This is a genomic window from Streptomyces sp. NPDC004327, assembly GCF_042873935.1.
In the GTDB taxonomy this organism is placed as follows: domain Bacteria; phylum Actinomycetota; class Actinomycetes; order Streptomycetales; family Streptomycetaceae; genus Streptomyces.
Window position 1 is genome coordinate 333763 of sequence record NZ_JBIAME010000003.1, and the last position, 57671, is coordinate 391433.

Sequence of the window (57671 nt, forward strand, 5' to 3'; positions counted from 1 at the left end):
AGGCCCTCGACGACCTCGTGCACGGACTCCCGGATCCGTTCGAAGGCATCAAGCAGCAGCTCGGCGCTCTTCATGGCCCTCCTCGCCCTCTTCGTGGGGTCGCGGCGGCGTGTGTCCCCGCGCACCACGATCACCGTACGCCGAACCCGGCGGAGGCCGGCCCTGGCGGCGGCCGTTCGGGGGAGGGCCAGGAGGCGAGGGCCACGAGGAGGGCACCGGGACGCCCCCCTCGTGGCCCGCGCTTCAGCGGACGGCGAGCGCCACGATCTGGGTGACCGCGTCGGAGACGAAGTTGTCGTCGCTGACCAGGACCACGGACCGTTCGCCCGACGGCAGCACCGGGCCCCAGGTCATGCCCTCGGTGTTGTCGACGGTGGACAGGCCCAGGGTGTGGAAGTCCGCGACGAGGGTCTTGCGCATCGGGGTGACGGGCCGGTCGGCCAGCGAGTCCACCGCCTGCACGTCGGTAGCCCCGCGGGTGGTCGCGTCGAAGAGGCGGATCTTGTAGCCGGCGCCGGCGACCCAGGTGCGTTCGAGGACGAGGTAGCGGTCGGGGTCGTCGGGGAAGGCGAGGATCGACGGGACGCCGGTGTCCGGGCCCCACGGGCTGTCCGGGTCGTTGATGGCGAAGATCTTCTCCAGCGGGTACGCGAACTGGGCGAGCACCCGGCCGTCGCGCGTCTGCCGGGTGACCCGGACGAGCGCGCCGTGCTCCGTGGTGGGCTCGGGGCCGTCCTGGAGCAGCGGTCCCTCGATCGCGCTGGTCAGCGTGGCTCCGTGGGAGCCGAAGGCGATCGCCTCGATGGACTGGTTCCGGCGCGGTCCGCGGTCGGCGGTGATCGCGTAGTTCGCCGGCAGCCGCAGCCGGCCGAGGTAGTCGCCGTCGGGGGTGGCGAACTGGATGGACGGCTGGATCACCGGCCCGCTGCCGGCCGTCTTGGGCCGGTCGCCCTCCTGCGCCCACCACAGGTTGCAGGTGTGCGGGTCGACCCGGATCTCCTCCGGGTCGACGGCCTTGCCGTCGCCCAGCGAGGGCGCCGGGTAGACCTGGCCGCCGGGCTGGCGGAACGGGTGGGTGCCGGTGAAGTCGACCGCGTGCACGCCGGTCTCGTCCACGTCGACCCTGGCGGTGTAGAAGCGGGCGGGCTGGAGGGAGCCTCGGTCGTCGCTGATGAAAACGTAGTCGCCGGTGCAACGGTCGCGGTCGACGCCGGAGAGGCCGCCGACCGTGGTGCCCTGGAAGTCGAGCTTGTACGGGACGATCTTCTCGCCGAGCAGTCGGGCGTGTGCCGCACGGGCCAACGGCCGGGCCGGGTCGGCGGGTTGGGTGACCGCCGAGGCCACGGCGGGGGTGAGCGCGGAGGTCAGGAGCAGGGCTGCGGCGCATGCGCGGCGCGTGAGGGAGGCTCGCATGCCGATGATCTTGGCCTGATTCGCATGCGCGACGCAGCGCCCAATCGGGTGGTCCGGGTGCGCGGGTCAGGCGCGCTCGTAGTGGAAGCCGTCGCCGTAGGCCGGGCCGACGTCGTGGCGGATGCCGGTGGGGACGGCGAGCTCGAAGAAGGACGGGTCGCCGTTGCTGCAGAGGCTGCCGGAGTGGGCTTGGTCGACGATGGTGGCGCCGAGGTTGATGCGCTTGCCGCCGTTGGTGATCGAGACCAGTTTGGCGACGTGCACGCAGTGCACGCCGTTCGCGTTGTCGGTGATCATCTTGGCGGCGATCTGGCCGGGCGCGACGCGGTAGAGGGAGATGGTGCCCGGCTGGCCGATGTTGTACTGCGCGGTGTACTTCCAGGTGCCGACGAATGCCGACGGCACGTTGTTGGACGTGCTGGTGCCGCCGCCCGTGCTCGGCGCGGTGGTCTTCGCGGGCGGGCGGGGCGCGGTGGTCTGGGCGGGGGGCCTCGGGGCCGTACCGCCGCTGGTGCCGGAACCGCCGCCGGAGGACGAGGAGCCGCCGGAGGACGAGGAGCCTCCGGACGCCGAGCCTCCGCCCGCCGCGCCACCCGCCGCACCGCCCGGACCGGCCGGCGGGTTCGGCTCGGCCGGCGGCGCGGACGTGGCGCCGGTGGCCGGGGCCCGGCCCGGGGGCGTGGTGCCGGGGCTCGGGGAGCCGGCCGGGGGCGCGGCGGAGCCCGACGGCGTCGGTGACGTGGGCGCGCCCTGGAGGTCGCGCTGCTTGGCGCCGTCGTCGATGAGCTTGACGACCGTGCCGCTGATGCCGAGGACGACGAAGACGGCGGCGACGACGGCCCAGATCCGGGAGGCCCGGCGCGGTTCGCGGGGCCGGGCCGGGGTCGTGCCGGCCGCCCCGCCCGGCGCCTCGCCGGCCGCCTTGTCCGCCGCCTCGCCCGCCTCCTTCGGGCGCAGCCCGACCGTTCCCGTGTCCGGGGCCCCGGCCTCGGCGGCCTTCGCCGCCTCCCGTTCCAGCTCCACCGACAGCGCCTCGACGTCGAGCAGCCGCGCCGCCTGCCGTGCCAGCCGGGCCACGAGTTCCGGCGGCAGCCAGGCGCCGCCCACCGCCCCCCGGCCGGACTCCTCGCCCGGCAGGGCCGGGTCGGCGAGCAGGGCCTCGATGCCGGGGCGCTCGGCGGGGTCCTTGATCAGGCAGCGGCCGATGAGGGCGCGCAGCTCCTCGCCCTCCACCCGGTGCAGCTCCGGCTCGGCCTCCACGATCTGGAACATGATCGCGTGCTGGTTGCTGGCCCCGTGCCCGAACGGCAGCCGCCCGGTCGCCGCGTACATCAGCACGCAGCCGAGCGCGAAGACGTCGGCCGCCGGGCCCAGGCTCTCGCCGCGCACCTGCTCGGGAGCCATGAAGCCGGGCGAGCCGACGACCATGCCGGTGCTGGTGAGCAGCGACTCGACGGAGGGCTCCAGGGCCCGCGCGATGCCGAAGTCGATCACCCGGGGGCCCTCGACGGTCAGCATGACGTTCGACGGCTTGAGGTCCCGGTGCAGGATGCCGGCCCCGTGGATGCCCTGCAGCGCCCGCAGCAGGCCGAGCGCCAGCGCGCGGACCGAGTCGGCGGGCAGCGGCCCGTGCTCCCGCACGACCTGTTCGAGCGAGGGGCCGGGTACGAACCCGGTCACCACCCAGGGCCGCTCGGCGTCCGGGTCGGCGTCAAGGACGGGCGCCGTGTAGTGCTCGCCCACCCGCCGCACGGCCTCGATCTCACGCCGGAACCGGGCCCGGAACTGCGGGTCCTGCGCGTGCTCCTCGTGGACGACCTTGACGGCGACCGTCCGCCCGCCCTCCGACCGCCCGAGGAACACCCGCCCCATGCCCCCGGAGCCGAGCCGCCCGAGCAGCCGGTACGGCCCGACGGCCCGCGGATCGCCGACGGCCAGCGGCTCCATGCCGCTGCCCTTCCCGCTCTTCCCACTCGTCCCGTTCTCGCCGCTCATGCCGGTCTGGTCCCCCTGGTCGTACCTGATGCATGGTCAATTCGAGCGCGCTTCAGGGTAGATGAGGACACGTGAGGAAGGGATGGCGGTTCCGGGCCGGTCCCGGGCCGGGTTCCGGGCCGGAACCGGGCGGGTTCCGGCTAGCGCCGCGGAGAGCCGGGCTCCGGTGGCTTCGGGGGGTGCGCCCGGCGCCACTCCGTGGCCTCCGCCTCCACGTCGAAGAGCCGGAGGTTCAGCGGCGGGCCGGCCGGCGGTCGGGCCAGGGCCTCGGCGATCCTGGTGTTGATCTCGCCGAGGATGCGGCGGAGCTGGGACTCGGTGACGGCGGCGCGGGCCGCCTCGGCCGCGTCCTCGGCCTCCTTGCGCAGCCGCAGCGACGCGGGGAGGGCGGAGAAGCCCTCGCGGTGCATCTTCTGCTTGATCCACCACAGCTCGTCGTAGGGCGCGTCGGCCTCCGCGAGCGGCTTGCCGAAGCCGGAAAGCCTGGCGAACTCGCCGCGCTCGGCCGCCTCGCGGATCTGCCGGTCGACGAATGACTCGAAGTCGATCCCTGGCGGTTTGCGTTCGGTCATGTGTCCAGCGTACGGAGCCGGGCCGGCCGGTGGTCCGTTTCCGGCCGCGATCTTCCGGCGCCCGGTCCCGGGCCGCCGACGGCCCGGGCAACGGCAGGAGCCCCGCTCCGTGCGCGTCACGCGCACGGAGCGGGGCTCCTTGGGTACAGCTCTAGAGGATCGCGATCGTCGACCCCGGGGTCACTTAGACCGGGGTGACGTTCTCCGCCTGCGGGCCCTTCGGGCCCTGCGTGACGTCGAAGTTCACCTGCTGGTTCTCCTCGAGGGAGCGGAAGCCAGAGGCGTTGATCGCGGAGTAGTGGACGAAGACATCCGGGCCGCCGCCTTCCTGGGCGATGAAGCCAAAGCCCTTTTCAGCGTTGAACCACTTCACGGTTCCGGTAGCCATGAGCCCTCCTATGGGCCAAAGGGTCGCCCTGCTCCAGAACCTGCAACCAAGTCTGAAAACTACAAAAGCCTGCGGGTCACATGCTCCGCAGGCTCTGTACTGCAAGGGAAACCAAACTGCAACTTGCGTCGAGCGTAGCACGCAGCGTGCTCGAAGGGGTAGAGGGAAAGATCACGTCACCCGGATGTTTGACACGGCTCGTACGCGCTGACGGCCCACCCGGCGATGTCCACCGATCGAGACGGGTCTAGCCTCGCGATGTGGACAATGCAACCGAGGCAGCCGGCGCGACCGACGATCACCGGCCCAGCCGGCCGCGGGTCGGACACATCCAGTTCCTGAACTGTCTGCCCCTCTATTGGGGCCTGGCCCGGACCGGGACGCTCCTGGACCTGGAGCTGACGAAGGACACGCCGGAGAAGCTCAGTGAGCGCCTGGTGCGCGGCGACCTCGACATCGGCCCCATCACCCTCGTCGAGTACCTCCGGCACGCCGGAGAACTGGTCGCCCTGCCGGACATCGCCGTCGGCTGCGACGGTCCCGTCATGTCCTGCGTGATCGTCTCCCAGCGCCCGCTCGACCAGCTGGACGGCGCGCGGGTCGCGCTCGGCTCGACCTCGCGCACCTCCGTGCGCCTGGCGCAGCTGCTGCTCGCCGAGCAGTACGGCGTGAAGCCCGACTACTACACGTGCCCGCCCGACCTCGGCCTGATGATGCAGGAGGCGGACGCGGCGGTGCTGATCGGCGACGCGGCGCTGCGCGCCTCGCTGCACGACGCCCCGCGCCTCGGCCTGCAGGTCCACGACCTGGGGCTGATGTGGAAGGAGTGGACGGGTCTGCCGTTCGTCTTCGCGGTGTGGGCGGTGCGCAAGGACTTCCTGGCGCGCGAGCCGGAGACCGTCCGTGACGTGCACCGGGCCTTCCTGGCCTCGCGCGATCTGTCCCTGGAGGAGGTCGCGAAGGTCGCCGAGCAGGCGGCGCGCTGGGAGGCGTTCGACGCGGAGCTTTTGGAGCGGTACTTCCGGACGCTCGACTTCCGCTTCGGCGCGGAGCAGCTCGCCGGCGTGCGGGAGTTCGCCCGCCGGACCGGTCCCACGACCGGCTTCCCGGCGGACGTGCGCGTCGAGCTGCTCCCGCCCCGCTAGGCGTACCCGCCGGGCCGAGGGGCCCGTCAGGACGAGGGGATCGGCGCCTGGAGGTACTGGCTGATCCAGGCGATCGATCCCATGTCCATGCCCTTGATGTAGGTGCGCGCGTTGTGCGCGCCGTTCGGGATGACCTGGAGCCGGGACCTGATCGGCCCCTTGTTCGTGTAGTCGCGGATGAACGCCTTCACGTGCGGCGCGAGCTTGGTCTCCTTCGTGCCCAGCTGGAACGCCAGGTAGACCCGGTTCGCGGGAGTGTCGGGCTTGCGGATGAGCGCCGCGGCGAGCCGCTGCGGGTCGTTGGCGAGGCGCGCCGGCTCGTAGCCCTTCCAGAGCGGCGAGTCCGGGATGATGTCCGGGCCCGAGGCGATCACGGCCTTGAACTTGTCCGGCTTCTGCAGCACGGACTTCAGGCCGACGAAGCCGCCCGAGGACGAACCCATGAACGCCCAGCCGTCCCGGGACTTGAAGGTGCGGAAATTCGCCCGGACGAAATCCGGCACGTCCTCGGTCAGCCAGGTGCCGATTCTCGGCTGGCCCGGAATATCACTGCCGTCGTAGTAGTGGTGGGCGTCCGGGTTGAGCACGGGCATCACGACAATGAACGGCAGGCTCTTTCCCTCCTGGGACCACTGCGCGATGCTCGACTGCAGTTTGAGGTCCGTGCCCATCCAGTAATTCGTCGGATAGCCGACGCCGCCGGGCAGCGAGATCAGCACCGGGAACCCGCTGTTCGCGTACTTGGGGTCGAAATACTGCTTCGGGGCCCACACCCACACCTTGCCGGTGAACCCGGACTTGTCGCCGTGGAGTTCGGTCACCCCGATCTTGGTGCCGTCCTCCACGGTGTTGGCGTCCTCGAAGGTCGCCTTGGGGCCGGTCGGGAAGAGGGTCTCGGGCACCCGGGTGCCGGCCCCCGTCTTCCCGTGGTGCTGCACCGCCTGCTGCTGCAGGGGCTTGGTGCCGCGCGGCGTGTCGAACGAGACCGGGTCGGCCCCCTGGTCCGAGCAGCCGGCCACCACGGCGAGCGTGGTGCCGACCGCGAGCGCGGCGGCCAGGGCCCGGGAGGTCCGGGTGGAGGGACGGTTCATGGCTGACTCCGGTGCTTACGTCAGGCCCTGAGCGGATTCGGGGCAAACGACGGATTCCGCTGTAGGAGATGGGCGCCGCGCCGGATCGGTTGGCTCGGGGCCGCCCCGAATCCGCGGAGGGGTGCTGGCGTAGGCTGGCCGGGTCCGTTGAGTACTTGTACACACCCCTCCGAAAGGGACATCCGGTGACCGAGAAGGCCGAACTCCAGTCTGTTCTCGACCGCGCCGCCGCGGGTGGCCGGATCACCCCCGAGGAGGCGCTCGACCTGTACCGCTCGGCGCCGCTGCACGCGCTGGGCGCCGCCGCCGACGCCGTGCGCCGCCGCCGGTACGCCGGGACCGAGCACATCGCGACGTACATCATCGAGCGCAACATCAACTACACGAACGTCTGTGTGACGGCGTGCAAGTTCTGCGCCTTCTACGCGCCGCCCAAGGACACCAAGAAGGGCTGGACCCGCGACCTCGACGACATCCTGCGCCGCTGCGCGGAGACCGTGGAGCTCGGCGGCACCCAGATCATGTTCCAGGGCGGCCACCACCCCGACTACGGCGTGGAGTACTACGAGAAGCACTTCGCGGCCATCAAGAAGGACTTCCCGCAGCTGGTCATCCACTCCCTCGGCGCCTCCGAGGTCGAGCACATGGCCCGCATCTCCGGCGTCTCCGTCGAGGAGGCCATCACCCGCATCCACGAGGCCGGCCTCGACTCCTTCGCCGGCGCCGGCGCCGAGCTGCTCCCGGAGCGCCCGCGCAAGGCGATCGCCCCGCTGAAGGAGAGCGGCGAGCGCTGGCTGGAGATCATGGAGATCGCCCACAAGCTGGGCGTCGAGTCGACCTCCACGATGCTGATGGGCACCGGCGAGACCAACGCCGAGCGCATCGAGCACCTGCGGATGATCCGCGACACGCAGGACCGGACCGGAGGCTTCCGGGCCTTCATCCCCTACACGTACCAGCCGGAGAACAACCACCTGAAGGGCCGCACCCAGGCGACCCTCTTCGAGTACCTGCGGATGATCGCCATCGCCCGCCTCTTCCTCGACAACGTGGCCCACATCCAGGGCTCCTGGCTCACCACCGGCAAGGAGGTCGGCCAGCTGTCGCTGCACTACGGCGCGGACGACCTCGGCTCGATCATGCTGGAGGAGAACGTGGTCTCCTCGGCGGGCGCCAAGCACCGCTCGAACCGCCTGGAGATCATCGACCTGATCCGCAAGGCGGGCCGCGTCCCGGCCCAGCGCGCCACCACCTACGAGCACCTCGTCGTCCACGACGACCCGGCGAACGACCCGGTCGACGAGCGCGTCGCCTCGCACATCTCCTCGATCGCGATCGAGGGCGGCACGGCGCACCCCGAGCTGAAGCTCCTCGACGCCAACTGACCCGGCGATGCTCACCCTCCACGCCGCCGAGGCGTCGCCCGGGACCGCGGTCCTGGTCGACGGCGCGCGCCTCGCCGCCGTCGGCCCGTACGAGGAGCTGGCCGCCGCCCACCAGGACGCCCGGCTGCGCCGCTGGCCCGGCATCCTGACGCCCGGGCTGCTCAACCCGTACGGCCCCGAGCTGCTCGAACAGACCTACCACCCGGATCCGCGCGAGGCCGACGAGTACGGTACCGAGCCGATCACCGGCGAGCGGGCGCGGGCGATCTTCCGCGCCGACCCGGCGCGGCTCGGCGCCAGCGCGCGGCGCGGGGTGCAGCGGCTCCTCGCGCACGGCACCGTCGCCGTCGCCGGCGAGCTGCGCGACCGGTCCGTCCTGGACGTGGTGCGCCGGGCCGGACTGGCATTGGCCGGGCGCCCGCCGAGCCTGCCGGGCCCGCCGGCCCTGTCGCCGGTGCCGCTCGTCCTGCTGCCCGCCCTGGCCGCGGGCGGCGCGGCCCGCTTCGCCGTGTTCGACGTGCCGGACCGGGCGGCGCTCGTCCGCGAGGGCGCGGGCACGTGCGTGGCCACCGTCATCGGCGGCCGGCTGGTCTACCGGGCCCGCTGACCGCTCCCGCGAACCCGCCCTGCGACAATGCGGGCGTAACGTCATCCGGACGGCATCCCGCCGTACGACACAAGGTGAGGCGATCGCCAGTGACCCGCGCAACCCTGGACAAGCAGCCGCACGAGGTCGCCACGATGTTCGACGACGTGGCGGCGAACTACGACCTCACCAACGACGTCCTCTCCCTCGGCCAGGACCGGCGCTGGCGCAAGGAGGTCGCGAAGGCGGTCGACGCGCGCCCGGGCCAGAAGATCCTGGACCTGGCGGCCGGGACGGCGACGTCCTCGCAGCCGTTCGTGCGCGCGGGCGCCTACGTCGTGCCGTGCGACTTCTCGCTCGGGATGCTGCGGGTCGGCAAGCAGAAGCACCCGTGGATGCCGTTCACGGCGGGCGACGGCACCAGGCTGCCGTTCAGGGACGACTCCTTCGACGCCGTCACCATCTCCTTCGGCCTGCGCAACATCCAGGACACCGACCAGGCGCTGCGCGAGCTGTACCGGGTGACGAAGCCCGGCGGCCGCGTCGTCATCTGCGAGTTCTCGCACGCCACCTGGGCGCCGTTCCGCACGGTGTACGAGGAGTACCTGATGCGCGCGCTGCCGCCGGTCGCGCGGGCCGTGTCCTCCAACCCCGACGCGTACGTCTACCTCGCCGAGTCCATCCAGGACTGGCCCGACCAGCCGGCCCTCGCCGCGCTGCTGCAGAAGGCCGGCTGGTCGAAGGTCGCCTGGCGGAACCTGACGGGCGGGATCGTCGCCCTGCACCGGGGGTTCAAGGCCGAGTAGCGCGGACGCGGGCTACTTCTTGTACATGCCGTAGCCGCTGACCCCGGCGTACACGGCGTCGGAGACGGCCCGGTGCACGTACACGCCGTTGACGCGGTCCGTCGGCGGGGTGCGCACGGTGGTGCCGGTCATCAGGCCGGCCGGGTCGGCGGTGGCGGTGATCAGGGTCGCCGAGCCGCCGCCGTCGAGGTTGAGCGCGTCGATCAGGCCGAGCTCCGGGGAGTCCAGGAGCTCGGCGAAGGCGTGCAGCCAGTCGCCGTCCTCGTGGGTGGTGGTGTTGTCGGGCTGGAGCTGTCCCGTCAGGGTGACGAACACCGTGTGGCCGCGCACGTTCGTGCCGAGGGCGACCCGCGAGTCGGTGCAGACCTCGGTGCCGGGGGTGGCGCCGGGGCCGGTCTGGCCGCAGGTGTCGGGCAGTTCGGCCGGGATGTCGCCGTCGCGCAGCAGCTGGTGGAAGGAGCTCACGACGTCGACGGACGGGTCGAGCGGGATCTCCCGGCCGAGCCGTGTGTCGGTGAGCTTCTGGGAGACCTCCAGGTGGGTGCCCGCGAGCGCGTGGTCGCGCAGCCACGCGGCGCCGGTTCCGACGCCCTGCAGGATGCGGCCGCCCGACGGCACCCTGACCTGGACGGTGCTGCCCTTGCCGCCGCCGCGGCCTTCGCGGGCGGCCGTCACCTTGCCCGTGGAGTCGAGGACGACCTCGAAGCCGGGGTCGTCGTCGGTGGTGATCGTCGGGTCGAGGTCGGGCTTGGGCACCGGGTACTTGTAGTCGGCGGTGAACAGGACGATCTCGTCGGGGTCGGCGTAGACGCCCTTCTGCTTCGCGACGGCCTCGGGGACGGGCTTGTCCTGGGCGTCCCGGGCGCAGCCGCGGGCGCGGCCCGGGTCGCGGTTGATGTCGTCGAGCGGCTGGGCGGGGGATCCGTCGGCCGCGGTCAGGCCGAGGTCCGTGCGCAGCTTGGTGATGTACGGGACGCCGTACTGGACGACGGCGCCCGAGGTGCCCTGGCCCGCGCCCCAGCAACTGGCGCTGTGCAGGACGCCGTCGGTGACCGAGACACCCATGTGCTGGAGGGTGAGGGGCAGCGCCTGCCTCAGGTCGGGATGCGAGGGCTCCGACTTGAACAGGCTGCCGTTGACGCCGGCCGCGGGGTGCCGGGTGGGCGTCGCACTGACCCCGGCGAGCTGGTCGGCGACCGTCTCGGCGAGGCCGTCGCCGGCTCCGACGGTGGCCGACAGGTCGAGCGGCGCGGCGGCGGGGTCGATCTCGACGACTTGGAGCAGGCGGGGTCTGGTGCGGTTGTCCGGGCTCTTCTCGGTCCAGCCGGTGACCGTGACACCGGCGGGGAGGGTGTCGGCGCCGGGCACCGTGGTCGGGGTCCAGTTCGCGGCGAGCGGGCTCGGCACGGTCTCCGCGGCCGTGGAGGCCGGGGCGGTCGAGGTGGTCAGGGCGAGGGTCGCGGTGAGGGCGGCGGCGACGGCGAGGGCCGGGCGCGGGGTCGTGGTCACTGACACTCCGTGGTTCCGTTGACGAGCTCGTGGGAGCGGAACGTGCCCGCGAACGGGGCGGGGACGGTGACGCTCTGGCCGCGCAGCACGACGTACGCGCCGTAGGTCGTGGTGCCCTGCGTCCAGGTGCCGGTGTACGTGCCGGACGGATAGAAGCAGAGGTGCTTGCCGGTGCGGTTGAACACGGACGCGGAGGGGACCTCGGGTCCGTAGCTGTTGCCGTAGTTCTGGGTGGCGGCGTCCGTGCCCGGGGTGTGGACGGCCATGGTGCCGCGGCCGTTGCGCTCGGCGAAGGTGCACGCCTTGCCGTCGGGGCAGCGCTCGTAGCCGGTGAAGCACAGGGCGCGGGTGGGCACCAGTTTGTACGAGCCGACCACCCAGCGGGTCCCGTCGGTGACGTACTCGTCGGGGTTGCCCGGCTTGACGGTCTGGAGCCCGCCGCCGTACTCGGGCTTGCCGTACACGCAGGCCCACATGCGGGAGTTGTTCTGTACGGACAGGACGGTGCCGGCGTCCCGCTCGGCCTTCGCGCCCTCGGCGAGGTCGAGGCGGCTGCCGGTGCCGCCGCTGCCGTCGTAGACGCAGAACAGTCCGGCGGGGCAGTCGGGGAAGGGGTCGGCCTCGGCGTCCGCCGGCAGGACGAGGAACGCGGCGGAGAGCAGGGCGAGGACGCCGGAGACCAGCCACGCTCTTCGCCGGCGTACGGATGTGCGATCGATGATCATGGTGGAGGATCCTGCACTGCCGGGTGGCCCCCCGGACAGTCGATTACGCGCCCCATAGACTCGGAACCGCACCTTTCCACCTCCGACCCTTCGGGAGACCCCGCCGTGACCGAGCAGCAGCCCCTGTCCGAGCACAGCGCAGATGTGATCGTCGTCGGGGCCGGCCCGGCGGGTTCGACCACCGCGTACTACCTGGCCAAGGCGGGACTCGACGTCCTGCTCCTGGAGAAGACCGCGTTCCCGCGCGAGAAGGTGTGCGGCGACGGCCTCACCCCGCGCGCCACCAAGCAGCTCGTGGCGATGGGCATCGACATCTCCGAGGAGGCCGGCTGGCTCCGCAACAAGGGCCTGCGGATCATCGGCGGCGGGGTGCGGCTCCAGCTCGACTGGCCGGACCTCGCCTCGTACCCGGACTACGGACTCGTCCGCAAGCGGGACGACTTCGACGAGATGCTGGCCCGGCAGGCCCAGAAGGCCGGGGCGCGGCTCTACGAGCGCTGCAACGTGGGCGCTCCGATCATCGACGACCGCACGGGCCGGATCACCGGCGTCCACGCCAAGCTGGGCGAGGAGAAGCGCGAGGTCACCTTCCACGCGCCGCTCGTCGTCGCCGCCGACGGCAACTCCACCCGGCTGTCGCTCGCCATGGGCCTGCACCGGCGCGAGGACCGGCCGATGGGCGTGGCCGTCCGCACGTACTTCACGACCCCGCGCCACGAGGACGACTACCTGGAGTCCTGGCTGGAGCTGTGGGACCGGCGCGGCCCGCAGGACCGGCTGCTGCCCGGCTACGGCTGGGTCTTCGGCATGGGCGACGGCACCTCCAACGTCGGCCTCGGCATCCTCAACTCCTCGAAGGCCTTCCGCGAGCTGGACTGGCGCGAGGTCCTCAAGGCGTGGTGCGCGTCCATGCCGGAGGACTGGGGCTTCACCCCGGAGAACATGACGACGCCGATCCGCGGCGCCGCCCTGCCGATGGCCTTCAACCGCCAGCCGCACTACACCCGCGGCCTGCTGCTCGTCGGCGACGCCGGCGGCCTCGTCAACCCGTTCAACGGCGAGGGCATCGCCTACGCGATGGAGTCCGGCCAGATCGCCGCCGACGTCATCGTCCAGGCGCACGCCCGCGCCACCCCGGCCCAGCGCGAACTGGCCCTCCAGGGCTACCCGAAGGTCCTCAAGGACACCTACGGCGGCTACTACACGCTGGGCCGCGCCTTCGTGAAGCTCATCGGCAACCCGAAGGTCATGAAGGTCGCGACGCAGCACGGTCTGACCCACCCGCTGCTGATGAAGTTCACGCTGAAGATGCTGGCCAACCTCACCGACCCGACGGGCGGCGACGCGATGGACCGCATCATCAACGGCCTGTCGAAGGTCGCCCCGAAGGCGTAGTGCCGGAGGCGCCGCTTCCGAGGCGCCGCTTCCGAGGCGCGGCTCCCAAGGGGCGGCTTCCAGCCCCGGGGCGGCTTCCAAGAGGCGGCTCCTACGGCGTGAAGCGGGCCCGGTAGGCGGTCGGGGACTCCCCGACCGTCCGGGTGAAGTGGCGGCGGAGGTTCGCCGCCGAGCCCAGGCCGCTCTCCTCGCCGATCCGCTCCACCGGCAGGTCGGTCGCCTCCAGGAGCGTCTGGGCCCGCGCCACCCGCTGCTGCAGCAGCCACTGCAGCGGCGTGGTGCCGTGCGCCTCCCGCACCCTGCGGTGGAAGGTGCGCGGGCTCATCCGCGCCCGGCGCGCCAGCTCGTCCACCGACAGCGGCTCGTGCAGCCGCTCCAGCGCCCAGTGGAGTACGGGCCCGAGCGTGTCCTCCTCGCCACCCGCGGGCAGCGGCGCCGCCACGAACTGCGGGCGGTCGCCGGAGCGCTGGGCCGGGACGACGAGCCGGCCCGCGAGCGCGCCCGCGACCGCCGCGCCGAGGTCCTTGCGTACGAGGTGCAGGCACAGGTCCAGGCCGGCGGCGGCGCCCGCGCTGGTCAGCACGGTCTCGTCGTCGGTGTAGAGCACGGCCGGGTCGACCGTCACCGCCGGGTGGCGGGCGGCCAGTTCGGCCGCGTACGCGTGGTGGAGGGTGGCCCGGCGCCCGTCGAGCAGCCCGGCCGCGGCGAGCGCGAAGGCGCCGCTGCACATCGACACCATCCGGGCGCCGGACGCGGCGGCCGCCCGCAGCGCCGCCACCAGCTCCGCCGGCAGCTCCTGCCGGCGCTCCACCACGGCGTCCGGCACGGACGGCACGATGACGGTGTCCGCGCCCGCCAGCCCCTCCAGGCCGTGCGTGCCGTGCGGGGCGGGTCCGCAGACCCGCAGCGCGTACCAGGGGTCGGCGAGGTCGGTGTGCGGGATGCCGAAGACCATGGAGGCGACGGAGAGTTCGTACAGGTCCCAGGGAGAGATCGCGCCCCGCTCGTCGGGCACGAGGACGACGGCCACCGATCCCGCGCGCGAGCCCGTGACGTTCGAGTCCATGACACCTGAGTCCGTGACGCTCATGATCGCGAGCCTATGGCAGGAATGGTGCGGCGGGCGGCAGTCCGTCTCCTGTCGGCCGGATCCGGCCACTGCGAGCGTGGAGCCATGAGTACGAAGCGCACTCCCGTCACCGTCATCGGCCTCGGACAGATGGGCACGGCCCTCGCCGCCGCCTTCCTCGACGCCGGCCACCCCACCACCGTCTTCAACCGCACCCCCGCCCGCGCCGACGCCCTCGTCGCCCGCGGCGCCCGCCGTGCCGCCACCGTCGCCGAGGCGGTCGAGGCGAGCGAGCTCGTCGTGGTCTGCGTCCTCGACTACCCGGCCGTCCGCGCCCTGCTCGACCCCGTCGCCGCCCGGCTGCGCGGCCGGGTCCTGGTCAACCTCACCTCCGGCTCGCCCGAGCAGGCCCGCGCGGAGGCCGAGTGGGCCGCCGGGCACGGCATCGGCTACCTCGACGGCGGCATCATGACGACCCCGCCCGGCATCGGCGGCGACAGCATGATCCTCTACGCGGGCGGGCCCGAGCTGCTGGCCGCGCACCGCCCGGCGCTCGCCGTCCTCGGCGACCCGGTGGACCTGGGCGCGGACGCGGGGCTCGCCTCGCTGTACGACGCGGGGCTGCTCGGCATGATGTGGTCGGTGTTCGGCGGCTGGCTGCACGCCACCGCGCTGACCGGCGCCGACGGCGTGCCGGCGAAGGAGTTCGCGGGGGTGGCGGTGCGCTGGCTGCGCACGCTGGCCTGGTTCGTGACCACGTACGCGGAGCAGATCGACGCGGGGGAGTACCCGGGCGACGACGCGACGCTCGACGTGCACGTGGCCTCGATCGCCCATCTGCTGCACGCGGGTGAGGAGCGGGGCCTGGACAACGGGCTGCCGCGACTGCACCTGGAGATGATGCGGCGGGCGGTGGCGGCCGGGCACGGCGGCGACAGCTACGCGCGGATCATCGAGGAATTCCGGAGGTAGTTCACTATCCCGGAGGTAGTTCATGATCCTGGAGGTAGCTCACCCTTCCGGACGCAATCTGCCCTTCCGGAGGTAGACCACCATTCCTGAAGTGATTCACCATTGCGGATGAAACGGCGAAGGGCCGTCGCTCCCCCGAGGAGTGACGGCCCTTCGTCTCGTACGTGTGTGCGCGATCAGAGGATGCGCACGGCGCCCGACGGCGGGTCCCAGCTCAGGTCGCGCTCGACCACGCCGGTGGACGGGTTCTGCGCGCCGACGTACTTGCCGCCGCCGACGTAGATCGCGACGTGGTACGAGCCGCTGCGCGAGCCCCAGTAGAGGACGTCGCCCGGCTGGAGGTTGCTCAGGGAGACGGAGCTGCCCATGCTCGACTGGTCGTAGGAGACCCGCGGCAGGTCGATGCCGGCCTGGCGGTAGGCGGCCTGCACGAGGCCGGAGCAGTCCCAGGAGTTGGGGCCGGTGCCGCCGGAGACATAGGCGTCGCCGATCTGCGCCTTGGCGAAGGCGACGATGGCGGCGGCGGAGCCGGTGGCGACCTGCGAGTTGTCCGAGCTCGACATGGAGCTGTACGACGACGAGGAGCCCGCGGAGAGCGAGGTGCGCGTCGACGTGCGGGAGGCGCGCTCGCGGGCCTCGGCGCGGGCCTTCTCGGCGCGCTCGGCCTCGGCCTTGCGCTCCGCCTCGGCCTTGGCCTTCTTGGCGTCCTTCGCGGCCTTCTGCAGCGCCGCGTTCTCCTGCGCCGCCAGGTCCTGGTCCAGGGCCTCCTGCTGGGTCGCCTCGGCGGAGGCGGAGACGGCGCCGGCGAGATCGGCGTCGAGGGAGCCCAGGGTGGGCATCTCGAGGGTCTTCTCGGTCAGCGGCTCGGCGTTCGCCGGGGCGGCGGCACCGGCCACCGCGATGGTGCTGAGGACGCCACCGGCAACTCCGGCCCGGAGCGCAAGCTTCGAGGCGCTCTGGCGGGGCTTCCGGTGGCTACGTATGGGAGCGGTCTGGGACATGGGAACAACCGCTATCAGGGCTTCGGGGTTCCCTTCAAGAAACGTGGGTTGCGCCACAGTTACGTCCGGAATCGGTTAATCCGCTTCTCTCACACCCTTATTGACGCCGTAACGGGCAAATCGGGCACGCATCAACAGGGCCTTGATCACGTGTTTTCAATGAAACGTCCGAATTGCCCGCCGCTTACCACCTCTTCACGTCGATGGCCAAGCCCCGTTCTTCCGGTGACCGCGACCGAGTGACGCAGGTCACATCAGGGCTCGTGAATGCGCGCACACGTCCACTGCGGTACGCCGGACCCCTCGACCGGGCGATGGCCGGATCCCTTATCACCCGCACGCGTCCCAGTGCCAATTTGCCTGTACGGCCCAACTCTTGATAGTGCGACACCCCTCTCGACCAGCGATTTCCGGTACGGATGTCACATCTGGTGATCACCTGGGCGCTTCGAGTGGCAAGATCACCGCTCATCCGACTTCATGATCCTTCGTCAGGTGGTGGAGATCACAAAGTCGTTGGCGCACCCCGTGTCGCAGATCACAGAGGGGCGGGCTTAAGATACGCGGACGTCGGGCTTGTGAACTGCCTCACATGTGGGCGATCTTCCGCGAGGCCTCATGTCCCGACAGTGCGGTCCAACGGTCAAGGACGACTGGAAGGAGCGAGGAGCGTGAATGCGTACGCGCCCATCCTCGTGCTCGGTGCCCTGGGAGCCGGGTTTGCGATCTTCTCCGTGGTCATGGCCACGCTAATCGGGCCAAAGCGGTACAACAGGGCAAAACTTGAGGCGTACGAGTGCGGCATCGAACCCACGCCGACACCGGCCGGGGGCGGCCGCTTCCCGATCAAGTACTACCTGACGGCGATGCTCTTCATCGTCTTCGACATCGAGATCGTCTTCCTCTATCCCTGGGCCGTCACCTTCGACGCCCTGGGGCTTTTCGGGCTCGTGGAGATGCTGCTCTTCGTGCTCACCGTCTTCGTCGCCTACGCCTACGTGTGGCGGCGCGGCGGCCTGGAATGGGACTGAGGGGCTGAGGAGCACCCATGGGACTCGAAGAGAAGCTGCCGAGCGGTTTCCTGCTGACGACCGTCGAGCAGGCCGCGGGCTGGGTCCGGAAGGCGTCCGTCTTCCCCGCGACCTTCGGCCTCGCCTGCTGCGCCATCGAGATGATGACGACCGGCGCCGGACGCTACGACCTGGCCCGCTTCGGCATGGAGGTCTTCCGCGGCTCCCCGCGCCAGGCCGACCTGATGATCGTCGCCGGCCGCGTCAGCCAGAAGATGGCGCCCGTCCTGCGGCAGGTCTACGACCAGATGCCGAACCCCAAGTGGGTCATCTCCATGGGGGTTTGCGCGTCTTCGGGCGGAATGTTCAACAATTACGCGATCGTGCAGGGCGTCGACCACATCGTCCCGGTCGACATCTACCTGCCCGGCTGCCCGCCCCGGCCCGAGATGCTGATGGACGCGATCCTCAAGCTCCACCAGAAGATCCAGACCTCCAAGCTCGGCGTGAACGCCAAGGAGGCGGCCCGCGAGGCGGAGGAGGCGGCGCTCAAGGCGCTGCCCACCATTGAGATGAAGGGTCTGCTCCGGTGAGCGACGAGACACCCAACCCCGACAAGGAGCTCAGCGTCCAGAACCTGCCGGGCCAGCGCGGCGAGCACGGCGAGGAGGTCCGCGTCCAGCGCGGCATGTTCGGCGCGAACAACGGCGGCGACACCTCCGGCTACGGCGGCCTGGTCCGCTCGGTCCGGCTCCCCGGCGAGGCCACCCGCCCGTACGGCGGCCCGAGCGGCGCAGGCGCGTACGGAAGCTTCGACGAGGTCGCCGACGAGCTGGAGGGCGCCCTGGAGGAACAGGGCCTGGTCCCCGGGAACGCGATCGAGAAGACGGTCGTCGACCGCGGCGAGCTGACCTTCCACATCGCGCGCGAACACCTCGTCCGGGTCGCCCGCACCCTGCGCGACGACCCCGCCCTGCGCTTCGAGCTGTGTACGGGCGTCTCCGGCGTCCACTACCCCGGCGACAAGGGCCGCGAGCTGCACGCCGTCTACCACCTGCGCTCGCTCACCCACGGCCGGCTGATCCGCCTGGAGGTCTCGGCACCCGACGCCGATCCGCGCATCCCGTCGCTGGTCCCGGTCTATCCGACCAACGACTGGCACGAGCGCGAGACGTACGACTTCTTCGGCATCGTCTTCGACGGCCACCCCGCGCTCACCCGGATCATGATGCCGGACGACTGGCCGGGCCACCCGCAGCGCAAGGACTACCCGCTCGGCGGCATCCCCGTCGAGTACAAGGGCGCCCAGATCCCGGCTCCGGACCAGCGGAGGTCGTACTCGTGAACACCCCATCGGCAGAGCCCAGGGACACGACCGAGGGGACCGTCTACACGGTCACCGGCGGCGACTGGGACGAGGTCGTGCAGTCCGCCGCCAAGGCCGACGACGAGCGCATCGTCGTCAACATGGGCCCCCAGCACCCGTCCACCCACGGCGTGCTCCGGCTCATCCTGGAGATCGACGGCGAGACCGTCACCGAGGCCCGCTGCGGCATCGGCTACCTGCACACCGGCATCGAGAAGAACCTCGAGTACCGGACCTGGACGCAGGGCACCACCTTCGTCACCCGCATGGACTACCTCACCTCGTTCTACAACGAGACGGCGTACTGCCTCGCGGTGGAGAAGCTGCTCGGCATCACCGACGACATCCCGGACCGGGCCAGCGTCATCCGGGTGCTCCTCATGGAGCTCAACCGGCTCTCCTCGCACCTGGTCGCCATCGCCACCGGCGGCATGGAGCTCGGCGCCACCACGATCATGATCTACGGCTTCCGGGACCGCGAGCTGATCCTGGACCTGTACGAGCTGATCACCGGCCTGCGCATGAACCACGCCTTCATCCGGCCCGGCGGCCTCGCCCAGGACCTCCCGCCCGGCGCCGTCGACGCCGTGCGCGAGACGGTGAAGAAGCTCAAGAAGAACATGCCGGAGTACGACAAGCTCGCCACCGGCAACCCCATCTTCAAGGGCCGCATGCAGGACGTCGGCTACCTCGACCTGACCGGCTGCATGGCGCTCGGCGCCACCGGGCCGATCCTGCGCTCCGCGGGCCTCCCGCACGACCTGCGCAAGACCGACCCGTACTGCGGCTACGAGAACTACGAGTTCGACGTGCCGACCGCCGACAGCTGCGACTCCTACGGCCGCTTCCTCGTCCGCCTGGAGGAGATGCGCCAGTCGCTGCGGATCGTCGAGCAGTGCCTCGACCGGCTGGAGCCCGGACCGGTCATGGTCGGCGACAAGAAGATCGCCTGGCCCGCCCAGCTGGCCCTCGGCCCCGACGGCCTCGGCAACTCCCTCGACCACATCAAGAAGATCATGGGCACCTCCATGGAGGCCCTGATCCACCACTTCAAGCTGGTCACCGAGGGCTTCCGGGTCCCCGCCGGACAGGCGTACGCGGCCGTCGAGTCGCCCAAGGGCGAACTCGGCGTGCACGTCGTCTCCGACGGCGGCACCCGTCCCTACCGGGTCCACTTCCGCGATCCGTCCTTCACCAACCTGCAGGCCATGGCCGCGATGTGCGAGGGCGGCCAGGTCGCCGACGTCATCGTCGCCGTCGCCTCCATCGACCCCGTGATGGGAGGCGTCGACCGATGACGGAGAACGTGAGTCTCGGGATGCCCCAGCTGCCCGCGCCCGACTACCCGGCCGAGGTCCGCGCCCGGCTGGAGGAGGACGCGCGGGCGATCATCGCCCGCTACCCGGGGTCCCGCTCCGCGCTCCTGCCGATGCTGCACCTGGTGCAGTCGGAGGAGGGCCATGTGACCCGCACCGGCATGCGCTTCTGCGCCGAGATGCTCGGCCTCACCACCGCCGAGGTCACCGCGGTCGCCACCTTCTACACCATGTACCGCCGCAAGGAGTCCGGCGACTACCAGGTCGGCGTGTGCACCAACACGCTGTGCGCGGTCATGGGCGGCGACGCCATCTTCGAGGAGCTCAAGGAGCACCTCGGCGTCGGCAACGACGAGACGACCGCCGACGGCAAGGTCACCCTCGAACACATCGAGTGCAACGCGGCCTGCGACTTCGCGCCCGTCGTGATGGTCAACTGGGAGTTCTTCGACAACCAGACGCCCGAGTCGGCCAAGCGGCTCGTCGACGACCTGCGCGCCGGCCGCCCCGTCTCGCCCACCCGCGGCGCGCCGCTGTGCACCTTCAAGGAGACCGCCCGGATCCTCGCCGGCTTCCCCGACGAGCGCGAGGGCGCCGTCGAGGCCTCCGGCGGCGCCGGACCGGCCTCGCTCGTCGGTCTGCGCCTGGCCAAGGGCGAGACCCAGCCCACCCGAATCGTCCACCCGCGCGGCGAGACAGCCAGTGGGGAGGGAGCGTGATGACCTTGGCGGCCGAGATCAACAACAGCAGCCCGGAGAAACTGCTCTCACCCGTCCTGTCGGCCTTCTGGGACCAGCCCGACTCCTGGACCCTGGAGACCTACCGGCGGCACGAGGGCTACGAGGGCCTGCGCAAGGCCCTCGCGATGTCGCCCGACGACCTCATCGCGTACGTGAAGGACTCGGGCCTGCGCGGACGCGGCGGAGCCGGCTTCCCCACCGGGATGAAGTGGCAGTTCATCCCGCAGGGTGACGGCAAGCCGCACTACCTCGTCGTCAACGCCGACGAGTCCGAGCCCGGCACCTGCAAGGACATCCCCCTCCTCTTCGCCAACCCGCACTCCCTCATCGAGGGCATCGTGATCGCCTGCTACGCGATCCGGTCCAGCCACGCCTTCATCTATCTGCGCGGCGAGGTCGTGCCCGTCCTGCGCCGGCTGCACGAGGCCGTGCGGGAGGCGTACGAGGCGGGCTACCTCGGCCGGAACGTGCTGGGCAGCGGGCTCGACGTCGAACTCACCGTGCACGCCGGCGCCGGGGCGTACATCTGCGGCGAGGAGACCGCGCTGCTCGACTCGCTGGAAGGACGCCGCGGCCAGCCCCGGCTGCGTCCCCCCTTCCCCGCGGTCGCCGGTCTGTACGCGTGCCCCACTGTCGTGAACAACGTCGAGTCCATCGCCTCGGTTCCCGCGATCCTGAACCGCGGCAAGGAATGGTTCACGTCGATGGGCACCGAGAAGTCGCCGGGCTTCACGCTCTACTCGCTCAGCGGCCACGTCGCCTCGCCCGGCCAGTACGAGGCCCCGCTCGGCATCACCCTGCGCCAGCTGCTCGACATGAGCGGCGGGATGCGGCCCGGCCACCGGCTGAAGTTCTGGACGCCGGGCGGCTCCTCCACGCCGATGTTCACCGAGGAGCACCTCGACGTCCCGCTCGACTACGAGGGCGTCGGCGCCGCCGGCTCCATGCTCGGCACCAAGGCGCTGCAGTGCTTCGACGAGACGACCTGCGTCGTCCGGGCGGTGACCCGCTGGACCGAGTTCTACGCCCACGAGTCCTGCGGCAAGTGCACGCCCTGCCGCGAGGGCACGTACTGGCTGGTCCAGTTGCTCCGTGACATCGAGGCCGGCAAGGGCGTGATGTCCGACCTCGACAAGCTGGGTGACATCGCCGACAACATCAACGGCAAGTCGTTCTGCGCCCTCGGCGACGGTGCCGCCTCGCCGATCTTCTCCTCGCTGAAGTACTTCCGCGAGGAGTACGAGCAGCACATCACGGGCAAGGGCTGCCCCTTCGACCCCGCCAAGTCGACCGCCTGGGCGGACAAGCACCGGGAGGTGAACGCATGACCGTCACCACGTCCGCTCCCGGAGGGGGCGGTGCGGCGGTGCCGCCGGAGGATCTCGTCACGCTGACCATCGACGGCATCGGGATCTCCGTCCCCAAGGGGACCCTGGTGATCCGCGCCGCCGAACAGCTCGGCATCGAGATCCCCCGCTTCTGCGACCACCCGCTGCTCGACCCGGCCGGCGCCTGCCGACAGTGCATCGTGGAGGTGGAGGGCCAGCGCAAGCCGATGGCGTCCTGCACCATCACCTGCACCGACGGCATGGTCGTGAAGACCCAGCTGACCTCGCCGGTCGCCGAGAAGGCCCAGCACGGCGTGATGGAGCTGCTGCTCATCAACCACCCGCTGGACTGCCCGGTCTGCGACAAGGGCGGCGAGTGCCCGCTGCAGAACCAGGCCATGTCGCACGGCCAGGCCGAGTCCCGCTTCGAGGGGAAGAAGCGGACGTACGAGAAGCCGGTCGCGATCTCCACGCAGGTGCTGCTCGACCGCGAGCGCTGCGTGCTCTGCGCGCGCTGCACCCGCTTCTCCAACCAGGTCGCCGGCGACCCGATGATCGAGCTGATCGAGCGCGGCGCGCTCCAGCAGGTCGGCACCGGCGAAGGCGACCCGTTCGAGTCGTACTTCTCCGGCAACACCATCCAGATCTGCCCGGTCGGCGCGCTGACCTCGGCCGCGTACCGCTTCCGCTCCCGGCCCTTCGACCTGGTGTCGTCGCCGGGCGTGTGCGAGCACTGCGCGGGCGGCTGCGCGACCCGCACCGACCACCGGCGCGGCAAGGTCATGCGCCGGCTCGCCGCCGACGACCCCGAGGTCAACGAGGAGTGGATCTGCGACAAGGGGCGGTTCGGCTTCCGGTACGCGCAGCAGCGCGACCGGCTGACCACGCCGCTCGTGCGCAACGCCGACACCGGTGTGCTGGAGGAGACGTCCTGGCCGGAGGCCCTGGAGGCGGCGGCGCGCGGGCTCGTGCGCGGGCGCACCGGCGTGCTGGCCGGCGGCCGGCTGACGGTCGAGGACTCCTACGCGTACGCCAAGTTCGCCCGGGTCGCCCTCGACACCAACGACGTCGACTTCCGGGCCCGCGTGCACTCCGGCGAGGAGGCCGACTTCCTGGCCTCGGTCGTCGCGGGGCGCGGCCGGGACCTGGACGGCACCGGTGTCACGTACACCTCGCTCGAAGCCGCGCCGTCGGTGCTGCTCGTCGGCCTGGAGGCCGAGGAGGAGGCGCCCGGCGTCTTCCTGCGGCTGCGCAAGGCGTGGCGGAAGAAGGGACAGAAGACCTACGCGGTCGCGTCCCACGCCACCCGCGGCCTGGAGAAGGCGGGCGGCACGCTGCTCGCCGCCGCGCCCGGCACCGAGACCGAGTGGCTGGACGCGCTGACCTCCCGGGTCGGGCTCTCCCAGGACGGGGCCGCCGCCGCGGAGGCGCTGCGCCAGGACGGTGCGGTCATCGCCGTCGGCGAGCGGCTCGCCGGGGTGCCGGGCGCGCTGACCGCCGCCGTGCGGGCGTCGACCGCGACCGGCGCGAAGCTGGTGTGGATCCCGCGCCGGGCCGGCGAGCGCGGCGCCGTCGAGGCCGGCGCCATCCCGGCGCTGCTGCCCGGCGGCCGGCCCGCGACCGATCCTCGCGCGCGTGAGGAGGTCGCCGGCGTGTGGGGCGTGCGCGAACTGCCGCACGGCTACGGGCGCGACACCGGTCAGATCGTCGAGGCCGCCGCCACCGGCGAACTCGCCGCCCTGGTCGTCGGCGGCGTCGAGGTCGACGACCTGCCGGACCCGGCCCGCGCGCGTGAAGCGCTCGACGCGGCCTTCGTCGTCTCCCTGGAGCTGCGCCCCGGCGCGGTCACCGAGCGGGCCGACGTGGTCCTGCCGGTCGCGGCGGTCGCCGAGAAGCCCGGCACCTTCCTCAACTGGGAAGGCCGCGCCCGGCTCTTCGAGGCCGCGCTGAAGCCGGAGCAGATGACGAGGGCACTGGCCCCGGCCGACGCCCGGGTGCTGCACATGCTGGCCGACGCGATGGACGCCCACCTGGGGCTGCCCGACCTGCGCTCGGTCCGGCGCGAGCTGGACCGGCTCGGCGGCTGGACCGGCGAGCGCGCCGGCGAGCCCGCCGAGCCCGGCCGGCCCGCCGCCCGCCCCGGCGACGGCGAGGCCGTCCTCGCCGGCCACCGGCTGCTGCTCGACCTGGGCCGGCTGCAGGAGGGCGACGAGGCCCTGGCCGGCACCCGGCACGCCGCCGTCGCCCGCCTCTCCGCCGAGACCGCGCGGGCCACCGGCGTCAAGGACGGCGACCTCCTCGAAGTCACCGGCCCGGCCGGTTCGGTGACCTTCCCGCTGGCCGTCACCGAGATGCCCGACCGGGTGGTCTGGCTCCCGCTGAACTCCACGGGCCGCGGCGTCCTCACCGACACCGGCGCCCGCCCCGGTGACCCGGTCCGCATCGGCCCGGCCACCACGTCGAGGGAGGTGCAGGCGTGAACACGCCGCTCGCCGCTGAAGACCTGTCCATGTTCGGCACGGACCCCTGGTGGCTCGTCCTGATCAAGGCCGTCTTCTGCTTCGCGTTCCTCATGGTGACCGTGCTCTTCTCCATCGTGTGGGAGCGCAAGGTCGTCGCCTGGATGCAGCTGCGCGTCGGCCCCAACCGGCACGGCCCCTGGGGCCTCCTCCAGTCCCTCGCGGACGGCATCAAGCTGATGCTGAAGGAGGACGTGATCGTCAAGCGGGCCGACAAGGTGGTCTACGTCCTCGCGCCGGTCGTCGCCGCCATCCCGGCGTTCATGGCCATCGCCGTGATCCCGTTCGGCCCGGCCGACAACGAGGTGTCGATCTTCGGCCAGCGCACCGCGATGCAGCTCACCGACCTGCCGATCGCGATGCTGTACGTCCTCGCGGTCGCCTCCGTCGGCATCTACGGCATCGTCCTCGCCGGCTGGTCGTCCGGCTCCACCTACCCGCTGCTCGGCGGGCTGCGCTCGGCCGCGCAGATGATCTCGTACGAGATCGCCATGGGCGCAGCCTTCGCCTCCGTCTTCCTCTACTCCGGGTCGATGTCGACCTCGGCGATCGTGGAGGCGCAGGCCGACCGCTGGTACATCGTGCTGCTGCCGGTGTCCTTCCTCATCTACATCGTGACGATGGTCGGCGAGACCAACCGCGCCCCCTTCGACATGCCGGAGTCCGAGGGCGACCTGGTCGGCGGCTTCAACACCGAGTACTCGTCCATCAAGTTCGCGATGTTCATGCTCGCCGAGTACGTGAACATGGTGACCGTCTCGGCCGTCGCCACCACCCTCTTCCTGGGCGGCTGGCGCGCCCCGTGGCCGGTCTCCGGCTTCTGGGAGGGCGCCAACCACGGCTGGTGGCCGATGCTCTGGTTCGTCCTCAAGGTGCAGCTGCTGCTGTTCTTCTTCATCTGGCTGCGCGGCACCCTGCCCCGCGTCCGCTACGACCAGCTGATGAAGCTGGGCTGGAAGGTGCTCATCCCGGTCTCCGTGGTGTGGCTGATGCTGGTCGCCACCGTCCGGGCGCTGCGCAACGAGAACTACGACTTCCAGACGATCGTGCTGTACGTGGCCGGGGGCGTCCTCACGGTGCTGCTGCTCTCCTTCGTCGTGGACGTCTTCCGCGACAAGAAGGCCAAGGGCGCCGCCGGCGAGGCCCCCGCCGAGGCCCCGTTCGACCCGATGGCCGGCGGCTTCCCCGTACCGCCCCTGCCCGGACAGTCCCTGCCGCCCGTACCGCGGCGCAGGCCCCGCGGCGAGGGGGAGCTGATTGTCAGTGGTGGCTCCGATACTGCTACTGCGAGTGAGGGAAAGGAGACGGACGGTGTCTGATTTCCAGAATCCGGTGGCCGGCTTCGGCGTGACCTTCAAGGCCATGTTCAAGAAGCGGCTGACCGAGCAGTACCCGGAGCAGCAGAAGACGACGGCGCCCCGCTTCCACGGCCGGCACCAGCTCAACCGTCACCCCGACGGCCTGGAGAAGTGCGTCGGCTGCGAGCTGTGCGCCTGGGCGTGCCCCGCCGACGCCATCTACGTGGAGGGCGCGGACAACACCGACGAGGAGCGCTACTCGCCGGGCGAGCGGTACGGGCGGGTCTACCAGATCAACTACGCCCGCTGCATCCTGTGCGGCCTGTGCATCGAGGCGTGCCCCACGCGCGCGCTCACGATGACCAACGAGTTCGAGCTGGCCGACTCCTCCCGCGAGAACCTGATCTACACCAAGGAGCAGCTGCTCGCGGGCCTCACCGAGGAGATGGTCGACACCCCGCACGCGATCTTCCCCGGCATGGACGAGCAGGACTACTACCGGGGCGCCGTCACCGGCGCCGCGCCCGGCACGGTCCGTCAGGTCGCGGTCTCCAAGGGCGAGAAGGGCGAGCCGGAAGAGGTGGACGCATGAGCCAGCTCGCCGCCTACACGACCTCCACCGGCGAGGCGTTCCAGTTCTGGGTCCTCGGCACGGTCGCCGTCATCGGCGCGCTGTGCACGATCCTGATGCGCAAGGCCGTCCACTCGGCGCTCTGCCTCGCCGGCACCATGATCGTCCTGGCGGTCTTCTACCTCGCCAACGGTGCCTACTTCCTGGGCATCGTCCAGGTCGTCGTCTACACCGGCGCGATCATGATGCTGTTCCTCTTCGTCGTCATGCTCGTCGGCGTCACCGCCGCCGACTCGGTGAAGGAGACCATCAAGGGCCAGCGCTGGTGGGCCGCCGCCTGCGGCCTCGGCTTCGGCGTCCTGCTGGTCGCCGGCCTCGCCCACGCCTCCCTGACGGAGTTCGACGGGCTCGGCGCGGCCAACACGGCCCACGGCGGAAACGTGGAGGGCCTCGCCGCCCTCCTCTTCACCAAGTACGTCTTCGCCTTCGAGATCACCGGCGCCCTGCTCATCACCGCCGCCGTCGGCGCCATGGTGCTCACCCACCGCGAGCGCACCGAACGCGCCCGCACCCAGCGCGAGCTGTCCGAGCAGCGCGTGCGCGAGGGCACGCACCTGCCGCCGCTGCCCGCACCCGGCGTCTACGCCCGGCACAACGCGGTGGACATCGCCGGCCTGCTGCCCGACGGCACCGCCGCCGACCTCACCGTGATCTCCACGCTGCGCAAGCGCGGCCAGATCCGGGACGTGTCGCAGCAGGCGCTGTCGGACCTCAGGGCCCTGGAGCAGCGCTCCGAGGAGCGTCTGGGGCGCAAGGACCGTGACGGAGAGGAGGCCACGCGGTGAACCCCGTCAACTACCTGTATCTCGCCGCCCTGCTGTTCACCATCGGCGCGATCGGGGTGCTCATCCGGCGGAACGCGATCGTGCTCTTCATGTGCGTCGAGCTGATGCTCAACGCCTGCAACCTCGCGTTCGTCACCTTCTCCCGTATGCACGGCAACCTCGACGGCCAGATCATCGCCTTCTTCACGATGGTCGTCGCCGCCGCGGAGGTCGTCGTCGGACTCGCGATCATCGTGTCCGTCTTCCGTGCCCGTCACTCGGCCTCGGTCGACGACGCCAGCCTGATGAAGCTGTGAGGGGCTGACCGTGGACAACCTCATTGCGCTGCTCGTCGCGGCGCCCCTGCTCGGAGCGGCCGTCCTGCTGTGCGGCGGGCGGCGGCTCGACAAGACCGGGCACTGGCTCGGCACCCTGCTCGCCGGCGCGTCCTTCGCGATCGGGCTCGTCCTGTTCGCCGACATGCTCTCCAAGAGCGCCGACGACCGGGCCCTGCACCAGCGCCTGTTCACCTGGATCCAGGTCGGCGGCTTCAAGGCGGACATCGCCTTCCAGCTCGACCAGCTGTCGATGACCTTCGTGCTGCTCATCACGGGCGTCGGCACGCTCATCCACGTCTACTCGATCGGGTACATGGAGCACGACGAGCGGCGCCGCCGCTTCTTCGGCTACCTCAACCTGTTCGTGGCGGCGATGCTGCTGCTGGTCCTCGCCGACAACTACCTGCTGCTGTACTTCGGCTGGGAGGGCGTCGGCCTCGCCTCGTACCTCCTGATCGGCTTCTGGCAGCACAAGCCGAGCGCGGCCACGGCCGCGAAGAAGGCGTTCATCGTCAACCGGGTCGGCGACATGGGCCTGTCGATCGCGATCATGCTGATGTTCACCACCTTCGGGACCTTCGCCTTCGGGCCGGTCCTGGAGGCCGCCGGTGACGCCGGCGAGGGCAAGCTGACCGCGATCGGTCTGATGCTGCTCCTGGCGGCCTGCGGCAAGTCGGCCCAGGTGCCGCTGCAGTCCTGGCTCGGTGACGCGATGGAGGGCCCGACCCCGGTCTCGGCCCTCATCCACGCCGCCACCATGGTGACCGCCGGCGTCTATCTGATCGTCCGCTCCGCCGACATCTTCAACGCGGCCCCGGACGCCCGGCTCGTCGTCACGATCGTCGGCGCCGTCACGCTCCTGTTCGGTGCGATCGTCGGTTGCGCGAAGGACGACATCAAGAAGGCGCTGGCCGGCTCGACGATGTCGCAGATCGGCTACATGATCCTCGCGGCCGGCCTCGGCCCGATCGGCTACGCCTTCGCGATCATGCACCTGGTGACCCACGGCTTCTTCAAGGCCGGGCTGTTCCTCGGCGCCGGCTCGGTCATGCACGGCATGAACGACGAGGTCGACATGCGCCACTACGGCGGCCTGCGGAAGTACATGCCGGTCACCTTCGCCACCTTCGGCCTCGGCTATCTCGCCATCATCGGCTTCCCGGGCCTGTCCGGCTTCTTCTCCAAGGACAAGATCATCGAGGCGGCCTTCGCCCAGGGCGGCACCCAGGGCTGGATCCTCGGCTCGGCCACCCTGCTCGGCGCGGCCATCACCGCGTACTACATGACCCGCGTGATGCTCATGACCTTCTTCGGCGAGAAGCGCTGGCAGCCGGACGCCAAGGGCGAGCTGCCGCACCCGCACGAGTCGCCCAAGGTCATGACGGTCCCGATGATCCTGCTCGCCTTCGGCTCGGTCTTCGCCGGCGGCATCTTCGGCATCGGCGACCGCTTCGTGACGTGGCTGGAGCCGGTCACCGGCTTCGAGCACGGCCACCCGCCGATCGGCGCCGCCGCGATCACCACGGCCACGATCGTGGTCATGGTCCTCGGCGTCGGCCTCGCCTACCTCCAGTACGGGCGCCGCCCCGTGCCGGTGGTCGCCCCGCGCGGCTCGCTGCTCACCCGGGCCGCCCGCCGCGACCTGCTCCAGGACGACTTCAACCACGTCGTCTTCGTCCGCGGCGGCACCCACCTGACCCGCTCCCTCGTCTACGTCGACCACAGCCTCGTGGACGGCGTGGTCAACGGCACCGCGGCCTCGGTCGGCGGGCTCTCCGGCCGGCTGCGCAAGATCCAGAACGGCTACGCACGGTCGTACGCGGTCTCCATGTTCGGAGGCGCGGCCGTGATCATCGCCGCGACCCTGCTGATGAGGGCGGTGTGACTGTCATGTCCCACGTGGTCAACGCGGGCTTCCCGCTCCTGACGGTGACGGCGGCCGTGCCCGCGGTGGGCGCCGTGCTCACCGCCGCCGTGCCCGCCGCCCGCCGCACCGCCGCCAAGTGGCTCGCGCTGTTCGTCTCGCTCGCCACGCTCGTGCTCGCCGCCGTGATCTTCGTACGGTTCGAGCCGGGCGGCGACCGCTACCAGCTCGTCGAGTCCCACGCCTGGATCAAGGACTTCGGGGTCCGCTACGAGCTGGGCGTGGACGGCATCGGGGTGGCGCTGATCGGGCTCACCGCGCTGCTCATCCCGTTCATCGTGCTGGCCGGCTGGCACGACGCCGACCCCCTGGAGACGGCGTCGAAGCGCTGGCGGCCGACGCAGGGCTTCTTCGCCCTGATCCTGATGGTCGAGGCGATGGTGGTGCTCTCCTTCGAGGCCACCGACGTCTTCCTCTTCTACATCCTGTTCGAAGCCATGCTCATCCCGATGTACTTCCTCATCGGCGGCTTCGGCGACCACGCGCACGGCGGCACCGAGGAGAACGCGGCGGCCCAGCGCTCGTACGCGGCGGTCAAGTTCCTCCTCTACAACCTGGTCGGCGGCCTGATCATGCTGGCCGCGGTCATCGGGCTCTACGTCGTCGCCGGCAACTTCTCCCTGACGGAGATCACGGCGGCGCGGGCCAGTGGCTCGCTCGACATGGCGACCAGCACCGAGCGGCTGCTCTTCCTCGGCTTCTTCTTCGCCTTCGCGGTGAAGGCGCCGCTGTGGCCGCTGCACACCTGGCTGCCGAACGCGATGGGGGAGGCCACCGCGCCGGTCGCCGTCCTCATCACCGCGGTCGTCGACAAGGTCGGCACCTTCGCGATGCTCCGCTTCTGCCTCGGGCTCTTCCCGGAGGCGTCGAAGTGGGCGACGCCCGCGATCGTCGTCCTCGCGCTCATCAGCATCGTCTACGGGGCGCTGCTCGCCGTCGGCCAGCGGGACATGAAGCGCCTGGTGGCCTTCGCGTCGATCTCGCACTTCGGCTTCATCATCATGGGCATCTTCGCGATGACCACCCAGGGCCAGTCCGGCGCCACGCTCTACATGGTCAACCACGGCATCTCGACGGCCGCGCTGATGCTCGTCGCCGGCTTCCTGATCTCCCGGCGCGGCTCGCGGCTCATCGCCGACTACGGCGGTGTGCAGAAGGTCGCCCCGGTGCTCGCCGGCACCTTCCTGATCGGCGGCCTCGCGACGCTGTCGCTGCCCGGACTCGCCCCGTTCGTCAGCGAGTTCCTGGTCCTGGTCGGCACGTTCTCGCGCTATCCGGTGGCCGGCATCATCGCCACCACCGGCATCGTCCTCGCCGCGCTGTACGTCCTCGTCCTCTACCAGCGGACGATGACGGGCCCGGTGAAGGAGGAGGTGCGCAAGCTGCCCGACCTGCGGGCGCGCGAGCTCGCGGTGGTGGCTCCGCTGATCGCCGTACTGATCTTCCTCGGAGTCTTCCCGAAGCCCCTGACGGACGTCGTCAACCCGGCGGTCCAGCACACCATGTCCGATGTCCAGCAGAAGGACCCCAGCCCTGAAGTGGAGGCGGCCAAGTGAGTTCCATGGCTGTCCACAGCCTGTGGACGTCGGCGGCCGCCGGGCCGATCGACAAGATCCCGGCACCCCACATCGAGTACACCCAGCTGTCGCCCGTGCTCATCGTCGTCGGCGCGGCCGTCGTCAGTGTCCTCGTCGAGGCGTTCGTGCCGCGCAAGGGCCGCCACTTCGCCCAGGTGTTCCTGAGCGTCCTGGCCCTGGCCGCCGCCTTCGCGGCGGTCGTCGGCCTCGCCGCCGGCGGCTACGGTTCCACGAAGGCCCACATCGCGGCCATGGGCGCCATCGCCGTCGACGGGCCCGCCCTGTTCCTCCAGGGCGTGATCCTGCTCGCCGCGATCGTCTCGGTGTTCACCTTCGCCGAGCGCCGGCTCGACCCGGCCCGGCACGGCCACCAGGTCGACTCCTTCGCGGCCGAGGCCGCCGCCGTGCCGGGCAGCGAGCAGGAGCAGGCGGCCGTCAAGGCCGGCTTCACCACCACCGAGGTCTTCCCGCTGGCCCTGTTCGCGGTCTCCGGCATGCTGGTCTTCCCGGCCGCCAACGACCTGCTGACGCTCTTCGTCGCCCTGGAAGTCTTCTCGCTGCCGCTGTACCTGCTGTGCGCCGTCGCCCGCCGCAAGCGGCTGATGTCGCAGGAGGCCGCGGTCAAGTACTTCCTGCTCGGCGCCTTCTCCTCGGCGTTCCTGCTCTTCGGCATCGCGCTGCTGTACGGCTACGCGGGCTCCGTCTCTTACCACACGATCGCCGAGGTCGTCAGCGGCGACGTCACCGCGATCGACCCGGCGCTCGCCGGCACCATGGGCAACGACGTGCTGCTGCTCATCGGCTTCGCCCTGGTGATGATGGGCCTGCTCTTCAAGGTCGGCGCCGTCCCGTTCCACATGTGGGCCCCGGACGTCTACCAGGGCGCCCCGACGCCGGTCACCGGCTTCATGGCCGCGGCCACGAAGGTCGCGGCGTTCGGCGCGATGCTGCGCGTGCTGTACGTGGTGCTGCCGGGGCTCACCTGGGACTGGCGGCCGGTCATGTGGGGCGTCGCCATCGTCACCATGCTGGGCGGCGCGGTCGTCGCCATCACCCAGACGGACATCAAGCGGCTGCTGGCCTACTCGTCGATCGCCCACGCCGGCTTCATCCTGGCCGGTGTCATCGCGGCGACGCCGAGCGGCGTCTCGTCCGTGCTGTTCTACCTGGCGGCCTACTCCTTCGTGACGATCGGCGCCTTCGCCGTCGTCACGCTGGTCCGCGACGCGGGCGGCGAGGCCACCCACCTGTCGAAGTGGGCCGGGCTCGGCCGCCGTTCGCCGCTCGTCGCGGCGGTCTTCGCGGTGTTCCTGCTCGCCTTCGCCGGCATCCCGCTGACCTCGGGCTTCTCGGGGAAGTTCGCGGTCTTCAAGGCGGCGGCGGAAGGCGGCGCCGGCGCGCTGGTCGTGGTCGGTGTGCTGTCCTCGGCGGTCGCCGCGTTCTTCTACATCCGGGTGATCGTGCTGATGTTCTTCAGCGAGCCGAAGGCCGACGGCCCGACGGTCGCGGTGCCGTCGGCGTTCACGTCGGTGGCGATCACCGCGGGCGTGGTGGTCACGCTGGTGCTCGGTGTGGCGCCCCAGTACTTCCTGGACCTGGCGAACCAGGCGGGCGTGTTCGTGCGGTAGCCGGCCGCGTCGCCGGCATGGCGAAGGGCCCGGCTTCCCCCCGTGGGAGGCCGGGCCCTTCGCCGTACCGGGATCAGGCCATCCAGAAGAAGACCGCGGTCATCCGCTTGTCCTCCAGGGTGGTGCCCCAGTAGTTCGTGGCGCTGTGGATCAGGTTCGCCGAGTACAGCAGCAGACGGTTGTAGCGGTGCGGGACGCTGATGTCCTCGGTGAAGGAGTCCGCCGGCACGAAGCGGGTGCCGAGGGCGTCGACCAGGTTGTTGTGCGGGGCCAGGACCTGGTTGCCGCCGAGCCGGCCGCCCGGGAGGCTCTGGCGGTAGAAGCTGGTGCCGCAGTCCTTGGGCGTGTCCGGGCTGAGGTAGAGCACGGCGGCGTAGCGGCACAGCGTGCGGGAGTCGGTGTGGGGCCGGTTCTCGCACTCGTCCTTGCCGACGGCCTGGACGCAGTTGTGGTTGAAGGTGCCGGCGCCGTCCGGGTTCTCGGCCCAGATCCGGGGGGCGCCGGTGGCCTTGCGCACCAGCCGTTCCACATGGGCCAGTTCGTCCGGCTCCAGGGCCGGCATGGCGCGCTGGCCGGGCCAGGGCTCGGGGTTGACCGGGGCGCCCTGGACCCAGTCGTCCTTCGCCAGGCACCGGGCCCGTACGGCGTCGATGTCGGGCAGGACGTCGTCGATGACCCAGTAGTCGCGGCCCTTGGTGGGCTTGCGGTAGGGCAGGACGGGGAGGCCGGGGGACTGCGGGGGCCGTGGGGGGCGTAGGGACATGGCGGGAACGCTAGTTCGGCGCCGGTGCGCGGGCGTCAAAGCGCCGGCCAATTCTCCGGCAAGAGATGGCGATGAGCTCCTCGGGCCCGCAGTGGGAGGCCGTTACGGCTTGTGGTCCGGGCGGGTGCAGTGGACCCGCGGGTTGTACGGGGTGAAGACACCCTCGGGGTTCTTCCTGAAGATCCAGGCGTGCAGCGTGTAGACGTTTCCGACGCCCGGGGTGACCGCCGGGCCGTCGAGGTCATGGCCGAAGAGCTTCGGCCGGGGCTGCCCGGTGTCGGGGACGATGTACTCGATCGCGACCAGGACGCGCTTGCCGGTCTTGTCCGGCGCGTAGAGCACCGCGGCGGGCTTCGCCGGGTCGAGCGAGCCGACGTTCGCCGGGTCGACGTAGTGGAAGCCCATGCCGCCCAGCTTGTCCTTGCCGGTGTCCTCGACGCACATGTCGGTGCGGACGTAACCGGCGTCGACGGCCGCCTGCTCGGACCGGTACTTCTCCGTGGCGTCGCGGGCCTTCGCCAGGTCTTCGTTGCCGACGCCCTTCCCGGTGACGGGCTTCGCGGCCACGGCGGCCGGCGCGGCCCCGAGGGCCAGGGTGCCGGCGGCGGCCAGGGCGAGCGCGGCCATGAGGGGGCGGGGTATTGCGGGCATGTGGGGGTGCTCCTCGGAAGGGAGGGCGCGCCGGGGCGCGCGGCTGCGCGGGGCGCCGGAGGGGCGGGCCTCTCCCCGGTTCCCGCCGTCCCCAGCAGCGTCGCCCGGGGCCGGGTGTGGCGCACGCGGGGGTGACCCATTGGGGGTGGGCGTGCCATCGTGAGTGACGAATTGGTCTCGACCAGTGCTCGCCCAGGGCCGCTTGTGCCCGCCCGTGCCCGACCAGTGCTCGCCCAGGGCCGCTTGTGCCCGCCCGTGCCCGACCAGTGCCCGCCCAGGGCCGCTTGTGCCCGCCCGTGCTCGACCAGTGCTCGCCCGTTCCCGACCATCGCCCCACATCGCGCCACCAGTGCTCGCCAGTGCCCGACCAGTTGAGGAGGGTCGCTCATGCGCGGGACCACCGCGTCGCCCGCCACCGCCCGCCCCGCGCCGCGCCGCGGCGACCCGCCGGTGCACCGCCTGGAGGTGCGGCTGCCGGACGACGTGCCGTTCGCCGTAGGCAGCTTCGACTCGATCGGCCCGATGTCGCGGGCCGCTTTCCCGCACCGGCACACCTTCTACGAGATCGTCCACGTCACCCGCGGCTCCGGCACCCATGTCGTCGACCTGGCCCGCTGGGAGCTGAGCCCGCCGCACCTGGGGGTGATCCTGCCGGGCCAGCTGCACCACTGGGAGGACGCCCGCGGCCTGGACGGCTCGGTGGTCCTGTTCACGCCCGAGTTCCTGGTCGACCACCCGGGCGACCAGGAGCTGTTACGGCGCCTCGGCGAGCGGCACGCCTGGCTCCGCCTCGACCCGGCCGCGCACGCGCGCACCGCCCGGCTGATGGCCGAACTCGCCGAGGAGTACGCGCACGGGGACCCGGGCTTCGCCACGGTGCTGCGCTCGCTGCTGCACGTCCTGCTGGTGCGGGCGGCGCGGCTCGCGGGCGCGGGGGAGCGGGGGCGGGCACCTGCGCGGGCGCCCGGGCCGGTGCCGGGGTCGGGGCCCGCGGCCGTCGCCGAGGAGTTCGCCCGGCTGATCGCCCGTACCGGAGCGGACACGGGCGCGGACGGCCTGCGCCTCTCCGTGCGCGCGTGCGCCGACCGCCTCGGCGTCACGCCCGGCTATCTCACCGAGGCGGTACGGGCGGCCGTCGGCCGCACGCCCGGCAGCCTGCTGCGCGAGGCCCGCACGCAGGAGGCCCAACGACTGCTCGCCCGCACGGATCTGTCGGTGCGTCAGGTGGCGGCCCGGACCGGCTTCGAGGACCCGGCCTACTTCTGCCGCTTCTTCCGCCGGGAGACCGGGATGAGTCCCGGGGGCTTCCGAAAGCACCACGACCGCCGTGCTGCGTCCATCGAAGCGGAACCGGGCCGCGCCTAGGTTTCTGGTCGATCGTTCCGCCCCCCACCCGAGGAGCAGGCATGGACCGAGAGACCCCTACCGGGCACGTCACCCGCAAGGCGGTGCTGCGCGCCGCGCTGGCGGCCGGCATGGCCACGCCCATGGCGCTGATGGGCGTCCCCGCGCTCGCCCGGACCCTCACCGACGGCCCGGTGCCGCCCGCGCTGACCCCGGAGTGCCACGACGGCGACCCGGCGACTCCGGAGCAGATCGAGGGCCCGTACTTCAAGCCGAACTCCCCGCTGCGCACGAGCCTGTTGGAGCCGGGAACGGCCGGGATCCGGCTCACGCTGAGCGGCTACGTCTTCGGGCGGGCCTGCCGGCCGGTGTCCGGGGTGCTGCTGGACTTCTGGCAGGCCGACACCAACGGCGCGTACGACAACACCGGCTTCCGCTTCCGCGGCCACCAGTTCACCGCCTCCGACGGCTCCTTCGCGCTCACCACGATCGTGCCCGGCCTCTATCCGGGCCGCACCCGGCACATCCACGTCAAGGCGCAGGCGCCGGGCCGGCCGGTCCTCACGACCCAGCTGTACTTCCCGGGCGAGCCCCGCAACAACACCGACTCGATCTTCGACGCGCGGCTCCTGATGAACGTCCGGGACGCGGGCGGTGCGAAGGAGGCGTCCTTCGACTTCGTCCTGGACATCCCCCAGACCCCCGGCCCGGACCCGACCCCGACGCCCACCCCGACGCCGGCTCCCGGGGGCACCTGGGCGGTCGGCACCGCCTATCGCGCGGGCGACGCCGTCACCTACGCCGGGCGGACCTATGTGTGCCTCCAGGCGCACACGGCCCAGCCCGGCTGGGAGCCCCCGGCGGTGCCCGCCCTGTGGCAGGCCCGCTAGGGCCTGTCCGGCGGATCAGGGTCGGACAGGCCCTAGGGGGCGCCCGGGGTGAGGGTCACGCGTTCGGCGCGATGCGGCCCGTGACCTCGCCCAGGGCGACGCGGGTGCCGTCGGGGCCCGGGGCCCAGGCGGTCAGGGTGACCTCGTCGCCGTCCTCCAGGAACGTGCGCTTGCCGGTGGCGAGTTCGAGCGCGTCGCGGCCGTTCCAGGTGAGCTCCAGGAGGGAGCCGCGCTGGGCGGTCTCGGGGCCGGAGACGGTGCCGGAGCCGTAGAGGTCGCCGGTGCGCAGGGACGCGCCGTTGACGGTCATGTGGGCGAGCTGCTGGGCGGCCGTCCAGTACATGGTGGAGAACGGCGGCTCGGCCACCACCTCGCCGTTGATGGTGACGGTGATCCGCAGGTCGAAGCCGCCGGGCTCCTCCTCCGCCGAGTCGTCCAGGTACGGCAGCAGGTCGAAGTCGCGGGCCGGCGGGGCGGTGCGGGCCGCGTCCAGGGCCTCCAGGGGGGTGACCCAGGCGGAGACGGAGGTCTGGAAGGACTTGCCGAGGAACGGGCCGAGCGGCACGTACTCCCACGCCTGGATGTCGCGCGCCGACCAGTCGTTGAGCAGCGTCAGACCGAAGACGTGCTCGCGGAAGTCGCCGAGGGCGACCGGGCGGCCCAGCTCGGACGGAGTGCCGACGAGGAAGCCGACCTCCGCCTCGATGTCGAGCTTGACGGACGGGCCGAAGACCGGCGCCGGGTCGGCGGGCGTCTTGCGCTGGCCGGCCGGGCGGACGACGTCGGTGCCGGAGACCACGACCGTGCCGGCGCGGCCGTGGTAGCCGATCGGCAGGTGCTTCCAGTTGGGGGTGAGCGCGTCGCCGTCGGGGCGGAAGATCTTGCCCACGTTGGTGGCGTGGTGCTCGCTCGCGTAGAAGTCGACGTAGTCGGCGACCTCGTACGGCAGGTGCAGGGTGACCGCGTCCAGCGGGTGCAGCAGCGGCTCCACGACCGGGCGGTGCGCGGGCACGGTCAGCCAGCCGGTGAGCGCGCGGCGGACGTCGCGCCAGGCGGTGCGGCCGGCCGCGAGCAGCGGGTTGAGGCTGGGCTGCGCGAGCAGCGCCGCGTAGGGCGATCCGAGCGCGTGCGCCGCCGCCCCGGCGTCGAGCACGTGCCCGCCGATCCGGACGCCGAGCCGTCGCCGGTCGGGCTCGTCGGCGGTGGAGAAGACTCCGTACGGAAGGTTGTGCGGGCCGAAGGGGTCGCCCTCGGCAAGGTCGAGCGGGCTCTGCGGGCTCTGCTCGGGCATCGGTGCTTGCCTCGCTTTCACGGTGTGTGTGGACACACGTTACGGGGCGGTGGCCGAGACGCGGATGAGATGGATCACACAGAAACTGCGGCCTCCGTGGGCAACTGTCCTGGTTCGCGGGCTTTGTGACGTCGATGGAGTCGCCGAGTCGACACATGGACATCACGGAGTCGTCAATAGCGCTATTCCGGCCGCTTATTCCGGTCATACGATCGCCGGTATCGCGTGCCGCGTGTGGGTTTCCGCAGGCGCGCGACCCCACAACTGTGTCTGTTTTTCATCTTCGTCCGACCAGAAAAGGTCCATCTTGAAGATCCGCCGTATTCTCGCGACCGCCGTGGCCGCCGCCGTGACCACTCCGGTCGTGCTCCTTTCCGCCGCGCCCGCGTTCGCCGACACGAAGCCGGCCACCGGCGCGGAGCAGCAGGCCGGGAAGTCCGTCAAGGAGCTGGAGATCGCGCTCGCCGCGGCCCAGGCCGCCTACGACAAGGCCGTCGCCGACTACAACGCCGCCCAGAAGGCCGTGGACGACTACGACAAGGCCGACAACCCGCTGAAGGTCGCCGCCGTCGCCGCGCGGAAGGCGTCCGACGACGCCGCCGCCGCGAAGACCGCCGCCGACACGAAGCTGGACGAGGCCAAGAAGGCCGAGGCCGCGCTGCCGGCCGACGCCACCCAGGAGCAGAAGGACAAGGCCGCCAAGGACGTCGCCGACGCCCAGGCCGCCGCCGACACCGCCAAGACCGACGCCGACGCCAAGGCCAAGGCCGCCGCCGACGCGCAGAAGGCGTTCGACGACGGCGCCGTCGCCCTGTTCCGGAAGGTCGGCGACGCCACCAAGGCCCGGGACGCCGCGAAGAAGGCCGTCGACGACGCCCAGAAGGCGCTCGACGAGGCCAAGAAGAACCTCCCCGGCGTCTGCCCCGACGACAAGAGCCTCGTCACCACCCTCACCGGCCCGAAGACGATCACGGCCGGTTCCAGCGGCATCTTCACCTTCCGGGTCACCAACAAGGGCAACAAGGCGTACGACGAGGTCGGCGGCCTCGCCTGGGCGTTCCGCATGGACGACTATCTGGACGACTCGGACGACACGGATGAGTCGGACGACGCGGGCATGCCGGTGGATCCGCACCTCACGCTCACCTGGTCCTCCGCCACCAGCCCGAAGTGGCAGAAGGTCGACCCTATGGAGGGCTTCTCCGGCGGTGTCCCGCTGGCCGCCCACAAGTCCGTCGACTTCAAGCTGAAGGTCGCCTACGACGCCAAGACCCCCGCCGGTGAAGGCGCGGTCTTTGGCATCGGCCTGCGCGTCAACAAGGACAACTCCTGCAGCATGTCCAAGGACGCCGGCTACGTCGACTTCACCGTCGTCAAGCCGCACAAGCCCGGCACGGGCACCGGCAAGGGCGACGGCAAGGGCAACGGCTCCAACGGCGGCAACGGCAACACCTCCCAGCAGGGCGGCTCGTCCAACACCCCGGTGACGGGCGGCACCTCCGGCACCACCGGCGGCACGCTCGCCAAGACCGGTGCCGGCTCCTCCACCCTGCCGATCGGCCTCGCGGGCGGCGCGGCCGTGGTGCTCGGCGCGGGCGCGATGGTGGTCGTGCGTCGCCGCAAGGCCGGCGCGGACGCCTGATAAGGCAAGCGCGTAACGCAGCGCGATAAAGGGCCCGCATTCCGTCACTTCGGTGCACGGAATGCGGGCCTTTCCTCTTCTGTGCAGCGGGAATTCACCCCGCCGTGCGCGGAATGCGTTCTTCCCAGGTGCGGTGGAAGACGATCTCTCCGCCCTCCTCGCAGATCACCTCGTCCGACGTCACGAACGCGTCCGCGTCGCACGTGATCTCCGAGCGCGTCTGGATCCTCGTGTCCCAGGCGAGTTCGGGCCGGTGCAGCCGGATCGACCACTGCGCGCGCGTACGGGCAGTCAGCGGGCCCGACTCGTCGATCGTGTACGTCTCCAGGGCCTCCTCGCCGTACTCCAGGCCGTCCGGGAAGACGCAGGTGCCGCCGCCGTCGCCGCCGTCCTGCGGGTCCACCTCCAGGCGCCACTCGCCCTTGGCGACATCGCGGACGACCACGCGCGCGGGGCGCGGCTCCTCCAGCGTGCTGGGGTAGCCGACGCCGAGCGGCTCGGAATGCTCCGGCTCCTCGAAGGCGACCGCGTCCTCCGTGCGGGCGCGGACCGGGAGGGTGAGCGCGGAACCGGCCGGGTCGAGGGTGAAGCCGGCCGCGTCGGGCTGGGGCCAGATCCAGGGCCAGTACGTGGAGGAGACGGCGAGCCGGACCCGGTGGCCGGGCGGGAAGCGGTGGCCGGCCGAGCCCAGTTCGAAGACGTACGTCTCCCACTCGCCGAGCTGCGCCTCCACCGCCCGGTCGGGGCCGTAGCGGGCGGAGAGGTTGAGCGCGCCGTGCGTGACGAGGGTGGAGGAGCCGTCGGGGGCGACGTCGCAGAGCCGGGCGACGACCTGTCCGGTGGGCGCGCCGGCCAGCAGTGTGAGCCGTACGGAGGGCCGGCCGAGGATGTCGACCGCGACGCCGGACTCCGGTACGGGGAAGTCGAAGCAGGCCGAGCCGGCGTCGTCGGCGCGCTGGTCGGACGGCAGGTCGGCGTCGCCGCCCGACGGGACGAGGCGGCCCGCTTCGAGGCCGGTCCGCTGCGGCGAGGCCACGACGACGGGCACGCCCTGGAGGCCGTACGTGACGGGAGTGACGTGCGGCGACGGCCAGGCCGGATCGGCGACCCAGCGGCCCGGCGGCTCCTCGTCCTCGGTGACCCGTTCCGGTGGCCCGCCGATCCACGACCGCAGCAGCGGCTCGGCCATCACGTCGTTGTCGGCGTCCTTCAGATGGCGGTCCCACCAGCGCAGCGTCTCCTGGAGGAAGCCGATCGCGGGGCCGGGCGGCAGCGCGCGGTCGGGGTACTGGTGCGGCCAGGGCCCGAGGATGCCGCGCACCCGGTCCTGGGGGAGGTGTTCGACGAGCCGGAGCACGGTGTCGCGGTACGGGCCGGGCCCGCCGCCCACGGCGAGCACAGCGGCCCGGATCGCCGCATGGGGGGCCTCGCGGACGCTGCCGTGCCGCCAGTAGTCGTCGCGGGTCTGGTGCGCGAGCCAGGTGGGGGCCATGGGCCGGACCTCCGCCAGGCGGGTCAGCCACTGTTCGCGCCATTCCTCGCCCGCGTACCGCGGATCCGGCGGCCGGCAGACGTGGGCGAGCAGCCGCGCCGCCGACGCGGGCAGGCCGGCGGCGAGGACCGAGCCGCCCAGGTAGTGCGTGCCGTCGTCGTAGCGGTCGTCGGTGGCGCCGACGGCGACGACGGCCCGCAGCGGCTCGGGCGCGAGCGCGGCGACCTGGAGCGCGGCGGTGGCGCCCCAGCCGATCCCGAACATGCCGACCCGGCCGCCGCACCACTCCTGTCCGGCCAGCCAGTTCACGACGGCGACGCCGTCGGCCAGCTCGACGGCGTCGTACGGGTCCCCGGGCAGCCCCTCGCTGTTGCCGTGCCCGCGCACGTCGACCCGAACGGACGCGTAGCCGTGGCCCGCGTACCAGGGGTGGCGCTGCCAGTCGCGGGGTGCTGTCGCGTCGGTGAGGCGGTGCGGGAGGTATTCGAGGAGGGCGGGCACGGGTTCGTCGGTGAGCGGCCGCCAGACGCGGGCGTAGAGCCGTGTGCCGTCGGGCAGGGGGATGTGGAGGTCCTCGTGGCGGGTCTCGTACGGGAAGTCGGTACGGATCCTCGTACGGGTCTTCGACATCGGCCACCTCGGGTACTCGGGTCACCTCAACGGAACAAAATGCCTACTCCTGGCGATATCAGCTGATCACGAACATACCGGGGGTGACGGGAAGGCGCCCATGGTGATCGAAACGTGACCGGATACGCTGGCGGGAGTGAATGGCAGGCTTCAGCAGACAGGAGATCCCCTCGTGACCGTCGTCGGGCCGTTCGGTCTCAGCGTGCGGGACCAGGCTCTGGAAGCCGATGTCCAGACGGGGTTGGCGGCCGTGGAGGCCGGCCTCCTCGATGCCACCAAGAGTGACGTGCCGTTCATCACCGAGGCCGCGCAGCACCTGGTGCACGCCGGCGGCAAGCGGTTCCGGCCGCTGCTCGTGATGCTCGCGGCCCAGTTCGGCGACCCCTACGCGCCGGGCGTCGTGCCCGCGGCCGTGGTCGTCGAGCTCACCCACCTGGCCACGCTCTACCACGACGACGTGATGGACGAGGCGACCGTGCGGCGCGGGGTCGACAGCGCGAACAGCCGCTGGGGCAACTCGCTCGCCGTCCTCACGGGTGACTTCCTCTTCGCCCGCGCCTCGCACACCCTCGCCGACCTCGGCCCGGAAGCCGTGCGCATCCAGGCCGAGGCCTTCGAGCGGCTCGTCACCGGCCAGATCCTGGAGACCGCCGGCCCGCAGGCGGGCCGCGACGAGGTCGACCACTACCTCGACGTCCTCGGCGGCAAGACCGGCTCGCTCGTCGCCGTCTCCTGCCGCTTCGGCGCGATGATGTCCGGCGCCGACGAGAGCGTCGTGCACATCCTCACCCAGTACGGGGAGCGGCTCGGCGTCGCCTTCCAGCTCGCCGACGACGTCCTCGACATCGCCTCCGACTCCCACGAGTCCGGCAAGACCCCGGGCACCGACCTCCGCGAGGGCGTGCCCACCCTGCCGGTGCTCTACCTGCGCGCCGCCGCGGCCGCGCACGGCCGCCCCGAGGACCTGGAGCTGCTCGCCCTGGTCGACGGCGACCTCAGCGACGACGAGCGGCACGCCGAGGCGCTGCGCCGCCTGCGCGTCCACCCGGCCCTGGAGCAGGCCCGCCGCGAGACCGTGCGGTACGCGGAGGAGGCGCGCGCGATGCTGGCGCCGCTGCCCGACGGGTACGCGAAGGCGGCCCTGGAGGAGCTCTGCGACGCGGTGGTGCACCGGGCGGGGTGACGAGCCCTCCCGCGCGCCTCCTGGCGCCCCGGGACCCGCCGGAACGGAAGGGCGAAGGGCCGCACCTCCGGACGGGGTGCGGCCCACACGCACGGTGCCCGGTCGCCGAGGGCGACGCGGGGTCACCTGGGCGTCACCAGGTTCCGGCCTCCGCGTACCAGGTGGAGATTGGCCGGTTGACGGTGCCCTCTTCGTTTCCGTAGAAGGTGTACACGCGCGTCTCTCCGGTACTGCGGTTGTGTGAGACCGTGATGTCGGGCCGCTTGTCACCGTTGACGTCGCCGGCGAGGGGGGTTTCCGTTGCTCCTGCGGGAAGGAACTCGCCCCCCAGTTTGCCGGAATAGGGTGTCACATAAGTGTCGAACCCGCCATCGCTGCGGGCGTGGAACAGTCGGATTCGCAGGACGAGGGCGGTGTCCACCAGGGCGAGGTCCTCGCGGCCGTCCATGTCGAAATCAGCCGCAGTCAGCTTGATCAACCGGTGATCCCAACCCGAGTCCGGCACGTTCCACGACTTCAGAGGTGCGTTGAGGGAGCCGTCGGTCTTCGCCGTGAAGGTGAAGAGCGCAGCGGCGCCGCTCGAGTAGTTGTAGTAGGCGACGACGTCGTCGCGCCCGTCGCCGTTGGTGTCGCCTACGGTGTAGCTGGCGTTCTCGGAGTACCAGTCGCCGACATTCGACTTGTACGCCTGAACCGGGTTGTCGAAGGTGCCGTCGGGTCGGGCCAAGGCCTTGAATATTCCGGTGACGCCGCCCCCGTAGTTGTAGACGAAGACGAGGTCGTCACGGCTGTCTCCGTTGACGTCTCCCGCCCTCACGGAGCTGAGGGACCAGTTCCAGGTGCCTGCCGGGAGCATGGCGCTGCGTACCGTCTTGGGTGGTCCGGCGGCCTGGGACAGGAACGACCAGACGGCGACGGCGCCGTCCGCGTAGCCGTAGAAGGCCGCCACGTCGTCGCGACCGTCGTTGTTGAAGTCGCCCGCGGCCCATTGCGCCTTCGTATAGTCGAAACCACCGGCGTCGGCGGACCAGATTTCCTGCGGCGGGTTGTGGCCCCCGTCGCCGTTGGCCTTGGCCACGTAGAGACCTGTGGTGGCGTTCTCATAGTTGTAGGCCGTGATGATGTCGGTCCTGCCGTCGCCGTCGACGTCACCCGACAGATCCTTGCGCAGGTTTCCCGTGCTTTCGTCCCAGGCATGCTGTGCGGTGTAGCCGCTCTCCCGGTTCCAGCGGATGTAGGCGGTCTGGAAGTCCGACCGCTGCCCGCCGAAGACCGTGTACTCGGGAGAGGTCGGGAAGCCGAGAGCACCGTTGTGGCCGCTCAGGCTCAGCCAGAGGTTGCGGATCGCCCCTCCCACGGGCCAGGCACCAGTCGTACTGCTCCAGTAGAACGAGAGGTTGTCACTTGTTGCGCCCACGCTACGGAAGTTCTGGTACGCGCCGGGCTTGGTGGCCGTGGTCATCTCGTCCGTGGTGGGGTAACCGTGCGCGGCCACGCCACCGAGCTCGACGTAGCGGTTGTAGATGCCCCCGTGGATCTCGTGCGATCCGGTTCCGGAACTCCAGTAGAGGGCACCGGCCTTGCCCGCCTTGCTGAATGTCGCGAAGGCGCCACCGAGGGCGTTGGTCGGCCGTTCGTCTGCGGTCGGATAGCCGAGTATGCCGGTCTCTCGACCGAGGCCCACCCACTTGGTGAAGTTGGCGCCGAGGACGGACCAGGCACCCGTGGAATTGCTCCAGGAGATGCTGCGGTCGGTGGTGGTAATGCCGGGTCTGGCAAAGTTGACATATCGACCGCCGTCGATCACCGCGGAGACCGCGGAAGTCGGCTTGCCGAACGTGGCAATGCCGCCGAGGGCCTTGAACTTCGCCAGGATCGGTCCACAGACCTGGAACGTCGCAGTGCCGCCCGAGGCCGCAGGAACGGCCTCGCAGTCCGCCCAGGACAGGCCCGTGGTGACCAGGGGGCGCGACGCACCGAAGGCGGAGCCGTTGCTGAGCGCGCGGCCCGGGAATTCCAGCGTCTTGCCGGTGCCGTCGCGCGACCAGAGGTCCGGATAGCCGTCTGCCTCGAAGTCGCCACTGGTGGTGAGATGCGGGTAGGCGGCGCCGGTGAAGCCGGTGCCGATGACCTGCCGCAGGGCGGGGTCGCCGTAGACGGACAGGTCGGCAAGGGTCATGGCGTTCGGGTCAGGCGTGGTCGCCCTTCGGCTGGTGTACTGGTAGACCGTTCCGGTGACCGTGTCGCGGGCCCAGATCTCGGGAAGACCGTCCTTGTTGACGTCTCCCGGCGACATGATGGTCATGTTCTGCCAGTCGGCATTGCCCAGCGGGATCGGCCCCCCAGGGAACTCGTCCAGGAACTCGCTCCCTCGCTTGCCCAGGTAGAGCCAGAGCGCTGAACCTTCCTTGACGAGCAGATCAGGGTCATCGTCGTCGGTGAGAGAACCGTCGCCGTTGTCGTCGTTGAAGCTGAGAACGGAGGCGATCTGTGCCCCGTGGCGCCAGTGGGCGGAGTTCTCCTCACCGGGGCCGGTGTTTGCTTCGTCGAGGGTCGTCAGCCGGCGCACTCCGGACGCGCCTCGGTCGAGGGTTCCGTTCCCGCCACCGCGATGCGCCCAGAGCTCGTAGACGGCGGCGTTGTCGGCCGCGGGCCGCAGAGTGATCACGTCCTCGAAGTAGTCCTCGTCGTCCCAGCTGCCCCCGTTGGTGACGGTGGCGTCCGCGAACGAAGCATCGTGCGCGAGCACCCCGGTCCCGAAGGTGCCGTTGCCACTGCCGGGATACGTCCAAAGCTGTCCGGTGCCGGGATCCACGTTGACGAGGTCGACGGTGGTGTCGCCGTTCATGTCGCCGAGACGGTCCCGTTCAGCGGCCCGCGTGGGAATGAGCTGGTACACCTTGGTGTCGGAGCGGTTGTTGGCCGCGTCTTCGCTGCGGACGTAGAGGTACTGCGGGCCGGCGTACGGGGGCCTGAAGGTCACGCTGGCCGATCCGCCGGTCGTCGTGGCCTTCTCCGTCCTCTCCTTCGTGTCCGAGTCCGTCCACCAGACGAACTTGGTGACGTCCGACACGCCGTTCGCATCGAAGATGAAGGTCCCGTCGGTCCGTGCAGGGCTCGCGCACGGAGTGCCGCCAGAGCCCGGGCACGCCTTGGTGACGTCCTCGGGGAACTGCGCCGAGGAGACCTTGGGCTTCTTCGAGGGGCGTTCCCAGTCGTAGGTGAACTGGCAGCGCCCGGCCCACGGGCTGTTGCTGACGGAGTCCCTGACGATGACGTCGTACCAGTAGGTCCCCGACGTGAGGGTGGTTCCCGCAGTGATGCGCCACATGGCCGTGCTGCCGCTGCTCACGTCGACGATCTTTGAGGTGTAGCCCGTCGTCCCGGTCGAGCCGAACCGGAACTCGGCCTTCAGGCCGTTGTCGTCCGCGTCCCTCACCCGCGCCCGCAGCGTGATCTGGTCGGTGGTGCCGATGGTGCCACCGGCGCACGGGACCAGGGGGTCGATGCTCAGGGTCGGCTTGGCCGGCGGAGTGTTGAGGTAGGTGGACACGCGTGCGGAGTTGGGGTCGAACTTGCGCCACGAGACGTCGATGGCGTTCGACTGAGAGGTGAGGACGAAGGCCCAATAGCTCCATTTGGCGGACGCCGCCTTGGCGATCGCGGTCGTGACGTCGAGCTCCACGAGGCCCGCGCTGTCCGTAGGGCAGTTCCTGCCGCCGAAGGACTCGCCGGAGGAGTCCACGATCTCACCCCAGGCCGGCTGGTTGTTGTACGTGATGTTCGTCGGCAGCTTGTTCCCGATGTTTCGTACGAGCAGATCGCCGGAGTTGCAGGACCAGGAGCCGGCGTGCGTCTGCTTGATGCGCAGCGTCGACTTGATGACCTGCTTGCCCCAGGTGTTCGCCGCCGAGATGCGGAAGTAGGTGTTGGCGCGGACCGTCCCGCCGATCTGCGTGTCGTTCGCGTAGCCGACTCGGGCGAAGTCGGAGATGGTGCCGCCGTTCCAGTAGACCGTGTCGCCACTGTTCGGGTAGGCGCTGTGCTGGTACGCGATCGACCAGGCGTTCTTCCAGGCGTCCGGGGCCCAGACCGGGTCGATCACGACGGGGTACACGGTCTTCGGGTCGTTCAGAAGAGTGGTGTCAGGCGTGAGGGTGAGCTTGCCGGGCTCGAGTTTCACGCCCAGAGCGGCCTGCCGTGCGCCTTCCGCGGATCCGTCCAGCGTGTCCTGGAGCGAGCGCTTCGCGGGGAGCGAGTCCTTGGGAGTCTTCGGGTCGACAGGTGTCGCCGACTCCGATCCACCGGAGTCCCACATGCGAGGCGGGGGGGCGACGAAGAGGGTGTCGCGGGACGGGGCTTTGACGCGGATCTCGCCCGTCGCGCCTGTCGTGATCTCCGCACCCTTGGACTTGAGCCCGAAGTCGACAGCACGCAGCTTCGGGTTCTTGGTCGCCGCGCGTGTCTTGACGACGAGGGCGTGGGAGAAGTCGGTGGTGCCTGCGGTCGCTGTGAGGTCGACACCGGGCAACACGTTCGCGTACGTGGCGGTCCGCCCGTTCACTGTGGGCTTCGGCAGGGCGCCGTAGGGCCAGGTCAAGGAGACGCTGCGCCCTTCGCGCACCATGGTGGCGAAGGCGCCGTCACCGCCGGCCGAGAAGGAGACGTCCATGGCCGAGGCCTTGGGTGCGATCCGGCCGTCAGAGCGCTCGACCAGGATCGGGTCGATCTGCACGAGGTCCGCGCCGTGCCGGACGCGGGTCGGAACGATGGAACGGTCCACACGGTACGTGCCGTCGGGGTTCGCGTAGACCTCATCGGTCTCGGTGCGCCGGGAGACGATCTCCACGGGCTTCCCGGTACTTGCTGCGCTCCGGAGAGCCTGTTCCGCCTCCTGGGCTTCGCTCGCCGCCCCGGCGCGCCCTCTCGTGCTCTCCGGCGCGTCGGTCGCCGCAGCGTACCCGGGCGGTGCGAGCGAAAGAAGGCCCGCGGACATCGTCGCGACGACGAATGCCGAGAGTCCTCTTCGTATCCCCCCCGGGGAATCGGACATTCTTGACCTGAACTGTTTCATGGTGGTGGGTTCCGTCCCCATTCATGACGTCAGCGGCGTAATCCCGGTACCCCCTCGGACACAATTCACCGGGATTCGATCTGGGTGTCCAAGCTGCTTTCTAGCAGGCACCTCCGAATCAATGCGACAAGATTCAGGCCGACTTGACGGACTCCAGTCAACCTTTTCGCTACGCCTTGTCATGGTCGCCCACCGTGCGTAGCGTGCGACCCATCGCGTGATCATTAATCCAGGGGTGGGGATCAACGTGCCGTTTTGGCGTGCGCAAAAATTGTCAAGACATAAATCGCCAGTGTGGCGTTCGGGACTCTTCGCACTGGGGCTGGCATTGCTGGCTTCCGGTGCGTCGTTGTCTCCGGTCGCTCAGGCGGTCGAGGGAAGGAGCCTGCCCGAACTCCAGAAAGTCACTGACGTCCCCGCCGCCACCGGCACACCTCGACCGTCGCCTCCGCCACCCCCGAAGAGCGCGCGGGCTGCTCTCAGGACGGCGCCTCCCGTCACCTGGCCCGAGCCGGCGACCGTGCAGGTCACCGTACCCAGGGCCACGCAAGGACTGGCTGCGCGGACGCGGACGCAGGATGCGCTCGCCGGGCGGGACAAGGCTGCTCCGGCCGGACCCTCGGCTAAGGCGGGCGCTCTTCCGCTGCGCCTCGCGGTGGGGAATCCCGCGGTGGCCAGAGGAACCAGAACGCCTGGTGTCGACGCCCCGGAGATCACGGCGAAGGTCTCGGTCCTTTCCCAGGACGCCGCCCGTAAGGCGGGGGTGAAGGGGCTGCTCCTGTCTGTGAGCCGCACCGACGGCGGTGGCGGAGTCGCCCCCCTGTCGGTCGAGCTCGACTACCGCGCCTTCGCGCATGCCTACGGCGGATCGTGGGGATCCCGCCTCCGGTTCACGACCCTCCCCGCTTGCGCGCTGACGACGCCGGGCAAGCCCGAGTGCCGCACCAGTGGCACTGTGGCGAGCGTCAACCACAGTGCGGCGGGGACTCTCACCGGTACTGTCGCGGCCCGTCCCGCAGACGCGACGGCAGGGGCAGTGGTCCTCGCCGCGACCGCCGGCCCTTCGGGCGCCACTGGCACGTACAAGGCGACGTCCCTCAGCCCGACGGGTTCCTGGTCGGGCGGTGGTTCCGCCGGTGACTTCTCCTGGTCCTACCCGATGGAGATCCCCACATCGCTCGGCGGCCCCGGCCCCTCAGTGGCTCTCTCCTACTCCTCCGGGTCGGTGGACGGCAGAACGGTCGCCACCTCGCAGCAGCCTTCCTGGGTCGGGGACGGCTGGGACATGGGCGACAACTTCATCGAGCGCAGCTACGTTCCGTGCGCCGACGACCGGAAGCCGGGAAGCGGCTTCAACAACCCGACCACGCACCCGACCGGCGACCTCTGCCAAGGGCCGCCGATGGTGACCCTGTCGCTCAACGGATCGTCGACCGCACTCGTCCTGGACGACAACAGCAAGAAGTGGATTCCGGCCGACGACGACGGCTCCAAGGTCGAGATTCGGACGGACACCGACAACGGGGACAACGAGAACGAGTACTGGGTAGTCACCAACACCGAAGGCATTGAATTCCATTTCGGCCGCAACCACCTGCCGGGCTGGAAAAGCGGCATGCCGTCCACCAATTCGGCCTACACGGTGCCCGTCTACGGAAATCACCCGGGCGAGGACTGCCACGCCGACACCTTCGCGGCCTCGGTCTGCGACCAGGCATACCGCTGGAACCTCGACTACGTCGTCGATCCCCGGGGTAACGCCCTGACGTACTGGTACAGCAAGGAGCGTAACTACTACGGCTCCAACGTCACCACGACAGGAGCCACGACGGCTCGCGGGTACGACCGCGGCGGCTGGCTCACCCGGGCCGCCTACGGTCTGCGCTCCGACAACCTTTTCGCTGCGGCACCGGCCGAGGTGGTGTTCGGAGTCACCGAACGCTGCATCGTCGTTCCCGGCGTCTTCGACTGTTCCGAGTCCAAGCTGACCTCGACTGCGCCCTACGACGTCACCAAGCGGTGGCCCGATGTGCCCGCGGACCAACTCTGTGCGGCGGGGGAGACCTGCAACAGCCGTACGTCGCCGACCTTCTTCACCCGTAAGCGGCTGGAATCCGTCACGACCCAGGTCTTGAAGAACGGGATCCCGACCCCCGTCGACACCTGGACACTGGAACAGGACTTCCTTCCCACCGGCGACGGAGCCGTCGCCGGCGAGTACCCGCTCTGGCTGAAGAGCATCAAGCACACCGGCCGCAACGGCGGCGAGCTTTCGCTGCCGCCGGTGACGTTCGGTGGCGTCCAGCTCGACAACCGCGTCGACAACGACGACGACGGGAATCCGCCGTACAAGCGCTGGCGCATCGAGACGATCCAGACCGAGACGGGTGCGCGAACCGTCGTCAAGTACGCGCCTACCGAGTGCTCCAGCATCCCGGGCAGCGTCAAGCTGCCCGCCTCGCCGGCCGACAACGAGCTTCGCTGCTACCCCGTGGTCAATGAGACCAACGACCCGACCGACCCCACTGGGACGAAGAAGCTCTACAAGACGGACTGGTTCCACAAGCACCGCGTCGATCAGGTCCGTGACGAGGACATCAACGGCACCTCGCCCGCCCGTGAGAGCAACTACCAGTACATCGGCACCCCCGCCTGGGCGTACGACGACAGCAGCGAACTGACCAACGAGCCGGCCCGCACGTGGTCGGTCTACCGGGGCTATGCCAAGGTGCGCACCCTGGTCGGAGTCGCCCCGGACAAGCGCTCGCAGACCGACACGCTCTACTTCCGCGGTCTGGACGGCGACCGGAAGGCCGACGGGACACGGCGCTCGGTCAAGGTGACGGACTCCGAGGGCGGCCAGGTGGCCGACAAGCCGCTGCTCGCCGGCCAGGTCAGAGAGACCCTCTACTACGAGGGTGAGGGCGGCGCCCTGCACTCGGCCACCCTCAACACTCCCTGGCTGCGGGGGCCCACAGCCACACGCAAACGCGATGCGACCGGTGCGGCCCCGCTGGAGGCGTGGATCAAGGGGCTGGGCTCGACGGCGTCGCGCTCCGTACTGTCGGGCAACCGCGGCCAGCGGCGCACCGCGGTGGAGCACACACACGACGACAGCGGTCGAGTCACCCAGACCACCAACCGCGGTGACGTCGACGACCTGAACGACGACACGTGCGTCCGGTACGAGTACCTCGACAACATGACGAAGTGGTTCAGGTCCCAGCAGACCCGGACCGAGACTCTGGCGAAGGCCTGTACCGACTCCAGTCTCACCCGCCCGGACGACGTGATCTCCGACGCCAAGGTCATCTACGACGCGGTCGGTAATGTCGTGGGGACGGAGTCGCTGAAGGGCTACTCCGGCTCCACGCCGCAGTACGAGCCTTCCGGTTCGTCGACCTTCGACGACTATGGCCGCCCCACGTCCATGACCGACGTGTACGGCAAGAGCACGACCATGGCTTACACGCCGGCGTCGGGCTCGGTCGTCACCAAGACCGTGACCACCAATGCCCTCGGCCACACGGCGACGACCGAGGTCGACCCGGGGCGCGGCCTGCCCGTCGCCCAGATCGACGCCAACGGGCGCAAGAGCGTCATGCAGTACGACCCCCTGGGCCGGATGACGAAGGTGTGGTCGCCCGACCGCGACTCGCTCACCACGACCCCGGACGCCGAGTTCTCGTACACGGTCGGGCAGAACGCCCCTGTCGTCATCACCAACAAACGCCTGCTGGAGAACGGCACTTACCGGGTCAGCTACGACTTCTACGACGGCGCGCTCCGGCTGCGACAGACGCAGAATCCGGCATCAGGAGGCGGCCGTGCCATCACGGACACCTTTTATGACAGCCTCGGCCGAGTTTGGAAGGAGAACGCGGGCTACTACAACAGTGCGAGCGATCCCACTCCGGTCATGTTCCCGGCTGTCGACAACGGCGTTCCTTCATCGAGCGTGACCGCGTATGACGGAATGAGCCGCCCGACCGCCACGATCGCCCGCAAGTTCGGGATCGAGACGTGGCGTACCACGACCACGTACGGCGGGGATTGGACGGCCGTCGACCCGCCCGCGGGCGAGACGCCGACGATGGCCTTTGTGGACGCGTACGGTCGCAAGACCGAACTGCGTCAGTTCAAGGGTGACGGGCCGAGCGGCCTCTACGACCAAATCACCTACCAGTACAGCCGGAAGGGGCAGCTCGAGAAGGTCGTCGACCAGGTCGGCAACGAGTGGAAGCAGACTTACGACATCCGCGGACGGATCACGTCCAGCACCGACCCGGACAAGGGCACCAGCACCCTCGCGTACGACAAGGGCGACCGCGTGGTGTCCATGACGGACGGCCGCAAGCCCGCCCAGACCGTCGCCATGGTCTACGACGACCTGGGGCGCCTCACCGAGACCCACGCGGGATCGGTCACCGGTCCCAAAATCACGTCTCAGACCTACGACACGCTGCCCGGCGCCCTTGGCCTGCCGGTCGCGTCCACCCGGTACGTCGACGGGACTCCCTACACCCAGTCCGTCACGGGCTACGACGCCGAGTACCGCCCCAAGGGGACCTCGATCACCATCCCCGCGTCCGAGACGGGGCTAGCCGGCACGTACACGTTCTCCAACACGTACACCGCGCGGACCGGTCTGCCGTACACGACGACCCATCCCGCCGTCGGCGGCCTGCCCATGGAGCGCGTGTCTGTCGGATACAACGCGCTCGATGTCATCAACACGATGTCCGTGGCGGGCAAGACCTTCGTGGCGGGCACCGAGTACACGTCACTGGGCGACGTGGTGCGCACCAGGGTCGACTCGGCCGGCAAGCAGCTGATCTCCAGTTACGTGTTCGACGAGCAGACCCGACGGGTCACGCGGGCCACGCACCACCAGGAGATCGGCACCGTCGACACGACGCAGATCAGCGACACCACGACCGCGTACGACGCGGTCGGGAACGTCACCCGGGTCACCGAGAAGGCGGGCGACAACCCGAGTCAGACCTCTACCGACGTGCAGTGCTTCGCCTATGACTACCTGCGCCGGATGTCGGACGCGTGGACGTCGACTGACGACTGCGCCAGCCGGCCCGGTTCGTCCGGCCCGGCCACGGCCCCGCAGGTGGGCGGGCCCGATCCGTATTGGCACTCGTACACCTTCGACGCCGCGGGCAACCGTCAGTCGGAGATCAAGCATGACACTGCCGGTGACCCGGCCAAGGACATCACCCGGGTTTACACCTATGCGCCGGGCCTGTTGACGAAGAGCCGCCTTTCCAAGGTCGCCACGTCCGGCCCGCAGGGTTCCCGTGAGGAGTTCTACGGGTACGACGACGTCGGCAACATGACCTCGCGGACGATCCAGGGCGATACCCAGAGCCTGGAATGGGACGTCGAGGGCCACCTCAAGAAGGTGACCGCAGGTCAGAACGACACCTCGTTCGTGTACGACGCGGACGGCAACCGCCTGATCAAGCATGAGCCGAGCGGGTCCACCCTGTACCTGCCGGGAACCGAGCTCAAGGTCGACAAGGACGGCAAGCTCCTCAAGACGACCCGCTTCTACGGCCACCCGGCCGGCCCGGCCATGGTCAAGGTGGCGCAGGGCGGGACGATCACGACCTCGTACCTGCTGTCCGACCGCAACGGCACGGCGACGACCTCCGTCGACGCGACGACCAAGGCGGTCACGCGACGCAAGTTCACGCCGTTCGGTGAGGAACGCGGTCAGGCACCTTCTATGTGGCCGTCCGAGAAAGGCTACGTCGGCGGCACCAAGGACGACTCGACGGGCCTGACCCACCTGGGGGCACGCGAGTACGACCCGGCCCTGGGGCGTTTCATCTCGGTGGACCCGCAGATGGACATTGCCGAGTCCCAGACGATGAACCCGTACGCGTACGGCAACAACAGTCCGATCACGTCCGCGGACCCTTCGGGTCGGGCCTTCTGCGAGGACGAGGCCTGCACCAAGAGGTCTCCCGCACCGGCTCCGTCCCCGAGCCAAGGCGGCAACAGCAGTGGCCCGGGCACCACGCCTCCTCCTCCGCCTCCGCCGCCGGCCTCGACGGTCAGCGAGGAGGACGTCAAGAAGGCCGCTGCGATCAAGCAGAAGTCCAAGGCGGACATCATCCTCGAGATCGCCCTCGAGGTCGCCAAGGACATGAGCGGCTTCAACGACATCAAGGACTGCATCGGCGGTGACCTCTGGGCGTGCGGCTCGATCGCCCTGGACGCGGCCATGCCGTTCGCCGGCAAGGCGAAGAAGGCGTTCAAGGCGCTGAAGACCGCCTGGAAGATGTACCACCGCTGGGCAGGTGAGGTCCGCTGGGCCACGCGCATGTTGCGGCGCGCGGACGACGAAGCGATGGCCGCGGCGAAGTACGCCGACGATATGGCCGCGTGGAAGAAGGAGGCCGATGCGGCGAAGGCGGCCGCGAAGAAGGCGGACGAGGCGGCGGCGGACGCGGCGAAGAAAGCCGACGGAAGCGGCGGAGACGCTCCCAGTTGCCCCGTCAGAAACAGCTTCACTCCCGAGACGAAGGTTCTTCTTGCCGACGGTTCCACGAAGGCGATCAAGGACCTGAAGCCCGGGGACAAGGTCCTCGCGACCGACGAGAAGACCGGTGATACGGCCGGCAAGGACGTGGCCGCCGTCATCATCGGAAAGGGCGAGAAGCATCTCGTCAAGATCACCGTCGACACGGACGGCGCCAAGGGGGACCGCACGGCCCCCATCACGGCCACCGACGGCCACCCCTTCTGGGTCCCGGCCCTCCGCAAGTGGGTCGACGCCAAGGACCTGAAGCCGGGCCAGTGGCTCCGCACGAGCGCCGGCACCCACGTCCAGATCACCGCGGTCCGCGCCTGGACCCAGCCGGCGAGCGTGCGCAACCTGACGGTGGCGGATTTTCACACTTACTATGTACTAGCGGGCTCGGTGCCGGTCCTCGTCCACAATTGCGGCGGCCTTGACGCCGACTATGGAGAGGTCCTTCCTGATGGGCGGCGAACTGGTGTGACGGCCATCGTGGGTCCTGGGCATCCAAAGGGAACTGGCCCCGCCCGTAGGATTATCCCACCGGGTTTCGTTAAGAACTCGCCTGGCCACACGAGGGGTCATCTGCTGCCTAGATCGATGGGTGGCGATGGAAAGGTTGAAGCGAACCTCATCAGAACAAATTCCAAGACAGACACTGGAGCTATTGCTAGGTTCCAGGACTCCATTGCGGCACACGTTGCGGAAGGTAACACGGTGCTATACCAGGCAGTACCCCGGTACCTTCCCGGCTCGAACGTCCCCTTCAGGTTGGATATCAGCGCCATTGATGACAACGGGTGGTCCACTGCGGCCCAATTCCTCATCGACTGAAAGTTGATGTTTCGTGTTTCCTTTCGAGCTTGTCCGGCTGACCGATGATGAGAACGAGGTGAGGGTTACCGTACTGTCTCCCATGGGGGACGACCTCTGGGAAGCCGAGATTTCGGTAGCCAGCCTATTTGTCAAGGGGGCCACTCTCCTAGTCCTGTACGACTCAAGGCTGCAAGCATGGAAAGAGGCGCTGGTGTCACTTTCCCAGGGGCGAAACATCGACTGGATGTCTGAAAGTAACGGGCCAACGGTAACCATCGAGCTTGAGGGTGAAAATGGCTGTCCGGATGTTGTAGTGGCGGACGAATCGATCTCCATGGTGACCGTGCGTATCCCTGTCGCTCTGGAGGATGGATGGATCGCCGAAAATCAGGAACGCCTCCGCCGTTTCATGGAGGAACTATGAAACTCACTTGCCATAGACGTTCCCAGGAACGGATTCCGAAATAGCCCCTGCTGTGAACGGATTCGTGGAGCCTTCCATGCGTCTACCCTGCAGAGTCCGGCAATGTGAGAAATGCTCACACTCGGATGGCTGGGGATTCCCTACTCGGGTCCCGTTGGAGTCGCTGCCGACTTTCCCATTCGCAGATTGAGCTGAACGTCAGCGAGGCCCTGGCGGATCCCCGGCAGGGCCTCGCTGACGTTTGACGGCGGTAGTTGACGGCAACGTCGGCAGACACGCGCTGCGTCATTGTCGACTCGTCGCCATGTCAAACGGAACGGCGAACTCGGTGGGTCCTCACAGCGCGGGCGCCTGGAAGCTCCATACGCCCCATGACCACGCCCACCTTGCCGTTCCGTCGATCGACCACCAGGGCGCCGACACCAGGCGAGACGGTGTGCCCGTCGGCATCAGACCGCGTTTGAGATCTGCCGTGCCGTGGGGCGGGCGGGGTCGTTGAGCTCTGTGTGAGTGGCTCTGGGGGTGGGTATCCGTCGGGCCTGGCGGACGAGCAATGGGCGCTGGTGGAGCTGTTGCTGCCGCTGGCGCGGGTGGGTTCGAAGGGCGGTCAGCGGGAGAAGCACCCGCGGCGGCGGATCGTGGACGCGATCTTCTACGTGGTGCGGCTGGCTGTGCCTGGCGGCAGCTGCCGAAAGACTTCCCGCCGTGGCCGACGGTGTACTGGTACTTCACCTGGTGGCACGACGACGGCAGTGTCGAGCGCATCCACGACGCCCTGCGCGGCCGTATCTGGGAGGCGGACGGCCGTGACGTGGAGCCGAGCGCGGGCCTGATCGACTCGCGGTCCGTCCGCACCGCCGACACCGTCCCCGCTGCCACCAGGGGCCTCGAGGCGAGCAAGAAGGTGAAGGGCCGCAAGCGGTTCATCGTCACCGACACCCTTGGCCTGCTCCTGGCCGTCCACGTCGCTGCGGCGAGCATCCAGGACCGCGACGGTGCGAAGCGACCGTTGCTGTGGACCAGGCTCCCCGACCGCAGCCAGGGCATCGACGCGGGCAAGAAGATCGTCGGCAGGAAGCGGAGCATCGTGACCGACACCCTCGGCCTTCTCCTTGCCGTGCTGGTGACTGCGGCCGGCGTAACGGACTCGGTGGCCGGCACCGCGCTGCTCGACAAGGTCGTGGCCGAGCACCCTCGCGTTCGCAAGGTGTGGGTCGACGGCGGATACCGCCAGCACCTCGTCGAGTATGCCGCCACCCTCGGCATCGACATGGAGATCACCGTCCGCAAGCCTGGGACCAGGGGATTCACCCCGATCTCCAAACGGTGGGCAGTCGAGCGGCCCTATGGCTGGCTCATGCTCCATCGCCGCCTCGCCCGTGACTGCGAAACCCTGCCCACCCGCTCGGAAGCCATGATCCACCTCGCGATGACCGGCCTCATGGCCCGCCGCCTCACCAGAGAGAACACCATCTCCTGGCGCGACTCGAAGAAGACCACAGAACATCCCATCTCAGGATGAAACATCGGACGAAAACGACCTCTCAGAGGTGGGGGCTATGGGTGCGCCGGAGAAGTCGCCAGCCAGCGCGAAGCCACCCTCATTGAGGGCAGGTCCACAGACTGCAGCACGTGCATGCCCCAGCGGACAGCGCGGGCTAGCCGCTTTCGTCGTCGAGGGGGCCGCCGTTCGGGTTACGCGCCCTAGGGGCGGGTCATCCCGGAGAGGTACGCGAGGTTGATCCCGGGGGCTGACGATTCCGTGCGGCCTTCTTGGTGAGATGGGGACATCGACACCGAGGGCACGGAGGGAACGCAGACCATGTCAGGACAGCGCAAGGCGAGCCGCTACATCGTCCCGGTCGCGGTAGCCGGTGTGGCCGCGGCGACCATCGGGCTTGTCCCGGCGCTCGCCGCGTCGGGTGACCCGGACCTGCCGAAGATCACGGCTCAGCAGCTCATCGAGAAGATCGCCTCGTCGGACACGCAGACGCTGTCCGGCACCTTCAAGATCGACACGGACCTCGGTCTGCCGTCCGTCGCGGGCCTGCTGCCGTCGGCGGCGGCCGGCGGAAGCGGCGGCAAGGGCTCCGTGGACCCGTCGGCGAAGCTGACCGAGCTGGTCTCGGGCTCGCACACGCTGCGGGTGGCGGCGGACGGCCCGGACCGGCAGAAGCTGACGGTCCTCGACGGCTCCGACGAGTACAGCCTGATCCACAACGGGGCCGACGTCTGGGCCTACGACAGCAAGTCGAACGAGGTCGTCCACGACAAGGCGGGCGGCCCGGACGGCAAGGGCGGCAAGGCCCCGAAGGGCGAGGCCCCGCGGGCCCCGCACGACAAGCTGCCGGCCACCCCGAAGGCCCTCGCGGACGAGGTCCTGAAGGCGGCGGGCGACACCACGTCCATCACCGTCGACGGTACGGCGAAGGTCGCCGGCCG

The 57671-nt window shown here is 70.3% G+C and carries 42 protein-coding genes and 1 pseudogene (2 of these 43 only partly in view); 28 read left to right on the top strand and 15 right to left on the bottom strand.

Translation table 11 applies throughout. The annotated features are described in order from the left end of the window. The 5 genes from ACFYU9_RS12050 to ACFYU9_RS12070 all read right to left on the bottom strand — a co-directional run. Positions 1-74, bottom strand: partial view of a DUF664 domain-containing protein gene (locus ACFYU9_RS12050; RefSeq protein ID WP_389204933.1) — the 5' portion only. Its footprint begins 451 nt before the window's first position; the window shows 74 of its 525 coding nt (coding positions 1-74); its start codon is at positions 72-74; its stop codon lies off the left edge, out of view. A 169-nt stretch (positions 75-243) separates the two neighbouring features. Beyond that, positions 244-1413 carry an esterase-like activity of phytase family protein gene (locus tag ACFYU9_RS12055; protein ID WP_389344435.1) on the bottom strand — a complete coding sequence of 390 codons (1170 nt, stop codon included), beginning with the start codon at positions 1411-1413 and terminating at the stop codon, positions 244-246. A 66-nt stretch (positions 1414-1479) separates the two neighbouring features. Next, positions 1480-3408, bottom strand: a complete 1929-nt coding sequence (locus ACFYU9_RS12060; RefSeq protein WP_389344437.1) for a serine/threonine-protein kinase — start codon at positions 3406-3408, stop codon at positions 1480-1482. 140 nt (positions 3409-3548) lie between these two features. Next, a complete protein-coding gene (locus ACFYU9_RS12065) occupies positions 3549-3980 on the bottom strand; it encodes a DUF1992 domain-containing protein (protein WP_389204930.1) in 432 nt (143 codons plus the stop codon). Positions 3981-4164: 184 nt separating this feature from the next. Then, the gene (locus tag ACFYU9_RS12070) at positions 4165-4368 is read right to left on the bottom strand and encodes a cold-shock protein (RefSeq protein WP_046908818.1); all 204 of its coding nucleotides are present in this window, start codon (positions 4366-4368) and stop codon (positions 4165-4167) included. 260 nt (positions 4369-4628) lie between these two features. Here ACFYU9_RS12070 and ACFYU9_RS12075 point away from each other — a divergent pair, with 260 nt between their 5' ends. Next, positions 4629-5513, top strand: coding sequence for a menaquinone biosynthetic enzyme MqnA/MqnD family protein (locus ACFYU9_RS12075; RefSeq protein WP_389204929.1), 885 nt, complete (start codon positions 4629-4631; stop codon positions 5511-5513). Between the two features lie 26 nt (positions 5514-5539). Here the strand turns inward: ACFYU9_RS12075 and ACFYU9_RS12080 are convergent, their stop codons facing one another. Then, positions 5540-6604 carry an alpha/beta hydrolase gene (locus ACFYU9_RS12080; RefSeq protein ID WP_389204928.1) on the bottom strand — a complete coding sequence of 355 codons (1065 nt, stop codon included), beginning with the start codon at positions 6602-6604 and terminating at the stop codon, positions 5540-5542. A 185-nt stretch (positions 6605-6789) separates the two neighbouring features. Here ACFYU9_RS12080 and mqnC point away from each other — a divergent pair, with 185 nt between their 5' ends. The 3 genes from mqnC to ACFYU9_RS12095 all read left to right on the top strand — a co-directional run bounded on the left by mqnC (position 6790) and on the right by ACFYU9_RS12095 (position 9381). After that, entirely contained in the window at positions 6790-7989 is a 1200-nt protein-coding gene (gene mqnC, locus ACFYU9_RS12085) for a cyclic dehypoxanthinyl futalosine synthase (protein WP_389204927.1), read from the top strand. A 7-nt stretch (positions 7990-7996) separates the two neighbouring features. After that, entirely contained in the window at positions 7997-8596 is a 600-nt protein-coding gene (locus ACFYU9_RS12090; RefSeq protein ID WP_389204926.1) for a hypothetical protein, read from the top strand. Between the two features lie 89 nt (positions 8597-8685). Continuing rightward, positions 8686-9381: a demethylmenaquinone methyltransferase gene (locus tag ACFYU9_RS12095; protein WP_389204925.1), complete on the top strand. Its 696-nt coding sequence runs from the start codon at positions 8686-8688 to the stop codon at positions 9379-9381. A gap of 12 nt (positions 9382-9393) precedes the next feature. Here the strand turns inward: ACFYU9_RS12095 and ACFYU9_RS12100 are convergent, their stop codons facing one another. After that, positions 9394-10890, bottom strand: a complete 1497-nt coding sequence (locus tag ACFYU9_RS12100) for a phosphodiester glycosidase family protein (RefSeq protein ID WP_389344439.1) — start codon at positions 10888-10890, stop codon at positions 9394-9396. Further along, the gene (locus tag ACFYU9_RS12105) at positions 10887-11615 is read right to left on the bottom strand and encodes a peptidase inhibitor family I36 protein (protein WP_389204923.1); all 729 of its coding nucleotides are present in this window, start codon (positions 11613-11615) and stop codon (positions 10887-10889) included. Before ACFYU9_RS12105 ends, ACFYU9_RS12100 begins: the two co-directional genes overlap by 4 nt. Before the next feature lie 105 nt (positions 11616-11720). Here ACFYU9_RS12105 and ACFYU9_RS12110 point away from each other — a divergent pair, with 105 nt between their 5' ends. After that, positions 11721-13010, top strand: coding sequence for a geranylgeranyl reductase family protein (locus tag ACFYU9_RS12110; protein ID WP_389204922.1), 1290 nt, complete (start codon positions 11721-11723; stop codon positions 13008-13010). Positions 13011-13101: 91 nt separating this feature from the next. Here the strand turns inward: ACFYU9_RS12110 and ACFYU9_RS12115 are convergent, their stop codons facing one another. Beyond that, positions 13102-14100: a helix-turn-helix domain-containing protein gene (locus ACFYU9_RS12115; RefSeq protein ID WP_389204921.1), complete on the bottom strand. Its 999-nt coding sequence runs from the start codon at positions 14098-14100 to the stop codon at positions 13102-13104. 84 nt (positions 14101-14184) lie between these two features. Here ACFYU9_RS12115 and ACFYU9_RS12120 point away from each other — a divergent pair, with 84 nt between their 5' ends. Continuing rightward, positions 14185-15051, top strand: a complete 867-nt coding sequence (locus ACFYU9_RS12120; protein WP_389204920.1) for an NAD(P)-dependent oxidoreductase — start codon at positions 14185-14187, stop codon at positions 15049-15051. Positions 15052-15227: 176 nt separating this feature from the next. Here ACFYU9_RS12120 and ACFYU9_RS12125 read toward each other — a convergent pair whose 3' ends face one another. Beyond that, positions 15228-16052 carry a C40 family peptidase gene (locus ACFYU9_RS12125; RefSeq protein WP_389204919.1) on the bottom strand — a complete coding sequence of 275 codons (825 nt, stop codon included), beginning with the start codon at positions 16050-16052 and terminating at the stop codon, positions 15228-15230. Positions 16053-16723: 671 nt separating this feature from the next. Between ACFYU9_RS12125 and ACFYU9_RS12130 the strand changes: the two genes are divergently transcribed. Genes ACFYU9_RS12130 through nuoN form a run of 14 tightly spaced genes read left to right on the top strand, consistent with a single transcriptional unit; the run spans position 16724 to position 32491 of the window. Then, positions 16724-17083 carry an NADH-quinone oxidoreductase subunit A gene (locus ACFYU9_RS12130; protein WP_030494815.1) on the top strand — a complete coding sequence of 120 codons (360 nt, stop codon included), beginning with the start codon at positions 16724-16726 and terminating at the stop codon, positions 17081-17083. Between the two features lie 17 nt (positions 17084-17100). Further along, complete coding sequence (locus ACFYU9_RS12135) at positions 17101-17655, top strand: NADH-quinone oxidoreductase subunit B family protein (protein WP_053654534.1); 555 nt, start codon at positions 17101-17103, stop codon at positions 17653-17655. Next, positions 17652-18407 (top strand): NADH-quinone oxidoreductase subunit C, encoded by a 756-nt coding sequence (locus ACFYU9_RS12140; RefSeq protein ID WP_389344441.1) that lies wholly within the window; start codon positions 17652-17654, stop codon positions 18405-18407. The genes ACFYU9_RS12135 and ACFYU9_RS12140 overlap by 4 nt, the downstream gene beginning before the upstream one ends. Further along, positions 18404-19726, top strand: a complete 1323-nt coding sequence (locus ACFYU9_RS12145; RefSeq protein WP_389204917.1) for an NADH-quinone oxidoreductase subunit D — start codon at positions 18404-18406, stop codon at positions 19724-19726. The genes ACFYU9_RS12140 and ACFYU9_RS12145 overlap by 4 nt, the downstream gene beginning before the upstream one ends. Continuing rightward, positions 19723-20463 (top strand): NADH-quinone oxidoreductase subunit NuoE, encoded by a 741-nt coding sequence (gene nuoE / locus ACFYU9_RS12150; protein ID WP_389344443.1) that lies wholly within the window; start codon positions 19723-19725, stop codon positions 20461-20463. The genes ACFYU9_RS12145 and nuoE overlap by 4 nt, the downstream gene beginning before the upstream one ends. After that, positions 20463-21812 (top strand): NADH-quinone oxidoreductase subunit NuoF, encoded by a 1350-nt coding sequence (nuoF, locus tag ACFYU9_RS12155; protein ID WP_389204915.1) that lies wholly within the window; start codon positions 20463-20465, stop codon positions 21810-21812. The genes nuoE and nuoF overlap by 1 nt, the downstream gene beginning before the upstream one ends. Further along, complete coding sequence (locus tag ACFYU9_RS12160) at positions 21809-24292, top strand: NADH-quinone oxidoreductase subunit G (RefSeq protein ID WP_389204914.1); 2484 nt, start codon at positions 21809-21811, stop codon at positions 24290-24292. Before nuoF ends, ACFYU9_RS12160 begins: the two co-directional genes overlap by 4 nt. A gap of 29 nt (positions 24293-24321) precedes the next feature. Further along, complete coding sequence (gene nuoH, locus ACFYU9_RS12165) at positions 24322-25650, top strand: NADH-quinone oxidoreductase subunit NuoH (RefSeq protein WP_389205290.1); 1329 nt, start codon at positions 24322-24324, stop codon at positions 25648-25650. Further along, positions 25643-26221: an NADH-quinone oxidoreductase subunit NuoI gene (gene nuoI / locus ACFYU9_RS12170; protein ID WP_389204913.1), complete on the top strand. Its 579-nt coding sequence runs from the start codon at positions 25643-25645 to the stop codon at positions 26219-26221. Before nuoH ends, nuoI begins: the two co-directional genes overlap by 8 nt. Further along, positions 26218-27045, top strand: a complete 828-nt coding sequence (locus ACFYU9_RS12175) for an NADH-quinone oxidoreductase subunit J (protein WP_389204912.1) — start codon at positions 26218-26220, stop codon at positions 27043-27045. The genes nuoI and ACFYU9_RS12175 overlap by 4 nt, the downstream gene beginning before the upstream one ends. Continuing rightward, complete coding sequence (gene nuoK / locus ACFYU9_RS12180; protein WP_389204911.1) at positions 27042-27341, top strand: NADH-quinone oxidoreductase subunit NuoK; 300 nt, start codon at positions 27042-27044, stop codon at positions 27339-27341. The genes ACFYU9_RS12175 and nuoK overlap by 4 nt, the downstream gene beginning before the upstream one ends. Positions 27342-27351: 10 nt before the next feature. Then, complete coding sequence (gene nuoL / locus ACFYU9_RS12185; RefSeq protein ID WP_389204910.1) at positions 27352-29247, top strand: NADH-quinone oxidoreductase subunit L; 1896 nt, start codon at positions 27352-27354, stop codon at positions 29245-29247. 5 nt (positions 29248-29252) lie between these two features. Further along, on the top strand, positions 29253-30842 hold the full coding sequence (locus ACFYU9_RS12190) for an NADH-quinone oxidoreductase subunit M (protein WP_389344752.1): 1590 nt from the start codon (positions 29253-29255) through the stop codon (positions 30840-30842). After that, a complete protein-coding gene (gene nuoN, locus ACFYU9_RS12195; RefSeq protein WP_389344445.1) occupies positions 30839-32491 on the top strand; it encodes an NADH-quinone oxidoreductase subunit NuoN in 1653 nt (550 codons plus the stop codon). Before ACFYU9_RS12190 ends, nuoN begins: the two co-directional genes overlap by 4 nt. Before the next feature lie 73 nt (positions 32492-32564). On the opposite strand, the gene ACFYU9_RS12200 is transcribed toward nuoN, so the two are convergent. Further along, positions 32565-33254 carry a DUF6445 family protein gene (locus tag ACFYU9_RS12200; protein WP_389204907.1) on the bottom strand — a complete coding sequence of 230 codons (690 nt, stop codon included), beginning with the start codon at positions 33252-33254 and terminating at the stop codon, positions 32565-32567. A gap of 102 nt (positions 33255-33356) precedes the next feature. After that, positions 33357-33905 (bottom strand): hypothetical protein, encoded by a 549-nt coding sequence (locus tag ACFYU9_RS12205; RefSeq protein WP_389204906.1) that lies wholly within the window; start codon positions 33903-33905, stop codon positions 33357-33359. Between the two features lie 387 nt (positions 33906-34292). On the opposite strand from ACFYU9_RS12205, the gene ACFYU9_RS12210 reads away from it, so the two are divergent. Continuing rightward, positions 34293-35270: an AraC family transcriptional regulator gene (locus ACFYU9_RS12210; RefSeq protein ID WP_389344447.1), complete on the top strand. Its 978-nt coding sequence runs from the start codon at positions 34293-34295 to the stop codon at positions 35268-35270. A gap of 41 nt (positions 35271-35311) precedes the next feature. Beyond that, complete coding sequence (locus ACFYU9_RS12215; protein ID WP_389344449.1) at positions 35312-36139, top strand: carbohydrate-binding protein; 828 nt, start codon at positions 35312-35314, stop codon at positions 36137-36139. 55 nt (positions 36140-36194) lie between these two features. Here the strand turns inward: ACFYU9_RS12215 and fahA are convergent, their stop codons facing one another. Next, positions 36195-37430, bottom strand: a complete 1236-nt coding sequence (gene fahA / locus ACFYU9_RS12220; RefSeq protein ID WP_389344451.1) for a fumarylacetoacetase — start codon at positions 37428-37430, stop codon at positions 36195-36197. A 337-nt stretch (positions 37431-37767) separates the two neighbouring features. Between fahA and ACFYU9_RS12225 the strand changes: the two genes are divergently transcribed. Further along, positions 37768-39072, top strand: coding sequence for an LPXTG cell wall anchor domain-containing protein (locus ACFYU9_RS12225; RefSeq protein WP_389344453.1), 1305 nt, complete (start codon positions 37768-37770; stop codon positions 39070-39072). 94 nt (positions 39073-39166) lie between these two features. On the opposite strand, the gene ACFYU9_RS12230 is transcribed toward ACFYU9_RS12225, so the two are convergent. Next, positions 39167-41194: a CocE/NonD family hydrolase gene (locus tag ACFYU9_RS12230; protein ID WP_389344455.1), complete on the bottom strand. Its 2028-nt coding sequence runs from the start codon at positions 41192-41194 to the stop codon at positions 39167-39169. Positions 41195-41366: 172 nt separating this feature from the next. Here ACFYU9_RS12230 and ACFYU9_RS12235 point away from each other — a divergent pair, with 172 nt between their 5' ends. Next, positions 41367-42377 carry a polyprenyl synthetase family protein gene (locus tag ACFYU9_RS12235; protein WP_389204899.1) on the top strand — a complete coding sequence of 337 codons (1011 nt, stop codon included), beginning with the start codon at positions 41367-41369 and terminating at the stop codon, positions 42375-42377. 133 nt (positions 42378-42510) lie between these two features. On the opposite strand, the gene ACFYU9_RS12240 is transcribed toward ACFYU9_RS12235, so the two are convergent. Continuing rightward, the gene (locus ACFYU9_RS12240) at positions 42511-47226 is read right to left on the bottom strand and encodes an FG-GAP-like repeat-containing protein (RefSeq protein ID WP_389344457.1); all 4716 of its coding nucleotides are present in this window, start codon (positions 47224-47226) and stop codon (positions 42511-42513) included. A 745-nt stretch (positions 47227-47971) separates the two neighbouring features. Between ACFYU9_RS12240 and ACFYU9_RS12245 the strand changes: the two genes are divergently transcribed. From ACFYU9_RS12245 to ACFYU9_RS12260, 4 genes and pseudogenes are all read left to right on the top strand, one after another. Continuing rightward, positions 47972-54823 (top strand): polymorphic toxin-type HINT domain-containing protein, encoded by a 6852-nt coding sequence (locus tag ACFYU9_RS12245; protein WP_389344459.1) that lies wholly within the window; start codon positions 47972-47974, stop codon positions 54821-54823. Between the two features lie 13 nt (positions 54824-54836). Further along, positions 54837-55229, top strand: coding sequence for a DUF5959 family protein (locus tag ACFYU9_RS12250; RefSeq protein WP_389344461.1), 393 nt, complete (start codon positions 54837-54839; stop codon positions 55227-55229). Positions 55230-55696: 467 nt separating this feature from the next. Further along, positions 55697-56751: pseudogene (locus ACFYU9_RS12255) on the top strand (IS5 family transposase). A gap of 300 nt (positions 56752-57051) precedes the next feature. After that, positions 57052-57671, top strand: the 5' portion of a protein-coding gene (locus ACFYU9_RS12260; RefSeq protein ID WP_389344463.1) for an outer membrane lipoprotein carrier protein LolA. Its footprint extends 598 nt past the window's final position; the window shows 620 of its 1218 coding nt (coding positions 1-620); the start codon lies at positions 57052-57054; the stop codon falls past the right edge of the window.

Excerpts from the sequence above, each read along its gene's own strand:
- ACFYU9_RS12200 (WP_389204907.1), bottom strand. The coding sequence starts at position 33,254 with ATGTCCCTACGCCCCCCACGGCCCCCGCAGTCCCCCGGCCTCCCCGTC.
- ACFYU9_RS12205 (WP_389204906.1), bottom strand. The coding sequence starts at position 33,905 with ATGCCCGCAATACCCCGCCCCCTCATGGCCGCGCTCGCCCTGGCCGCC.
- ACFYU9_RS12190 (WP_389344752.1), top strand. The coding sequence starts at position 29,253 with ATGTCCCACGTGGTCAACGCGGGCTTCCCGCTCCTGACGGTGACGGCG.
- nuoF (WP_389204915.1), top strand. The coding sequence starts at position 20,463 with ATGACCTTGGCGGCCGAGATCAACAACAGCAGCCCGGAGAAACTGCTC.
- ACFYU9_RS12090 (WP_389204926.1), top strand. The coding sequence starts at position 7,997 with ATGCTCACCCTCCACGCCGCCGAGGCGTCGCCCGGGACCGCGGTCCTG.
- ACFYU9_RS12080 (WP_389204928.1), bottom strand. The coding sequence starts at position 6,604 with ATGAACCGTCCCTCCACCCGGACCTCCCGGGCCCTGGCCGCCGCGCTC.
- nuoH (WP_389205290.1), top strand. The coding sequence starts at position 24,322 with ATGTTCGGCACGGACCCCTGGTGGCTCGTCCTGATCAAGGCCGTCTTC.
- ACFYU9_RS12070 (WP_046908818.1), bottom strand. The coding sequence starts at position 4,368 with ATGGCTACCGGAACCGTGAAGTGGTTCAACGCTGAAAAGGGCTTTGGC.
- fahA (WP_389344451.1), bottom strand. The coding sequence starts at position 37,430 with ATGCCCGAGCAGAGCCCGCAGAGCCCGCTCGACCTTGCCGAGGGCGAC.
- ACFYU9_RS12055 (WP_389344435.1), bottom strand. The coding sequence starts at position 1,413 with ATGCGAGCCTCCCTCACGCGCCGCGCATGCGCCGCAGCCCTGCTCCTG.
- ACFYU9_RS12135 (WP_053654534.1), top strand. The coding sequence starts at position 17,101 with ATGGGACTCGAAGAGAAGCTGCCGAGCGGTTTCCTGCTGACGACCGTC.
- ACFYU9_RS12175 (WP_389204912.1), top strand. The coding sequence starts at position 26,218 with ATGAGCCAGCTCGCCGCCTACACGACCTCCACCGGCGAGGCGTTCCAG.
- ACFYU9_RS12115 (WP_389204921.1), bottom strand. The coding sequence starts at position 14,100 with ATGAGCGTCACGGACTCAGGTGTCATGGACTCGAACGTCACGGGCTCG.
- ACFYU9_RS12210 (WP_389344447.1), top strand. The coding sequence starts at position 34,293 with ATGCGCGGGACCACCGCGTCGCCCGCCACCGCCCGCCCCGCGCCGCGC.
- ACFYU9_RS12065 (WP_389204930.1), bottom strand. The coding sequence starts at position 3,980 with ATGACCGAACGCAAACCGCCAGGGATCGACTTCGAGTCATTCGTCGAC.
- ACFYU9_RS12125 (WP_389204919.1), bottom strand. The coding sequence starts at position 16,052 with ATGTCCCAGACCGCTCCCATACGTAGCCACCGGAAGCCCCGCCAGAGC.
- ACFYU9_RS12060 (WP_389344437.1), bottom strand. The coding sequence starts at position 3,408 with ATGAGCGGCGAGAACGGGACGAGTGGGAAGAGCGGGAAGGGCAGCGGC.
- ACFYU9_RS12105 (WP_389204923.1), bottom strand. The coding sequence starts at position 11,615 with ATGATCATCGATCGCACATCCGTACGCCGGCGAAGAGCGTGGCTGGTC.
- nuoE (WP_389344443.1), top strand. The coding sequence starts at position 19,723 with ATGACGGAGAACGTGAGTCTCGGGATGCCCCAGCTGCCCGCGCCCGAC.
- ACFYU9_RS12160 (WP_389204914.1), top strand. The coding sequence starts at position 21,809 with ATGACCGTCACCACGTCCGCTCCCGGAGGGGGCGGTGCGGCGGTGCCG.
- ACFYU9_RS12215 (WP_389344449.1), top strand. The coding sequence starts at position 35,312 with ATGGACCGAGAGACCCCTACCGGGCACGTCACCCGCAAGGCGGTGCTG.
- ACFYU9_RS12120 (WP_389204920.1), top strand. The coding sequence starts at position 14,185 with ATGAGTACGAAGCGCACTCCCGTCACCGTCATCGGCCTCGGACAGATG.
- ACFYU9_RS12230 (WP_389344455.1), bottom strand. The coding sequence starts at position 41,194 with ATGTCGAAGACCCGTACGAGGATCCGTACCGACTTCCCGTACGAGACC.